Annotated in this window: 54 protein-coding genes and 3 pseudogenes (1 of these 57 cut by a window edge); 31 read left to right on the forward strand and 26 right to left on the reverse strand. The window is 61.8% G+C overall.

What is annotated here, in order from left to right:
- On the reverse strand, window positions 1-690 hold a 690-nt coding region (locus ACVWZ8_RS23805; RefSeq protein WP_456506275.1), incomplete at its 3' end, for a DNA methyltransferase.
- A 205-nt stretch (window positions 691-895) separates the two neighbouring features.
- Between ACVWZ8_RS23805 and ACVWZ8_RS23810 the strand changes: the two genes are divergently transcribed.
- The gene (locus tag ACVWZ8_RS23810; RefSeq protein WP_354184329.1) at window positions 896-1,573 is read left to right on the forward strand and encodes an 8-oxoguanine DNA glycosylase OGG fold protein; all 678 of its coding nucleotides are present in this window, start codon (window positions 896-898) and stop codon (window positions 1,571-1,573) included.
- A gap of 327 nt (window positions 1,574-1,900) precedes the next feature.
- Window positions 1,901-2,785: a hypothetical protein gene (locus ACVWZ8_RS23815; RefSeq protein WP_354184327.1), complete on the forward strand. Its 885-nt coding sequence runs from the start codon at window positions 1,901-1,903 to the stop codon at window positions 2,783-2,785.
- Window positions 2,786-3,047: 262 nt separating this feature from the next.
- Here ACVWZ8_RS23815 and ACVWZ8_RS23820 read toward each other — a convergent pair whose 3' ends face one another.
- The 3 genes from ACVWZ8_RS23820 to ACVWZ8_RS23830 form a co-directional block, all read right to left on the reverse strand.
- Window positions 3,048-3,302, reverse strand: coding sequence for a hypothetical protein (locus ACVWZ8_RS23820; RefSeq protein WP_456506276.1), 255 nt, complete (start codon window positions 3,300-3,302; stop codon window positions 3,048-3,050).
- Window positions 3,303-3,349: 47 nt separating this feature from the next.
- Window positions 3,350-4,591 carry an IS256 family transposase gene (locus ACVWZ8_RS23825; protein WP_456506277.1) on the reverse strand — a complete coding sequence of 414 codons (1,242 nt, stop codon included), beginning with the start codon at window positions 4,589-4,591 and terminating at the stop codon, window positions 3,350-3,352.
- Window positions 4,592-4,686: 95 nt separating this feature from the next.
- Window positions 4,687-5,055 (reverse strand): hypothetical protein, encoded by a 369-nt coding sequence (locus ACVWZ8_RS23830; protein ID WP_456506278.1) that lies wholly within the window; start codon window positions 5,053-5,055, stop codon window positions 4,687-4,689.
- 185 nt (window positions 5,056-5,240) lie between these two features.
- On the opposite strand from ACVWZ8_RS23830, the gene ACVWZ8_RS23835 reads away from it, so the two are divergent.
- Complete coding sequence (locus ACVWZ8_RS23835; RefSeq protein ID WP_354184325.1) at window positions 5,241-6,239, forward strand: hypothetical protein; 999 nt, start codon at window positions 5,241-5,243, stop codon at window positions 6,237-6,239.
- Window positions 6,240-6,483: 244 nt separating this feature from the next.
- On the opposite strand, the gene ACVWZ8_RS23840 is transcribed toward ACVWZ8_RS23835, so the two are convergent.
- From ACVWZ8_RS23840 to ACVWZ8_RS23850, 3 genes are all read right to left on the reverse strand, one after another.
- Complete coding sequence (locus ACVWZ8_RS23840; RefSeq protein WP_456506279.1) at window positions 6,484-8,481, reverse strand: SIR2 family protein; 1,998 nt, start codon at window positions 8,479-8,481, stop codon at window positions 6,484-6,486.
- 96 nt (window positions 8,482-8,577) lie between these two features.
- On the reverse strand, window positions 8,578-9,321 hold the full coding sequence (locus tag ACVWZ8_RS23845) for a TIGR02391 family protein (RefSeq protein WP_456506280.1): 744 nt from the start codon (window positions 9,319-9,321) through the stop codon (window positions 8,578-8,580).
- A gap of 65 nt (window positions 9,322-9,386) precedes the next feature.
- Entirely contained in the window at window positions 9,387-9,554 is a 168-nt protein-coding gene (locus ACVWZ8_RS23850) for a hypothetical protein (protein WP_456506281.1), read from the reverse strand.
- Window positions 9,555-9,607: 53 nt separating this feature from the next.
- Between ACVWZ8_RS23850 and ACVWZ8_RS23855 the strand changes: the two genes are divergently transcribed.
- Window positions 9,608-11,272: a competence protein CoiA family protein gene (locus ACVWZ8_RS23855; RefSeq protein WP_456506282.1), complete on the forward strand. Its 1,665-nt coding sequence runs from the start codon at window positions 9,608-9,610 to the stop codon at window positions 11,270-11,272.
- A 235-nt stretch (window positions 11,273-11,507) separates the two neighbouring features.
- On the opposite strand, the gene ACVWZ8_RS23860 is transcribed toward ACVWZ8_RS23855, so the two are convergent.
- Both ACVWZ8_RS23860 and ACVWZ8_RS23865 read right to left on the reverse strand, forming a co-directional pair.
- The gene (locus ACVWZ8_RS23860; protein WP_354184149.1) at window positions 11,508-12,113 is read right to left on the reverse strand and encodes a DNA-binding protein; all 606 of its coding nucleotides are present in this window, start codon (window positions 12,111-12,113) and stop codon (window positions 11,508-11,510) included.
- A gap of 290 nt (window positions 12,114-12,403) precedes the next feature.
- A complete protein-coding gene (locus ACVWZ8_RS23865; protein WP_354184148.1) occupies window positions 12,404-12,985 on the reverse strand; it encodes a recombinase family protein in 582 nt (193 codons plus the stop codon).
- A gap of 706 nt (window positions 12,986-13,691) precedes the next feature.
- On the opposite strand from ACVWZ8_RS23865, the gene ACVWZ8_RS23870 reads away from it, so the two are divergent.
- Both ACVWZ8_RS23870 and ACVWZ8_RS23875 read left to right on the forward strand, forming a co-directional pair.
- Complete coding sequence (locus ACVWZ8_RS23870; RefSeq protein ID WP_456506283.1) at window positions 13,692-14,036, forward strand: helix-turn-helix transcriptional regulator; 345 nt, start codon at window positions 13,692-13,694, stop codon at window positions 14,034-14,036.
- A complete protein-coding gene (locus ACVWZ8_RS23875) occupies window positions 14,020-15,264 on the forward strand; it encodes a type II toxin-antitoxin system HipA family toxin (RefSeq protein WP_456506284.1) in 1,245 nt (414 codons plus the stop codon). Before ACVWZ8_RS23870 ends, ACVWZ8_RS23875 begins: the two co-directional genes overlap by 17 nt.
- A 205-nt stretch (window positions 15,265-15,469) precedes the next feature.
- On the opposite strand, the gene ACVWZ8_RS23880 is transcribed toward ACVWZ8_RS23875, so the two are convergent.
- Window positions 15,470-15,856: a YunG family protein gene (locus ACVWZ8_RS23880; RefSeq protein WP_456506285.1), complete on the reverse strand. Its 387-nt coding sequence runs from the start codon at window positions 15,854-15,856 to the stop codon at window positions 15,470-15,472.
- Between the two features lie 132 nt (window positions 15,857-15,988).
- Complete coding sequence (locus ACVWZ8_RS23885) at window positions 15,989-16,840, reverse strand: putative transposase (RefSeq protein WP_456506286.1); 852 nt, start codon at window positions 16,838-16,840, stop codon at window positions 15,989-15,991.
- 54 nt (window positions 16,841-16,894) lie between these two features.
- On the opposite strand from ACVWZ8_RS23885, the gene ACVWZ8_RS23890 reads away from it, so the two are divergent.
- Window positions 16,895-18,136 carry an IS256 family transposase gene (locus ACVWZ8_RS23890; protein WP_456506277.1) on the forward strand — a complete coding sequence of 414 codons (1,242 nt, stop codon included), beginning with the start codon at window positions 16,895-16,897 and terminating at the stop codon, window positions 18,134-18,136.
- Between the two features lie 28 nt (window positions 18,137-18,164).
- Here the strand turns inward: ACVWZ8_RS23890 and ACVWZ8_RS23895 are convergent, their stop codons facing one another.
- Window positions 18,165-19,649, reverse strand: coding sequence for a putative transposase (locus tag ACVWZ8_RS23895; protein ID WP_456506287.1), 1,485 nt, complete (start codon window positions 19,647-19,649; stop codon window positions 18,165-18,167).
- A 307-nt stretch (window positions 19,650-19,956) separates the two neighbouring features.
- On the reverse strand, window positions 19,957-20,703 hold the full coding sequence (locus ACVWZ8_RS23900; protein WP_456506288.1) for a hypothetical protein: 747 nt from the start codon (window positions 20,701-20,703) through the stop codon (window positions 19,957-19,959).
- A gap of 1,519 nt (window positions 20,704-22,222) precedes the next feature.
- Here ACVWZ8_RS23900 and ACVWZ8_RS23905 point away from each other — a divergent pair.
- Window positions 22,223-22,645, forward strand: coding sequence for a hypothetical protein (locus tag ACVWZ8_RS23905; RefSeq protein ID WP_456506289.1), 423 nt, complete (start codon window positions 22,223-22,225; stop codon window positions 22,643-22,645).
- A gap of 383 nt (window positions 22,646-23,028) precedes the next feature.
- A complete protein-coding gene (locus tag ACVWZ8_RS23910) occupies window positions 23,029-23,289 on the forward strand; it encodes a DUF3892 domain-containing protein (protein WP_456506290.1) in 261 nt (86 codons plus the stop codon).
- Between the two features lie 161 nt (window positions 23,290-23,450).
- On the opposite strand, the gene ACVWZ8_RS23915 is transcribed toward ACVWZ8_RS23910, so the two are convergent.
- The 4 genes from ACVWZ8_RS23915 to ACVWZ8_RS23930 form a co-directional block, all read right to left on the reverse strand.
- A complete protein-coding gene (locus ACVWZ8_RS23915; protein ID WP_456506291.1) occupies window positions 23,451-24,176 on the reverse strand; it encodes a hypothetical protein in 726 nt (241 codons plus the stop codon).
- 465 nt (window positions 24,177-24,641) lie between these two features.
- Entirely contained in the window at window positions 24,642-25,517 is an 876-nt protein-coding gene (locus tag ACVWZ8_RS23920; RefSeq protein WP_456506292.1) for an IS3 family transposase, read from the reverse strand.
- Window positions 25,518-25,532: 15 nt separating this feature from the next.
- Window positions 25,533-25,823, reverse strand: coding sequence for a transposase (locus ACVWZ8_RS23925; protein ID WP_354156328.1), 291 nt, complete (start codon window positions 25,821-25,823; stop codon window positions 25,533-25,535).
- Between the two features lie 30 nt (window positions 25,824-25,853).
- Entirely contained in the window at window positions 25,854-26,780 is a 927-nt protein-coding gene (locus ACVWZ8_RS23930; protein ID WP_456506293.1) for a hypothetical protein, read from the reverse strand.
- A 440-nt stretch (window positions 26,781-27,220) separates the two neighbouring features.
- Here ACVWZ8_RS23930 and ACVWZ8_RS23935 point away from each other — a divergent pair, with 440 nt between their 5' ends.
- Both ACVWZ8_RS23935 and ACVWZ8_RS23940 read left to right on the forward strand, forming a co-directional pair.
- Window positions 27,221-27,634, forward strand: coding sequence for a hypothetical protein (locus ACVWZ8_RS23935; RefSeq protein ID WP_456506294.1), 414 nt, complete (start codon window positions 27,221-27,223; stop codon window positions 27,632-27,634).
- A gap of 192 nt (window positions 27,635-27,826) precedes the next feature.
- A protein-coding gene (locus ACVWZ8_RS23940) for an IS3 family transposase (RefSeq protein ID WP_354184461.1) occupies window positions 27,827-29,010 on the forward strand; the annotation gives its coding sequence in 2 pieces (ribosomal slippage) (window positions 27,827-28,088 and window positions 28,088-29,010; 1,185 coding nt in all).
- A gap of 237 nt (window positions 29,011-29,247) precedes the next feature.
- On the opposite strand, the pseudogene ACVWZ8_RS23945 reads toward ACVWZ8_RS23940, so the two are convergent.
- Window positions 29,248-30,306: pseudogene (locus tag ACVWZ8_RS23945) on the reverse strand (IS1380 family transposase); the annotation flags it as partial.
- Between the two features lie 185 nt (window positions 30,307-30,491).
- On the opposite strand from ACVWZ8_RS23945, the gene istA reads away from it, so the two are divergent.
- Entirely contained in the window at window positions 30,492-31,985 is a 1,494-nt protein-coding gene (gene istA, locus ACVWZ8_RS23950; RefSeq protein WP_456506295.1) for an IS21 family transposase, read from the forward strand.
- Window positions 31,982-32,785 carry an IS21-like element helper ATPase IstB gene (gene istB / locus ACVWZ8_RS23955; RefSeq protein ID WP_456506296.1) on the forward strand — a complete coding sequence of 268 codons (804 nt, stop codon included), beginning with the start codon at window positions 31,982-31,984 and terminating at the stop codon, window positions 32,783-32,785. Before istA ends, istB begins: the two co-directional genes overlap by 4 nt.
- A gap of 33 nt (window positions 32,786-32,818) precedes the next feature.
- On the opposite strand, the gene ACVWZ8_RS23960 is transcribed toward istB, so the two are convergent.
- The 7 genes from ACVWZ8_RS23960 to ACVWZ8_RS23990 form a co-directional block, all read right to left on the reverse strand.
- Window positions 32,819-33,220, reverse strand: a complete 402-nt coding sequence (locus tag ACVWZ8_RS23960; protein WP_456506297.1) for a transposase — start codon at window positions 33,218-33,220, stop codon at window positions 32,819-32,821.
- Window positions 33,221-33,298: 78 nt separating this feature from the next.
- The gene (locus tag ACVWZ8_RS23965) at window positions 33,299-33,892 is read right to left on the reverse strand and encodes a hypothetical protein (RefSeq protein WP_456506298.1); all 594 of its coding nucleotides are present in this window, start codon (window positions 33,890-33,892) and stop codon (window positions 33,299-33,301) included.
- A 99-nt stretch (window positions 33,893-33,991) separates the two neighbouring features.
- Window positions 33,992-34,213 carry a hypothetical protein gene (locus tag ACVWZ8_RS23970; RefSeq protein ID WP_456506299.1) on the reverse strand — a complete coding sequence of 74 codons (222 nt, stop codon included), beginning with the start codon at window positions 34,211-34,213 and terminating at the stop codon, window positions 33,992-33,994.
- A gap of 339 nt (window positions 34,214-34,552) precedes the next feature.
- On the reverse strand, window positions 34,553-35,086 hold the full coding sequence (locus ACVWZ8_RS23975) for a LysE family transporter (RefSeq protein WP_456506300.1): 534 nt from the start codon (window positions 35,084-35,086) through the stop codon (window positions 34,553-34,555).
- A 530-nt stretch (window positions 35,087-35,616) separates the two neighbouring features.
- Entirely contained in the window at window positions 35,617-35,952 is a 336-nt protein-coding gene (locus tag ACVWZ8_RS23980) for a DUF309 domain-containing protein (protein ID WP_456506301.1), read from the reverse strand.
- Window positions 35,953-36,178: 226 nt separating this feature from the next.
- Window positions 36,179-36,574, reverse strand: coding sequence for a VOC family protein (locus ACVWZ8_RS23985; protein ID WP_456506302.1), 396 nt, complete (start codon window positions 36,572-36,574; stop codon window positions 36,179-36,181).
- Window positions 36,575-36,669: 95 nt separating this feature from the next.
- A complete protein-coding gene (locus ACVWZ8_RS23990; RefSeq protein WP_456506303.1) occupies window positions 36,670-36,900 on the reverse strand; it encodes a hypothetical protein in 231 nt (76 codons plus the stop codon).
- Window positions 36,901-37,149: 249 nt separating this feature from the next.
- On the opposite strand from ACVWZ8_RS23990, the gene ACVWZ8_RS23995 reads away from it, so the two are divergent.
- The 13 genes and pseudogenes from ACVWZ8_RS23995 to ACVWZ8_RS24055 all read left to right on the forward strand — a co-directional run bounded on the left by ACVWZ8_RS23995 (window position 37,150) and on the right by ACVWZ8_RS24055 (window position 51,952).
- Window positions 37,150-39,381, forward strand: coding sequence for a PKD domain-containing protein (locus ACVWZ8_RS23995; RefSeq protein ID WP_456506304.1), 2,232 nt, complete (start codon window positions 37,150-37,152; stop codon window positions 39,379-39,381).
- Window positions 39,382-39,542: 161 nt separating this feature from the next.
- A complete protein-coding gene (locus ACVWZ8_RS24000) occupies window positions 39,543-40,565 on the forward strand; it encodes a metallophosphoesterase (RefSeq protein WP_456506305.1) in 1,023 nt (340 codons plus the stop codon).
- A 210-nt stretch (window positions 40,566-40,775) separates the two neighbouring features.
- Entirely contained in the window at window positions 40,776-42,077 is a 1,302-nt protein-coding gene (locus tag ACVWZ8_RS24005) for an ISL3 family transposase (protein WP_456506306.1), read from the forward strand.
- A 363-nt stretch (window positions 42,078-42,440) separates the two neighbouring features.
- A pseudogene (locus ACVWZ8_RS24010) lies at window positions 42,441-43,312 on the forward strand (ISL3 family transposase); the annotation flags it as partial.
- 139 nt (window positions 43,313-43,451) lie between these two features.
- Window positions 43,452-43,805 (forward strand): recombinase family protein, encoded by a 354-nt coding sequence (locus ACVWZ8_RS24015; RefSeq protein WP_456506307.1) that lies wholly within the window; start codon window positions 43,452-43,454, stop codon window positions 43,803-43,805.
- Window positions 43,789-44,028 carry a helix-turn-helix domain-containing protein gene (locus ACVWZ8_RS24020; protein WP_456506308.1) on the forward strand — a complete coding sequence of 80 codons (240 nt, stop codon included), beginning with the start codon at window positions 43,789-43,791 and terminating at the stop codon, window positions 44,026-44,028. Before ACVWZ8_RS24015 ends, ACVWZ8_RS24020 begins: the two co-directional genes overlap by 17 nt.
- An 899-nt stretch (window positions 44,029-44,927) precedes the next feature.
- On the forward strand, window positions 44,928-45,848 hold the full coding sequence (locus ACVWZ8_RS24025) for a LysR substrate-binding domain-containing protein (RefSeq protein WP_456506309.1): 921 nt from the start codon (window positions 44,928-44,930) through the stop codon (window positions 45,846-45,848).
- The gene (locus ACVWZ8_RS24030; protein WP_456506310.1) at window positions 45,838-46,938 is read left to right on the forward strand and encodes a mandelate racemase/muconate lactonizing enzyme family protein; all 1,101 of its coding nucleotides are present in this window, start codon (window positions 45,838-45,840) and stop codon (window positions 46,936-46,938) included. Before ACVWZ8_RS24025 ends, ACVWZ8_RS24030 begins: the two co-directional genes overlap by 11 nt.
- Window positions 46,939-46,960: 22 nt before the next feature.
- Complete coding sequence (gene catC, locus ACVWZ8_RS24035; RefSeq protein WP_456506311.1) at window positions 46,961-47,239, forward strand: muconolactone Delta-isomerase; 279 nt, start codon at window positions 46,961-46,963, stop codon at window positions 47,237-47,239.
- A gap of 184 nt (window positions 47,240-47,423) precedes the next feature.
- Window positions 47,424-48,274: pseudogene (gene catA, locus ACVWZ8_RS24040) on the forward strand (catechol 1,2-dioxygenase).
- Between the two features lie 134 nt (window positions 48,275-48,408).
- The gene (locus ACVWZ8_RS24045; RefSeq protein ID WP_456506312.1) at window positions 48,409-48,987 is read left to right on the forward strand and encodes a flavin reductase family protein; all 579 of its coding nucleotides are present in this window, start codon (window positions 48,409-48,411) and stop codon (window positions 48,985-48,987) included.
- 34 nt (window positions 48,988-49,021) lie between these two features.
- On the forward strand, window positions 49,022-50,620 hold the full coding sequence (locus tag ACVWZ8_RS24050) for a 4-hydroxyphenylacetate 3-hydroxylase family protein (RefSeq protein WP_456506313.1): 1,599 nt from the start codon (window positions 49,022-49,024) through the stop codon (window positions 50,618-50,620).
- A gap of 132 nt (window positions 50,621-50,752) precedes the next feature.
- The gene (locus ACVWZ8_RS24055) at window positions 50,753-51,952 is read left to right on the forward strand and encodes an MBL fold metallo-hydrolase (RefSeq protein WP_456506314.1); all 1,200 of its coding nucleotides are present in this window, start codon (window positions 50,753-50,755) and stop codon (window positions 51,950-51,952) included.
- A 628-nt stretch (window positions 51,953-52,580) separates the two neighbouring features.
- Here ACVWZ8_RS24055 and ACVWZ8_RS24060 read toward each other — a convergent pair.
- Complete coding sequence (locus tag ACVWZ8_RS24060; protein ID WP_456506315.1) at window positions 52,581-52,850, reverse strand: AAA family ATPase; 270 nt, start codon at window positions 52,848-52,850, stop codon at window positions 52,581-52,583.
- Window positions 52,851-53,159: 309 nt separating this feature from the next.
- On the opposite strand from ACVWZ8_RS24060, the gene ACVWZ8_RS24065 reads away from it, so the two are divergent.
- The 5 genes from ACVWZ8_RS24065 to ACVWZ8_RS24085 form a co-directional block, all read left to right on the forward strand.
- Window positions 53,160-53,297 (forward strand): hypothetical protein, encoded by a 138-nt coding sequence (locus tag ACVWZ8_RS24065; RefSeq protein WP_456506316.1) that lies wholly within the window; start codon window positions 53,160-53,162, stop codon window positions 53,295-53,297.
- Window positions 53,298-53,434: 137 nt separating this feature from the next.
- On the forward strand, window positions 53,435-54,145 hold the full coding sequence (locus tag ACVWZ8_RS24070) for a hypothetical protein (protein WP_456506317.1): 711 nt from the start codon (window positions 53,435-53,437) through the stop codon (window positions 54,143-54,145).
- Complete coding sequence (locus ACVWZ8_RS24075; RefSeq protein ID WP_456506318.1) at window positions 54,138-54,956, forward strand: alpha/beta fold hydrolase; 819 nt, start codon at window positions 54,138-54,140, stop codon at window positions 54,954-54,956. The genes ACVWZ8_RS24070 and ACVWZ8_RS24075 overlap by 8 nt, the downstream gene beginning before the upstream one ends.
- Complete coding sequence (pcaC, locus tag ACVWZ8_RS24080) at window positions 54,953-55,408, forward strand: 4-carboxymuconolactone decarboxylase (protein WP_456506319.1); 456 nt, start codon at window positions 54,953-54,955, stop codon at window positions 55,406-55,408. The genes ACVWZ8_RS24075 and pcaC overlap by 4 nt, the downstream gene beginning before the upstream one ends.
- Window positions 55,405-56,515, forward strand: the 5' portion of a protein-coding gene (locus ACVWZ8_RS24085) for a thiolase family protein (protein WP_456506320.1). Its footprint extends 116 nt past the window's final position; the window shows 1,111 of its 1,227 coding nt (coding positions 1-1,111); the start codon lies at window positions 55,405-55,407; the stop codon falls past the right edge of the window. Before pcaC ends, ACVWZ8_RS24085 begins: the two co-directional genes overlap by 4 nt.

Consider the following 56,515-nt stretch of genomic DNA (forward strand, 5'->3'; position numbering starts at 1 on the left):
AACATTGCTGAGGAAGTTGTCTTCGCCGAAGATCTGATCCATGAGCATCCGCAGCCGGTGGTGTTCCTCGTCGCCGATGGCCACGATGATGACGCCGGTGGGCTTCAGGAGTTTCTTGGCCAGAGTCAACCGGCGTTCCATGAAGCTCAGCCACTTCGAGTGTCGGAAGCTGTCCTGCTCACCGACGTAATGGTCGTTGTACTGCCATGTCTTGTTGCCCGTGTTGTATGGCGGGTCGATATAGATCAGATCCACTGATTCGCGGTGAGTGTATCCGAGCATTTCGAGGGCGTGGAAGTTCTCTCCGTTGATCACCACCTGGGCGGGAGACTCCGGGTTGCCGGTGCGCACGGAACCCACGGCCTTCAGACCAGGGAAGACCACTTCGCCGAATTGCCGGGCAGCGGTAACGTTCGTGACCTTTTCTTCGGTCACGTTCCCGTGCTCATCTGAAAGAGTCAGAGAGTCACCGCTAATGGCACGGACTTTGTGGAATGTGCCGTCGGCTTCACGGATGACGGTGCGGCCGCGGCGGACCTGAGCCTGGGGCATCCGGATGCCTTCGGGAGAGTGCCTTTCAAAGACAAGCCCGAACTTCTTGGTGGTGCGCTCGTATTCGGCCTTCAACTTCGCCCTCAGAGCTCCGTCCGTCACCTCGCTCAAGTAGACCTCGAACATGCTTTTGGACATGAAAACTCCTTGAAAATCGCCGCGCACACGGACACCCAGCCTCATGTCTATCAGCAAATGAGTAGGGCACCGGTCAATCGCGGTCTTTCAGCTTCGTCCGTGGCACAGAGCCGGCGCCAAAGTCTTCACCACTCATATCCACTAACCGGAAACCCCGGTGGCATATGCGAAGGTAAGTGGACCATCTATCTGGGGGAGATACACCATGACAGCTGTGCCCGATGACCTGCAAAGAAGATTCCAGAAGTGGGACGCGAAGGGCCGTCCATCGCAGGAGGCCTTCGAGTGGGAGAAGAAGAACTGGCAAAAGTACCTCGGCAACAGCAGCATTTTGGAAGCTCTTCCGAATCCCATTGACCGCGCTGGCGTCCTGGAGACGTTCAAGCTCGTCCATGACCCCGACTCGGCTCTCGACGCATACATCGCCAGCTACCTCTGGGGCTACGCTAAGGCCGGTTTTGGCCCGTACCGTGCCGAACGGGTCATCCGTCTGAACACGGACCCTGAAAAGGGAAAGTACTTCGCGGTCGAACTGCATACCCTCTCTCAGATCGCGATGGCCGATGGCGGGACCGCTGCGTTCGAGCACGTCGTAGACAAACGACAAGCCGATAGGAAGTTCTTCGCTCAGTGGGGACCCGCCTTCGCGACAAAGTTCATCAGCTTCGCCACTAAGGCTTCAGACCAAGTGGCTACCACCCCGATCATGGACAGCATCGTCGCTGGATGGTTCACGAACCACTGCCAAGAGATCGGCCCCCTGTGGCTTACCTGGCACAGCACCAGTAGCTACCTCCGATACACCGAATGCATGGCCGAATGGGCAGAAGACCTCGGTATTGAACCCGAGCAGGTCGAACAGCTCATCTTTAGGCGGGACTGAGCGCGGAGGGGACTTGAGCCCCCGGAGGGAAATCCTTCGTCGCGTCTCTAGCCGAACCCAGGATGCGTTCGATTCAGGACGGCTGTAAACGACCCGTCTTCATCTCTTGCCAGCTCTGGTATGCGTAGCCCTTGGGTACCCAAGAAACCACGGAATTCAAGCCATTGCTGTAGAAGGTGCCCGCCCCCTTCCAGGAGATCGGTCCCTTTTCCTCAGCATCGACCTGGTCATCAGTGGATCGCACCCACCAATGCCATTCAGTGGTGTCCCACTTCCTTGCAAGGGCACCTCCCTTTTTGAGACGACACAGGACGCTATGCTCTCACCATGAACAGCCCGGCACTTGCGCCTGTTAACGATCAAGGTCTGACGACTGCGGATTTAGAAGAGATCCGGGAAGGTTTGGAAACTACGCTCTCTGAGCGGGGCCTGAAGCTAAGTCCTGTGCCGGTCACGCTGGCCCGTCGAGCGGACATGCACTTCATGGCACCGGATGCCCCACTCGACAAAACCATTGAAATGATCGCTGCTTCCGGCACTGTTCTCGTGATTCCTGATTATCAAGAGTTCGACCCATCCGAGTTGGTAGATGATGACGATTCCTCGGACGTTGAGCCACACCATGCAGTTTTGCAGACATTGGATACTGCAAGGCAGTATGAAGGGCAGTTATGTCGAGTTGCTCTCTATTGGTCCATGGACGGAATTCTGTGCTGCTGGTTCGCGTCTGCGTCTTGGACAGAGGAGTTGCAACGGGACTACGACAGAGCAACTCTCGCAGCTGGTGACGAGGAATCTTCAAACGATGAAGCACGGCGTGAAGCTACCGCAAGCGAGGTTCGACGCATCGTGGCGGAACTGATGGAGAACCCAACGTATAGGTCAGCACCTCGAAACAAGAGGGCAGCCGTCGCCCGGAACCTCATTCCGGAGCCAAATAGTGAAGCCGGCTATTATGCCCTCAGTGCACTCTCCAGACGCGACACCGACGAAGCCGCGCGCCTGACCCTGGACATACGATCGCGGTTCGATGAGATCGCGCTCTCGTTGATGCAGCACCGACGATGGGTAATGGCATGCACTGCCGCGGAACGTAAGCAGGCAGCCCAGAGTTACCTGTCCGAGGTGGCCGATGGATGGTGTATGCCGGCAACGCTTGCAACAGAGCTGCGAGACCGAGCGATGGAACTCGGCCGGAAGCCCCAAAGATAGGCTTGATTCCCAGGGAATTGTGAACCAGGGTGCGGCCGGACAGCCTACCCCCGCTGACCGGGCACACCCGCAGACCTCACCAGTCCCCCGGGGACAAGTGGCAGAGATCTGGCTGGGGCCTACCTGCCTTCAAGCTCCGGCCCCTAGTCCACTTGCTTACCTAATAGCGGCCGACTATCGTAATAACTGCCCGCCATTGCGATGGATTGGGAAGAAGGCCCTTGAACCCCAGCCGGACGACTGGATCTAGGGCCTTTCGCATTTAAGCCGACTCTGGGGTTTTACGCTCAAGTATCAGGAGATCCTTCAACGCTTCGTAGTAGGCGTCCTGTCCCAGATGCTTGGCGTTGATGGCGCCCAGGAATATGTCAGGTATCCACAGAAGCGGATCGTCGCCGCCGCGGCAATGACTGATGCTGAAGTCGCGATCGACAACTTTCTGACCCCTGAGCGCCACAATATGGGCGATGTCCTTTTGGTTCTGGGCAGGCATCCGCGCTTCGCAGATGACGGTCAAGTCCAAATGCGTGGTGTAACGCGGTTGCCGCGTGATCCTTGGTTTGTTTAGGCGCTGAGCGCCAGTTCTGGGGTGTTCCCTGCCTCCTCTGTGGTCGGGGTGCCGACGGCCTGGGCCTGTTGGATGAGGTCGAGGCTGAGGTAGCGGCGGGCTTCGATCCAGTCGTCGTGTTGTTCGGCCAGGACGGCGCCGACGAGGCGGATGAGGGAGTTCCGGTCGGGGAAGATCCCGACCACGTCGGTGCGGCGGCGGATCTCCCGGTTGAGGCGTTCCTGCGGGTTATTGGACCACACCTGGCGCCAGAGGCCCTTCGGGAAGGGCGTGAACGCGAGCACGTCGGCGCGGGCGGCTTCGAGGTGGTCCGCGGCCTTGGGCAGCTTCTCTTCCAGTGCGTTGATGACGCGGTCGAACTGGGCGTGCACGGCGTCCGCGTCGGGCTGGTCGTAAACACTGTGGAGCAGGGTTTTCACCCAGGGCCAGGAGGTCTTGGGTGTGAGGGACATCAGATTCGCCGCGTAATGGGTTCGGCAGCGCTGCCAGGACGCGCCGGGAAGGGTCGCCCCGATCGCCGCGACGAGGCCGGCGTGCGCGTCGGAGGTCACCAGCTTCACCCCGGAGAGTCCGCGGGCGGTGAGGTCGCGGAAGAAGCCCAGCCAGCCGGCCCCGTCCTCGGACGAGGTCACCTGGATCCCCAGGACTTCCCGGTGCCCGTCGGCGTTCACGCCGGTCGCGACCAGGGCATGGACGTTCGCGACCCGCCCGCCCTCGCGGACCTTCAACACCAGCGCATCGGCGGCGACGAACGTGTACGGGCCCGCGTCCAGGGGCCGGGTCCGGAACGCCTCGACCTGTTCGTCGAGGTCCCGGGCCATGATGGAGACCTGGGACTTGGACAGGCGCGTGATGCCCAGGGATTCGACGAGTTTCTCCATCCGCCGGGTGCTCACCCCGAGCAGGTAGCAGGTTGCCACGACGGAGGTCAGGGCGGCTTCGGCCCGGCGCCGGCGCTCCAGCAGCCAGTCGGGGAAATACGTGCCCTGGCGCAGCTTCGGGATGGCGACGTCAAGGGTCCCGGCACGGGTGTCGAAGTCCCGGTGCCGGTACCCGTTGCGGGAGTTCACCCGCTCCGCCGAGGCCATGCCGTATTCGGCGCCGCAGACGGCGTCGGCCTCGGCGCCCATCAGGGCGGTGATGAAGGTCTGGAGCATCTGACGGAGCAGGTCCGGGGAGGCCTGCTCGAGCTGCTCCGACAGGAAACGGCTCGGATCGATAGAATAAGGTGCGGTCATCGCGGAGTTCTCCTTCAGGAAAGACATTGGACTGTCATTTCCAAGGATCACGCGGTGACCGCCTTCGCATCTGGCAACACGCCCGAGGTGGGCCGTTACACCACGCTAATGGACGTAACCCAGATGACTTCCCGGACACCCATGGAGGCAAGCTCGTAGTAGATCGTTTCCAAGCACTTCCGCCTGAAACGTTCAGTCTTGTTCTGACGCCTGCTCACATGAGTCACGACCGCGGACATGGGCGTCAGCTCACTCACAGCAGCAACGATCTTCTTCCGGCGCGCTTCACTTTCGTCCGTCCAGTGCAGTTTGATTTGCCCCCTCAGGCGCAAAGCCAGCAACTGCTCCCGAAGCTCTTCAGCGGAGTCATCAGGAACTACGGCAGCGCACACAAGGTACTCCTGGGAGTCCTCTGAGCGGTTAGCAGAGGACTCATCGAGGTAGGCGCGAAGTTCTGAAGGCATAAGTGGCACATATCTGAGTAGAGGCAAACTGGTGAACACGTAGAACTGTATGGGCGATCGTGGCGTGTATCCACTAGAATGATCTGACGGGTAAAGCCGCAAGTGGGACAGTCCATTAAGAAGACGTCTAGAAGGTTATCATGCGGCTTTAGACGTTCAATACTAGAAGTAGAAAGGCGTCGAAAATGAGCATCGTGAACCTAGAATTTTCCCGCCTCCCCACGCCCAAGGACCGTCAGGCATACGAAGCCAGACTCGCCAGGCTAAGCGGCAACTACGGGGCATCGGTCAAACGCTCGGCCAGGACACTTGACGCTCTTCAGGGAAAAGGACCCCTGCTCATGCATGGGTTCCGCCTCCGCGACGAATTCATCTACCTGCAAGAAGCGCCGGCAGGGGATTTCTCGGACAGAAAGGTTCCTCCGCGCGAACTCCGCCCACCTTGCACCGAGATTTCATCAAGCCGTGGTTCAACTCTCCGGATCTATCTCACAGCCCTGGCAATTGCTCAAAAGACCATGAGAGCTGGAGGACATCCCCAGTGGCTGCCCATCGTGGCGAACACCGACCGCCCTGGCTGGACCGATCTGGTCGCAACTGACGCAGAGCGAGCGGGCCACGGACTGACAACGCTCGAAGCAAAGGACAAGAGAGCCCGATCCGTCAGGGCAAGCTTCAAGCGGTTGGAGACAGCAGAACTCATTCAGTTTCCGAGATCCGAGGGCAAGCGAGGCGACTTCGAAAATTACGACCTATTGGATGAGAGAGGTTCCAGCAGGGAGCGACAACTCTACAAAGTGCCCGGCCCCAAGGAGTCCCTGACCACCTTGCCATCCGGGTTCATTGTGAATTCCTGGGTCCACGTATTGGAGGACTCCGAACTCGCCCTCCTACTCATGGTCGCTTGTGGCAAAGGGAGTCTGGCCGGTCCCTTTGTAAGCATCCCAGCCGAAACCAGACTCCTCCACTACGGCATAGGCCGCGATCCCTACTCACGCGCCCGCAAAACCTTGGAATTGTTCGGCTTGCTAAAGGTCGAAGAAGTAAGGCGTCACCGCGATGGCAAAACGGAAGGAGGAGAGAATCATTTCCTCCACAGATTTGAACGCAGAACAGAAGGCTTCGATGAAGATGCTCTGTCGACCGTCATTACGGTCCTAAAGGAGCAGCTCGCAAGAACATAGGCATCCAGCAAAAGGAAGTCCAGATCCGGGCCGTCAGTGCCGGGTTCCTGGCACTGTTCCTTAGCCTCGCTGTCAGTATCGGCGTTACCGCTCATGCAACTCGCTGCCACGCCGCCCGGACGCCCATTCTCTATCTGACTGAAATTAAGCTGTGCACTGGGCCTTGCACCCCTGTAACGACGACTGTCCCACTTCCTTGGAACCGAAACACCTTGGTGGGGGCTATAGCCACAATGGGACTGAGTCAGGGAGAGCCGGCCTCGTGGTGCACGGCGTGTTCCTGAGCTGTCATGCCGGTATCAATCCAAATTTCGTCGGGCAAGAATCCGGCTCCCACCCGATTTCCTCCGATGTTTAGTCGCTTCCAAGTCAGCTCGTTGGCAATGTCTCCTGCAAACTTACTCACTCCCCGGAGGGCTACGGCCAGCTGTTTCGAATTAGATCCCAGCCCGGCCCGCACCAAGGGATGTGCATCGCCTTGGGTATAAAGTTCCTTGACGAGTCGCTCGGCGACTGGGACATGCCAGCGTTCGTTTAGTCGTCTGTCGACTGCGTAAAGGTGAACGTTCCAAAGATCCGCAAGCCTGCCAATCCACATCAGTCTTTCGTCTCGCTCCCTCAACATCTGTGTTCGTGCCCCGTCGAGCTTGTCACCGCTAGAGCCTTCGGCACCGATCCTGTGCTCTAGGTCAAGATCGCTCTCTGCGTCCGAGAAAGCTTCCCAAGCATCAGGGAAATTCTTGTGGACCATTGCTATTTTCGCGTTTCGAAGGACCTCAAACTGCTGCCACGCATCCTCCAGCGCTTCGGAGCTGATAGAGAGAGCTTCAGAAAGTACAGGGCGGAGAAAACCGTAGAGCCGGGGAGACTCGTTTTCCAGAGCCCGGTCCGTGCCGAAGATGCACGCCAGCAGCTCATCCTCATCCCTGTGCCCGCTTGGCGCCTCCCGTGATAATAAGCGGCGCAGCAGGGGGTAGCGCTTGGAGGCGACGGCGGCGATACCGGCAGCGTAGAACAGAATAGAGCCGGCTATATGGTTCATCCGAAGAAGTTTCACGAGGCCAGAGGCCCTCAGCTGATGTGAGAATCGATCGAGCTCTTCTATCCACCAGCCGTCCGTGTCATCGCTTCCCCAGTACGCAAGGGTTGAGACCAAAGTGGCCGGTACCCTGCATGCCTCTTCTACTCTGCCGACCATCGCCAAGTAGCCGTCTTCCGCTTCGGTTAGGTTTTCCCCTAAGTTCAGCTCGGGGACGCGGCGAAGCCGGTCGAATTCCCGAGACAGTGTGTCGTGTAAACGGATGGCAACCCACCGTCCGGACAGTTCTCTCTTGGCAGTCTCCGCAGCTGCCGAGACTGTTAGGGGATGACGCGCTGCACGGTTCACCAGGGCGGCCAAGGAGTCTGCGAGGCGGCCAAAAGCAGTATCTGCATCTAGGGGCACTAGGTAGCCGTTCATGAGCTGCCTGAATTCTGCCGCCAACGTGGATTGAAAGCCGGGTTCAATCCACATCATTGTGTACCGGGAAGGATAGTTCGCTTTGATTGCACTCACTAGAGCAGGATCGTAGGTCGCCGACCAGCCGGCGATGATCAAGCCATAGTCGCGAAGGATATGCCGCAGAAGCTCCAACATCTCTGGTTCATAGACATCAAGTTCTGCCGTCGTATTCAGCATGGAACTCGGGTTGAGGTAGTCCCCATGTAGATGGACGATGCAGCATTCCAAAGTATGAAGCGGAGCCAATCCCGCCACGTCGCCCGCCGACGCAACGATTGTCGGCTCAATGCCTTCATCCCTGATTGCCTGCTCCAAAAGCCTGTCGAAGTTAAGCGTGACCAGAACCCGCAAGGCCCCGGCTTTGACCAGCTTGGCGATCGACCTATGCGCCAACGTAGGCTTTCTCGCCTCGGATTCATCGTCAGGATCGGCCGGTTCGAAGTATTCACGCAAGAGCCGTTGTCGCTCAAGCTGGGACGGCGCCAGCTTCTCCAGCAAATTTTCGTACCTGGCTTCCTCGCCAAAACGTGCTTCGTACCACGCCGCAGGATCCTCAGGTTCGTCTTCTCCGACAAGCACGGCAACCCGGGAGATCAGATCGGTCACTACACCCCAGGCAGTCAGGATTCCGCTCGGGGCAGAAACGCCAGCGCCAAGGAGTACTGCGTATGCCCCTGGGTTTGCCCGCAGAGAAAAGGCAAGTGATAACAGTGTGTCCTCGTCAAGGGTGGCAGTCGTCATGGAATCACGATAACGAGGCTGAGACAGCGGGCATCACACTAATGGAACGTGTCCCACTTCCTAGGAAACGGGACAGGATTGGCCTGCACTCCCCGGTCATGCCTCTGCTCGGTAGGTTTCGAGCTCGGCTTGGTCAACCCAGCGGGCAAGAATGCTGAACGCAGCCAGCTGTTCCAGCGCCAAATGCTCATCCGTTGGCCCTGCAGGCTGGTGCATGCCAGGGTTACGAATAGCGGCGTAAAGTCCCTCTGCCAGCGCACGGGCACCCCTGTGAAGATTTTTATAGGTATCGCTTGAGTCATCCTTCATTAGACGCAAACGGGGCGCGCCAACTTTGGGGGATTCGAGGCTGAGAACTTCGTTGAATAGCTTGGTTTCAGAAACGTTTTTGCGTCCAACTTTGTTTTGCGTTTCTGCGTTCACTCGGATAGCCGCCTGCATTACAGCTTGGTGGAAATGACCCGTGTTCCAGAACGCTTTGCCACTGCCCCAGGCCCATTCATGTAGTGCGCTTGCGTTCATCTCCGGCGCACCGCCCCCAAGACGCTGGGCGATCTCATCAGCCCTCTTCAGCAAGGCTTTCGCTCTCGAAGCTTGGTCTCGCAGCCACCTATATTTGGTGTCCGGGTTCGGCCGACCACTGGCCCAGCCTGCCGGCAACACGCGATCCAGAATCTGCTCGACCACAACGGCTGCTTCGCTCGCTGCACTCTGCGAGCCGCGCATAACCGTTCCCATGTAATAGACACCCGAACCCGACTGGTTAGGGCTGACCTGAGCCGTCACCTGCAGAAACTGGTCAATTTCTTGTTCAGCCCACTGAGCGTCCAGTCCAGCCACCAATTCTCCTCTATAAAAATCATCGGAACTGGGAGCCATCCTCGCATGCGGAGACGTCCAGACCGTTACAGCGAAATAGCGCCGTCAAGTTCCAGACGGGGAACTTCATCGCCATCGCTGGCGCATTCCACTTCCTTGAGACTGGGACGATGACGTGGCTCCCTCGCATCCACAATTCTGTCAGTGGCAGGTGTCACACTGTCTGCAATTAGGTTGGCCAGCCAGTCGTTCACGCCGGAATCCATAGAAGGCTGGACGATCTGGCCAAGTTGTGGGGGAAAACATTATGCCGCTCGTTGCACATCTCAATGGTTCGAGGACCGAGGCCCATCAGCTTTCAGCAGATGAATGGGCCGTTCTCAAGTCGGTCTATAAGCAACGAACTCTTACGATGACCTGCGGTCAACCTGGTGTCCCCAAGACATCCAAACTCGGTTTTCAGTACTTCGCACACAAGCCTGGCGCTGATTGCACACTTCATGCAGGTGGGCCGGAAAGTCCTGAACATCTGGCGCTTAAGGCCGCGGTGGAAGCTGCGGTAAAAGTGTGCGGATGGACTGCCACTCTCGAATACGCTGGTCCCCAGCGCAGCTGGATTGCGGACGTATTAGCGGAAAAGGAGGGACGACGAGTCGCCATAGAGATACAGCTTTCCCCGCAACAACCGGCAGAATTCGTCCGGAGGCAAGAACGCTACAAAGCGTCTGGCCTCGAATGTATTTGGCTTGTCGCACCACTCAACAGGCAGAATGCAGCACGAGTCCCGTCTTATGTGATCGTAGATTCCGCAGATAAAGTCATCATCGAAACCCCGACAACCAACCTCGGTGAACCGGGCGGAGATGTAGATCTAACTTCAGCTATCCGCAGCGCTCTGACCGGACACCATCTGCAATTCATTGACGCCACCGTCACCGCATTCAGCATCTCAACCGGCATGAAGAAGTGCTTCCGCAGCGAATGCCGAGCATGGATGACGATCTGCCGTCTTGAGCGCGTCCAGGTCGAAACACGGTGCGGCCTAAAGGGCACCGTAGGAGCAGAGTACTTCGGCAGACTGCACCTGGAAGACCGCGCTGAGAAGGCCGCCTGGCCGGTCATCCTCAAAGCCCTCTATGCCGAAAGCGACTTGGCCAGACCAGCACCACTTCGCATGAAGAACAGCAATGCAGCCGGGCACGCCTACCTCGGCTACACCTGCCCTTCTTGCGGCTACCTCCAGGGCGACATTCCCATGACGGAGGAAATCCGGAACTGGCACGAGTATGTCATGCCAGAGCCTGCTCCCATCCCGCTGAAGGCCTCGGCCTTACGGGCCACACATATGTGTAGAGATCAGGGCATCGGATTCTGTAGCCAGTCACCCAAAGACCCAACTGCCGCATCATTTCCTGATGGTCAGGTCGCACGAGTCTGGCACAGCCGGGAACTCCTCACTGACGTGCTTTCTCCCATTCCTCCGAAAGGGACAAGGGCGGCGGCAAGGGCAACGACCGGGCCGCAGTCGCATGATTCAGGAAGTGCGGCAAATAGCAAGCGCCTGCAGAGGTCAGCCGACGCGGCACAAAGGCAGCTACGCCCCAAGCAGTCGCCACCTGTAACGATGGCCCCAACCACCGGAGGACCCGCACCAGAATCACGCCCTGCAATCCCACCTAATAGCGAGGTGGACAAGGCTCCCAGGCAGCCGGCACAGCAGGAAAGCTGGTCGGAAGCCCGCCTCCGAGTGCTGGCCGCTAGGAGTCACTCCCCCAACAAAGTGACGGAAATGCCTGGAGTGAAGCCGGTGGAATACATGACGCTGAAGGAGTTAGCCAATGCCCTATTCATTGCAGTGAGCCTCCTCGACAACGGCCATGTTCTAGACGTTTCAGCTGCCCGTCGGAGACAGGGGCTCCATGACAATCTCCCGGAGCTGTTGGGAGAGCGCTACCCAAGGGAAACAGGTTAGGTTTTGCAAACCCGATTCAAGGAGTCCCATTTCCTTGGACCCGGTACACCCCTGTGGGACGCTCCCCCACTAACCGGAATCCCGCGGAATTCCTCGTAACCTGGTTGTCCCGCAGGTTGTCCCACAAGTCCCACGCCAATGATCCGTCACAGCTGGATCTTTCAGGACGCTCCACCGTCGTCCGGAGTGGTTACGTCCATAGAGGCACTCGGTGAACGCCCCCGCCATCTTGGCCTTAGGCCTCGGGCTGCTCCTCCTGTGTGGCATGCCGGGGAGTTTCTGGTGTGATGCGCTGGAGCAGAGCATCGTGGGCTTCCTGGAGAGCTCCCGCCCGGGCCTCGGCCGCGGCCGCCCGGGTCACAGCGGAGGCTGCAGCGGCCGCCGCGTCACTCTCCGCGGACCGCGCGGCCTTCAGCTGCTCCGCCATCGCCGCGCCCTGACTTTCAAGCTCGGCGATCCGGGCCTGGAAGTCCCTAACAGCTGTTTCATTTTCAGTCGATGCCGTGTCCAGGTCTTTGACCAGCTCGGCGACCTCCTGGTTCAAGTCCTTCTTCTCCTGAACCCAGATCGCTTCCGCCGCGGCATGGCGCTCGTTCGCCACACCGGACGCTTCCGCCCAGACCGCACCGGCCAGACGGGCCGCCTGTTCCAGCAGCACCGCCGGCGTCGCCGCGACCTGCCCGCCGGCGGACTGCTTTTCCTCCGCCCATTCCTTCAGATAGCGCGTCGCATCAGCGTTGCTCACACCCGCCGCCGCACGCACGGTGGACACCGTAGGCCGGCGCTCGTCACTGATCTGCTCCGCAGCAGCAAACACACGGTCTTTAACGCTCAACGTCACGGCGATAACCCTTCAAATAGTAGTAGGAGTAGTAGCAAAACTACTACTCCTACTACCATCCTACAACCACGTTGCGTCTCCCCGCGGTCCCGGCGCCAACCTCACGGGATCGCCGGAGGGGTGGGCCAGCGGGCCGCCAGGGTGGGCCGGCCCGCTGGCCCGGCCCAGGTTGGTTGGGCTTGAATAGCCAAGCGGGAGGCCCCCGCTCACCGAAATTGAGACGGAGCCCCCAGCGGGCGCCGCTCCCCCACCAGGGGTCTTCGCCACTTCAAGGACGCTGGCGACACGGCCTAGTTTGTGAGTGCCCGCGACCGTCTATAGAACGTTGCTCTGGACATTCCGAGATCGCGGGCAACCTGCGCAGCGGGGTCCCCGCCTTCAACCAGGCGGACAGCGCTTCTAATCTGACTGTCAGTAACCCGGCGGGGTCGGCCGCCAAGATCCTTCCCGGCTTCACGCCGTTTGCTAATGGAATCGGTAACGCGTTCGCGCTTGATCTCGTGTTCCATCTGCGCGAGAGCGGCCATGATCGTGAACAACATCGAGCCCATGGGTGTCGCGGTGTCGACGTCGCCACCCCCGAGGTTCAGGACGCGCAAGCCCGCGCCTCTACCCCGGAGTTCGTCGGCGAAGGCAAGCAGGTTCTGGGTGGATCGTCCAAGCCGGTCCAATGTCGTGATGACGAGGGTGTCGCCAGCGATCAGCGCGCCCAGGGCCAGATCGAACTCGGGTCGTGAAGCTCGCGCCCCAGACACGCCGTGATCAACGTAAAGGTCATCGCGTCGGACGCCGGCGGCCAGAAGATCCACCTGCTGCCGGTCGGTGGACTGCTGCCGCGTCGAAACACGCGCGTAGCCGATCAGTTTCGTCATGGGGCTGCTCCGGGACGTGTCTCGTAACTAACGGTGAATACACCGATCCAACCACAAGGTTTCGAGACATAGTTACGAGAATCGCCAGGTGCGGACGAACTCATACGATCCCACGTAAATTCGGGACCGCCGTTACCCGCCGTCGTTCAGTCGGCGAGACGCCTCATAACCCAAGGGTTTCGAGACAATCTGGTGTGTAGCGTTTAGGGCACCTTCATCGTGCGGGGTAAACGTGCGTATCGAGGTTGGCAGCGGCACTGATGCAAGAAAACATGCCTGGCTGCGCCGCTTGACGACCGTCCTACGGGCTGCACGCACAGGCGGTGCGGAGGTCGCGGAAGGGCGGTCTACGCCGGTTAGTCGCGATGTGGTTATAGCGGAGTGTGGTCCTCTACGAGTTGACGTTGAGTGTGGTCCTCTACGAGTTGACGTTGAGTGTGGGCAGCATCGTTCCTCTAAACGTGACTGCGCACTGGAAGGCGGCGCGCAGACATGTCGTCACTGTGGCATCGGATCCAGACGTAACCGCTCGCGCTGCCTGTAAGCAATGTTTTCTTACTCCTCCACACCCTGGCGCTCGGCTAACCCAAGGCAACGGGATCCGTCGTCGCGACGACGACGCTCTCATCGAGGGGTAACACCTCGCGCGGAAGCCGAACGGGTAATAGTTTATACATAAATAGGCTTTAGGGGTAAACTATTACCCATGGGACGTCGAGAACTTGGTCTAACCCGCGCTTCCGAGGACGCGATTGTCGTGCTCGGGCAGCAAATTCGGATGGCGCGCGCTGCGCGAGGGATGACCGCCGAGCATCTCGCTGGCACAGCCGGCATTACGCGGAAAACCTTGGCGGCCATCGAGCACGGAAGCGCCGCGAGCAGTATCGGCAACGTGTTCAACGTTGCGTCGATCGTTGGTGTCCCCCTGTTCGGGGTCGACGACCCCAGTGAACTCATCGCGCTCCGCCGACGAGGCGAGGAACGACTCGCACTGCTTCCCACACGTGTCGACAAGAAGCGAAAGGACAACGACGATGGCCTCGACTTCTGACATCTATGTGTGGGCGTGGCTGCCCGAGGCGACCGAACCGGTGCCCGCTGGCCGTCTTCGGGAGGGTGCGCCCGGCCAGTTCTCCTTCGACTACGGTCGGCGGTACCTGGAGCGCCGCAACGCCATCTCCCTAGCTCCAACCCTCCCGCTATCCGAGCGAACGTTCGGGCCCACTGGGTCAATGGGGCTACCTGGTGCTCTGCGCGACGCTTCACCAGATGCATGGGGGCGGCGCGTCGTTCAGTACCAAGTCACCGGTGACCGAGGTGACGACGCCGACACGGGTGACCTTGACGAACGCACATATCTCTTGAACTCCGGCTCCAACCGCTTCGGCGCTATCGATTTCCAGAGGTCAGTCACCGACTACGTCCCGCGTGCTACGGCGCCCGCCCCGCTGGAAACTCTCCTGAACGCCGCAGACCTCGTTGAAGCCGGAGGCGATCTGCCGTTCGAACTCGAGCGAGCTCTCCTGAGCGGTACAGCGATGGGTGGGGCGCGCCCGAAGTCCGTCATCCACGACTCTGGTCGCGAGTACATAGCGAAGTTCACCGCGTCCAATGACCACTTCCCTGTGGTCGGGGCAGAGGCAGCGAGCATGTTTCTCGCCGAGAAGGCGGGGCTCAACGTCGCTCGAACTCGCGTCGAGAGCGTCCTCGGTCGGGGTGTCTTGCTGGTTGAGCGATTCGACCGAACGAACGACGGCGGGCGCATCCTTGCGACGAGCGCCCTGACCCTGACCGGCTTAGACGAGCTGCAGGCGCGCAGCGGCAGCTATGTCGAGTTTCTGGACGCTCTTCGCAGCAACGGCGCGCCCGAGGGTACTGCCTCCGAACTCTTCGCACGCATCGCATTCAGCATGTCAATCTCCAACTCCGACGACCACCTTCGGAACCACGCGGCGCTCTGGGACGGATCTGTAGCGATACTCAGCCCCGCCTATGACCTTTCGCCCATGCGGCGTAGCGGAGAGACGGCTTCGCAGGCCATCGCATATGACAGGAACGGGACAAGGCGGAACAACTTATCTGACCTCATCGCCGCCCGTAGTCTCTATGACCTGACCAGAGACGAGGCCAACAACATCGTTGCCCGAATCGAAGACGCTATTCGTGAGCACTGGGCGGAGGCTGCGGACTTTGGAATGCTGACCAGCGCCGACAGGCGCCTCCTGTGGGGGCGGCAGTTTCTCAATCCCGGCACCCTCTACGGTTTCCGCGATCGGTGAAGTTCGACCATGGGCAAAATCGCCCAGGCGATTGTTTCGATCAGCACTCAGGAACCGCCGGCACGCCGCCCGCCCAGGGACCCTAGTGCCCGAGCGACGCCGAGATCTATCCACCCACTAACTGACAGCACCGCACTGCCCTAATGCAATCTCTCTAACCCGCCCGTTGAAGGATCCCTCAACGGACGGTCCATGAGCGAATGGATCAGGGGTTGAGCGTGGACAGCACTCTTGTGCGAAGCAGCTGGTACTCGCTGACGTACGCTCGGGGTCCTCCTGGGGGTCGGACGACAACGCGGGGTTCCCCGATGATGCGGTGTCTTTTGAATTGCTCTCGGGTGAGGTCGATCTCGAGGCCACCGGGGAACCGGTTCCAGTAATGGACTTCGTCCTCCTCGTTGCCGCCGCTGACGTCTGCGATAAGGAGATCACCGCCGAGCAGGTCTTGAACGATGAGAGCGGTGGGTCCGCACTGGCCGTGTGCCGCATTGTCGGGGTGCCACTTCGCGAGGCTCTTGGCGTCGAGACAGGTCGTATCTGCACCCCAAGACAGACGGAATGCGCGTTCGAGCTCGAGCAACGTATGGGTCATGGCGACAGCGTAGCAAGGGACCTACTGAACGGTGAGGGATCCACAAACCAACGCTGATGTGATGACAGCTCCCATATCGATTGGAATGGCTTGTTGTGTTGGGTGCAGCCTCAGGACTCTGGACTTAGCGATTTAGTTTGTGAGTGACGTTTCTTTGTTTTTGATCTCGAATCGTAGGATTCGGTCGGTGCCGGGGTAGCGGGTTTCGGTGGCGGTGAGGTGTATGCAAAGTTCGCTTATCGCGGTGGTTGCCCGTTGGGTGGGGAGCGGGTCGAGACGGATGGTGAGGTAGCCATCGACGCGGGGGTCGATGTCTCCGCTGCCGGTGAGGGCTTGCCGGACCAGGGTGTGGGCTTCGTCCTCGCCGCGGGCGTAGCCGGTGTTGGTCCGGACCTCCCTCGCCAGCGTTGATGCGGTGTTGAACGCGGCCATCCGGATCGCATGGCTGAGCAGTTTCGTTTCGGTCTCCAGGACCTGCTGTCCCGCGGCGATCTCGCCCAGCGGAACCCGGGCGGGGATCTCCCGGTGCGCTGCCTGCGCGGCCTCGAGAGCGGTTTCAGCGGTCAGTAGGTCCGCGGTGATCTTGTTGTGCATGGTGTTCGTGATCAGGACCGTGGATGTTCCCGGCGGCGGGGTGCGGGCGGCGAGCATCGCCGCGTCGGTCTCGGCCAGGGTCTTCTCATACCGGGTCCTGGCGGCCAGGACCTGCTGGTAGGCCTTGCGTTTGGCCGGGTTCGGCACCGACCGTTCCGGGTCGTCATCACTGGAGGTGTAGGCGTCGTGCGAATCCAGGGCGAAGCGGATCCGGGCGTAGCGGAAATAGTTTTCCTGCCGCCACCTGGCGCCCATCCGGTAGATGATCTCCCCGGCGGGCATGCCGGTGTTGGTGGTGAGGATGTGGATCTGCCGGGACCCGCCGGTTACGTCCATTAGCGTGGTGTAACGGCCCACCTCGGGCGTGTTGCCAGATGCGAAGGCGGTCACCGCGTGATCCTTGGAAATGACAGTCCAATGTCTTTCCTGAAGGAGAACTCCGCGATGACCGCACCTTATTCTATCGATCCGAGCCGTTTCCTGTCGGAGCAGCTCGAGCAGGCCTCCCCGGACCTGCTCCGTCAGATGCTCCAGACCTTCATCACCGCCCTGATGGGCGCCGAGGCCGACGCCGTCTGCGGCGCCGAATACGGCATGGCCTCGGCGGAGCGGGTGAACTCCCGCAACGGGTACCGGCACCGGGACTTCGACACCCGTGCCGGGACCCTTGACGTCGCCATCCCGAAGCTGCGCCAGGGCACGTATTTCCCCGACTGGCTGCTGGAGCGCCGGCGCCGGGCCGAAGCCGCCCTGACCTCCGTCGTGGCAACCTGCTACCTGCTCGGGGTGAGCACCCGGCGGATGGAGAAACTCGTCGAATCCCTGGGCATCACGCGCCTGTCCAAGTCCCAGGTCTCCATCATGGCCCGGGACCTCGACGAACAGGTCGAGGCGTTCCGGACCCGGCCCCTGGACGCGGGCCCGTACACGTTCGTCGCCGCCGATGCGCTGGTGTTGAAGGTCCGCGAGGGCGGGCGGGTCGCGAACGTCCATGCCCTGGTCGCGACCGGCGTGAACGCCGACGGGCACCGGGAAGTCCTGGGGATCCAGGTGACCTCGTCCGAGGACGGGGCCGGCTGGCTGGGCTTCTTCCGCGACCTCACCGCCCGCGGACTCTCCGGGGTGAAGCTGGTGACCTCCGACGCGCACGCCGGCCTCGTCGCGGCGATCGGGGCGACCCTTCCCGGCGCGTCCTGGCAGCGCTGCCGAACCCATTACGCGGCGAATCTGATGTCCCTCACACCCAAGACCTCCTGGCCCTGGGTGAAAACCCTGCTCCACAGTGTTTACGACCAGCCCGACGCGGACGCCGTGCACGCCCAGTTCGACCGCGTCATCAACGCACTGGAAGAGAAGCTGCCCAAGGCCGCGGACCACCTCGAAGCCGCCCGCGCCGACGTGCTCGCGTTCACGCCCTTCCCGAAGGGCCTCTGGCGCCAGGTGTGGTCCAATAACCCGCAGGAACGCCTCAACCGGGAGATCCGCCGCCGCACCGACGTGGTCGGGATCTTCCCCGACCGGAACTCCCTCATCCGCCTCGTCGGCGCCGTCCTGGCCGAACAACACGACGACTGGATCGAAGCCCGCCGCTACCTCAGCCTCGACCTCATCCAACAGGCCCAGGCCGTCGGCACCCCGACCACAGAGGAGGCAGGGAACACCCCAGAACTGGCGCTCAGCGCCTAAACAAACCAAGGATCACGCGGCAACCGCGTTACACCACGCATTTGGACTTGACCGACCCGCCGCCGGGGGTGCTGACCCGGCGGCTGATCTGGCGCATCGGAAACACTTCCCCGGTCGTACCGACGGGCACCTCAACCTTGGTGTCCGCGGCATTCCACGCCCGGGTTTGCCCGTGCCCGTCGGTGTGGGTGACCTCGGCAAAGTGGGAGGGCCCGATGTCCTCGGTGATGCCTTTGCGCCAGGTCAGCACGTCGAAGTTCTTCTCTGCCATGTGTTGGAAGAGGGCCGGGGACCAGCCGCCGCGGTCAAAACCGACCAGCACCCTCCGGTCATCGCTGACGATGGTGCGCAGGGTCGGAAGGAGACGGCGCAGTTCTCCGGTCAGCGCGGCCCCGGGCTCGGCCATGACCACCAGCACCGGCGCGCCGGCAGCGTCGGCGACCCAGGTTTCCTCGGTCGCGGGGACCGGGAACTTTAACCGGGTGGAGTGGACCTTCCCGATCTTCCGCGTGCCCTGGTAAGCGCGGACATGTCCGTCAACGTAGAGCACAGCGGCCAGATCCCCGCCGTCCTTGTGACTGCCGTTGAGGTGTCTGGCGGCAATGGCGGTGAGCAGGTCTCCGGCTTTGCCTCTGGTGGCCAGGGCGGCGGTTTTCCGGCGGAGGGTCTTCACTTCGGGTGCCCGGTCCAGGCCGAGGACCCGGCCCAAAGCTGCCGGGTCGATCCGGGTGATCCCCTCGGCGCGTGGTTCCCCGGCCAGGGCCTGGAACACGGCGCCGGTCAGGATGGTCTCCAGCCCGTAGAATCCGTTCGGTAACGCCCCGAAGACCTCTTTCGCGCACTCCAGCAGCCCGGTGTGCTCGAGGGCGGGCAGGGCCAGGAACAGTCCGGCCAACGGCACCCTTGCCGCCGGGGCGAACACCGGGGACGCGCACCCGAACAACCCGGACCGGGCCCAAGCCCGCTCACCGGACCGGTCCACCGGTGCCGGCAGCACCGGCAACTCCTCCTGCAGGAGCTCCGCTGCCGGCCGGTCCGGGTGCGCAGCAGCCGGCTCGTCCGGGGCAGGGGTTTCCATGGCCAGGGTGCGACGGACACTGAATTCAGAGACGCCCACAGCCGCTCCCACCGCCCGCAAGGACAGTCCCGTCGCACGCAGCGACCGGATCTGGGACATCAAGGCTTCGGTCAGCCGGCTGGGCCCTTTCGGACCGGACTTTTCCGGGGCCAACCCCAGCACCCCGGCCGCGCTCAGGTCCTGGCGCCACCGCCATAACGTGCCCGGATCCACACCGAACGCGGCAGCCACCTCAGCGACCGAACCGGCTTTAATGTCCGCGAGTTTCGCCGCTGCGAACCGACGGGACACGGAATCCCCGGCGTCCCAACCGTAGGAGAGCTCGCCATGGACGAAAACCCGGCCGCCTTCCTCGTCTTCGACCAGCGACGCGGCGGCGCCTATCGGGACGGCTCCGGCGTCCATCGAGGCAGGCAGAGGCAGCTGAGCAGTCATCGCACCCATCTTCCCACCCCGCTCATCACGACAAATTATCTTGTCTAGATTTTATCGCAAGCAGGGGAAAATTAACAGCCCATCATGTAACAAAAGCACCGGAATCACGCGGAAGTCACTCCCCAGCATCCTCCTGTGTCAGGAGCCCTGAGCCTCTGCTCGCAGGCTACCTTCGCTATATCGCTGAAACTACTGTCGTCCGAAACTTAGAGAGCGGGTCTTCTTTGCAGGTCACGGTTTCCTTTTGCAAACGGGTCCCAGCGCACTTTGAGAAGATGAGCGGATTTTCGTGGTGGCGGTAGCGGTTTCACCAACTGGGAGCGGCGTCCTCCAGTTTTTTGGTAACCCGGTAACGTTTCCGAACCCTCGTTTCTAGGTCGTAATCGCCGTACAGTTCAGAGTCCACGATGATGAGGCCCAGGCTCAGAAGTTCCTTCAAAGCTCGTGTCCAGGTGTCGTCGGAAAGACCGTACTGGCGCTTCCTTTCTGCCGGCAGGTACTTCCATTCGCCTTCCAGTGCCCCGCCTGTAAGTTCCAAGAGGATCAGGTAGATCGCGAGTGAGCGTCCGCTGAGCTTTAGGATCCAGCCGTTTTTCCAAAGTTGAATTGGGACGGCCACGTACCTGTCCTTGTCGATTTTCGGCCAGTCTTTTCCGTTCCCATCCGGATATAGCAGGACAACTTTTGCAACCTCACCTGCGGGCCGTTCGATCCTTGCCAGTTTTTCGTTCTCCAGCCAACTGAGAGCTTTGCTGATCTGCCGATGCCCGGAATTTGGGGAGAGAGCGAGCATCACGGCTCTACCCCGAGTTGTAGCCCTGGGTACCTCGAACGGATGGCGTGTGGCCTGCATCCTCATAGTGAGGTAGAGCCGCAGGCGCACTTCACCGCCACGACCGCCCCTCATTAGTTGTGCGAGAAAAGGGTCTGCTTGCGCTTGGTCCCGCCGCATGAAGACCACTGGGAAAGGTACGGAGGTCAGTCGCCTGGCCTTGTTCACCGCGGTGTTCATTTTTTCTAGTGCGTCAACAGGTTCGGGCATAATTTCCTCCAAGGTTTTTTACCTTCTTAGCGGGTGGAGCATTAATACTGGGGTTCTCGCAGTCCCTGGGGTCCATGTATTACTTACTAGATTCCGCACAGAGAGTCATTCCCATCTGCCACAGAAGTATATTCCGTCTGCTGCAAGAGTCATTTAAGTGTGCAGTGAAAGTCCCAAACCCCCTGCTAGCTAGGTAGGGGTCGGACCCTTGTTCTACCAGAAAGGGACAGGGATTATTAGGGACACAACGAACGTTTGCCGTCCTGGACTGGAGGCGTCGGCCACTGCTAGGGAAAGGAGGAACCTCGATTGAAGCGCGGTCTTCGGATCACTATTCGGCTGACATTGGCAGGGTTGGTTATCACAATTGACCCCATATAGGTGGGGAGGGAGCAGATGCCCGGCTCTCTCCCCACCCCTCGGCGACGGGCGTAAGGGTCACGCCTGGGTTGCGCTTTGAGCAGCGTGGAACGTTTCGTCCTGGCTCTGATTGAGTGGCTCAAGGACCTGCACTAAGAGAAAGGCAACGGCCATGGACTTTTGTTTGTGGTCGTTGCTGTTTTTTAGAACCGGCTTGACTAGAGCGTGGAAACGCAAAAGTAAACCGACGCTGGACCGTGATTTTTCTCGATTTCAGCGACTCTTTTAGAGCTAAGTTGTGCCCGATGTATGGCCTCATGCTCGGTTGGTATCCACTCAACTGGCGTGCCTTCATTCTGTTCCCGCGCGGCGCTATCAGCCGCTGCCCGGGTCGGGTAGCTCATCTCAAAGTCGATGTCGTGCGGGTGTGCTGGCCCATTGTGTCAGGTGAGTATCCGATGGTCAGTTTGTAAAACGTGGGTTTCATGTTCGTCCTTCCTGCGGTCGGGGCTAGCTGCCCCCAGCTATCAAGTTCACGAAACAGGACATGGTTGTGGGACGGAGGCGTGGCGAATGTCCCGGATGGAGTCTGTTGAAATCGTCAGCAATGTCCGTAATCGATTGCTCACCGGACACTTCATGGCAGAGTGTCTTTGCTCGCACGTCGAACCAAACTTCGCGCACGACTTCGGCATGTCTTACACGATTGCACTGACAAAGTGGAGCTTCTAAACACTTTTCGCGGCTTGTGCGCGATGGGTAACGTCCCACGAAGACGCAGGCTGTCGAACCAAACTTCGCGCACGACTTCGGCATGTCTTACACGATTGCACTGACAAAGTGGAGCTTCTAAACACCTTGCGCCGCTTACACGACGAGACGTCAAACGCCGCGCGCGCACGCAGGCAATTGCGAATCCACTTGCGCGAGTTCGGCATCTTGCACGCGTGCACTGACAAGTGGAGTTTCTAACACTTCGCGTCGCTCATGCGGAGAGTCATCCACCGCCCAGGCTCACAAAGACGAACGCAACCGACTAAATCGCAGTACACGCAGCGGGTGTATATCCTGCTCTACGGGCGAACTTTGGAGCGATTGACGCGATGGCAGAAAACTTAGGGTGGTATGCTTTCCATATGAAGGTTAAGTCAACGAAGGAGCGGGTGAACTAGTGGGTTTCGAACTGTTCGACAAGCGCCTCGCCCCTGTTTCCAAAGCGCCGAGTATCACCATCCAGAAGCGCGGTATTTTGTCGATCAACAAGGTCGCACACGACATGATCGGCGCCGCTGATACGGTCGAACTGTTGTATGACAGGGAAGATCGCATCATTGCTATCCGGCCAGCAGACGGGCAATCGCCGCACGCCTACAGCATCCGGCCACAGTCTCAACGAGGTACTGGCCAAGCCATCTTGTCGGCAACGGCCTTCACTCAGTATTACGAGATTGATACAACTATCAGCAGGCGTTGGGTCCCGTACGAGAGCGATGGCATGCTGTGCATCGATCTGAAAGGCCAGAGTGCTGAGATTCGCGGTAATCGCACGAAGAAGAGCGAAGAACACGAAACGGAAGATACGAACAAATCATAGATTTCAACCAGGCCCCTTGAAAGCTCATCGATGAGTTTTCAGAGGCTCCGGTTAAAGAGGTCTGGCTCGACCTGTTAGAGCAGGTCGAGCCAGTTCACCCCGAGGGGCTTAGCTGTTTGCATCAGCAGCTATCAGCTTATCGAAGTTTTCTGCAATCGCTAGGGTTGCTGCTTCCTCGGGGTAGTTAGTCCCGAGGAAGGAGTCAGCAATGGGAGCAATACGAAGGACTCAGACAGTGCGTCGCGGTCCCGTCACAGTGCGCGTCGTGGTAACTACCACTACACGCCGCATTCGTACGAAGTAGAGCCCAGGCGCGACCTGCCAGGTCGCGCTGAAATCCCTGAAGCAGCGCGAGCTGCACACCATATAGTTTGGAGCGAAAAATGGCAGACCGCCCAGTTACACACTCACGCAAAGACCAGTACGGGAACATCACCGCACTTGGGAACCCGAATGGAGCGTGGTCAGTGCGTTCATCGTCCCTGATCATCAGCGACATTCAGGCAAGGGCACATACGTACTACGTCCCTTGGCAGTCGGGGCGCACGGAAATCTCAGTGGTACACGGAAGCTACGGACCATATCTTCGTACTGACCGGGACAACACCTCTAGGAACAACCTCGACGACCTTCCGGGCATCTAGGGATTCCTGACCGCCTTGACAATAGGGCGGATTAGCAGGGGGTGAGCACTAGTGCTCACCCCCTGCTTCATTTGTCAGCGGTGGGAGAGAGTTGTCCTTCACCGGACACTCATAGCGTTGGAGGAAGAAATCAACCATTCGGGTTCAGTACACCCGAGTGCTTAGCCCAACTCATCTGCCTTAAACGTGTCCCGTCCAGAAACATGGCGCCAGATCACGTGATCAAGACGCCTTGGCTGGGTCGGGTAAAGATCCGCGACCTGCTGGATCAGGTTGGCCGTCTCCATGGGCGACAGCTTCTTCGTCTCGAGCCCGGCGTGCTTCGCGACGAAGCGGATAACCATACGATCAGGCTTCACAGACTGAAAGCCGGCAAGAATGAGGAGATAGTTATAAGTCACTCCCGACCTCTGGCTGGGCAGACCCAGCCAGGAATCCTTTAACTTCTTTCGGCTCTCTTTATCTGCGTAAGCCGCACGCAGTTCATCCTGGTTGGTCACCCCGAGATCCTTATGCTGCAGAACCTCGGCAGCACGCCGAATGACTTCAGCCTTCAATGGAGCATTCTTCTTGGTATGGGCTGGCTTCCTGTTATTGACTAGTTCCGCCCATTCGGCGCTGCCCCCAGCCTCCTTAAAGGTCTGGATCAGTTCGCTGGTGCCGTCTCGGTCGGCGTCACCGCCCTGGGCTTTTCTGTAGGCCCGGTATTCATCTACCACGTTGATGACAGCCTGATACTTCGAGCCTGTGGAGTAGATGGAATCGATGATCGAGAGTGCCAGGCTATCCGGATAGCCCTCAGCCGTTATCCAACGCGACTCATCACCGAAGATAGAACGGCACACTTCAGTAAGTCGTTCGGCTGCTGCGGAGAGGTCAGTCGTCATTTCTGGACTGTAGCAAGGTTTCATCCATCGGTTCGTCAGGACTCAGGTAGGGTACGTTCAGTTGTTGCGCCAAAAGCATGCCCGTAAGAAGGTCGATCCCCGTGCCGCGTGAGCCTGCTGATATGTTTCGCGCGGTTGCTGTGTAAATCTCAGCGATAAATGGCGGCCTTTTAGGGGCCCGCCCGCGGGGGATCCTTCACCGGGCGGGCTGTGCAGACGGCTTTGGACATTCTGTGCAGTCGACTTCGGAAACTGACATTTGCGGCAGCGGTTCCGGCAAGTCGAAATGACTAGTCAGAAATGGTCTTTATTGACTGTCGCCAAGACAAGGACTCGACCTGCAGTGCAGGCTCGAGCGTCTAGGAAATCGGCTCAGCAGACCATCCGGGCAGTTCGACTTCGAATGTGAAGTGGTCCTTGTGAGGTGTGTCAAGGATGTGAGACAGTCGCGTAGTTTCTTTTTGGTTAGGCAACCGCGGGAAGCGGTTGCGCGGTTGGCGTGAAGGCCGCCATCGCGGTGGCCGGCGGCAGGCCGTCATTGTTGCTGTGGGGTCGCCAGCGGTTGTAGAACACTTCGATATACTTCATCACTCCGCGCCGGGCCTCCTGGCGGGTCGTGAAGCTGTGGTGGTGGTAGAACTCGTTTTTCAGGGATGAGAACGCCGATTCGGCCACTGCATTGTCCCAGCACACCCCAGTGGCTCCCATGGACTGTCGGATGCCGTTCCCGGTGCACCAGACGCTCATTTCCCGGGACGTGTATTGCGTTCCGCGGTCGCTGTGAAAAATGGCTCCGGGCTGAAGATAACCGCGGTCCCTGGCCATCTTCAGCGCTCCGGTAGTCAGGGAGGCGCGCATGTGGTCAGCCATCGACCAGCCGACGACCATGCGCGTGCACAGATCGATGACGGTGGCCAAGTAGAGCCAGCCCTCACCGGTGCGCAGGTATGTGATGTCCCCGACCAGACGGGTTCCCGGGGCTGCGGAGGTGAAATCCCGCCCGATGAGATCTGCGAAGACCTTGTCGGGGTCCGAGGGAATCGTCGTGCGCTTGAATGCCCGCATCCGCTTCGCGGCCCAGCCGTTCTCCGCCATGATGACCGCCACAGTTCCCACCGATACCTCGATGCCGGCGGCGGCAAGTTTCATATGGACCATACGGTGCCCGAAAATCCCGTCGGAGGAATCGAACATGACCTTTACGTGTTCTGTTAGCTCCCGGTGCCGGGTCGCCGTCGGGGACTCTTCCGCGGCCAGCCACCGGTAATACGAGGCCCTGGAAATACCTAGCCGCCCGCACATCCACTGGACTGGGAACTGCGCGTTTCTTCGCCTGAACAAGGCGGTAGAGATCCTCTACCGTTGTTCTCTGGCGAAGAACGCTGAAACTTTTTTTAGGAAGTCATTTTCCCTCTCGACTTCACGCAGCCGGGCCTCCAATGCCTTGTATTTCGCCGGATCCACCGGATCATCCGGTTTGCCTCCGCCCTCCGATTGGCCCTCATTATGCAGCCGCACCCACCGTTTCAGGGCGGTTACGGAAATTCCCAGCTCCGGCGCAACTGACGCCGGCGAACGTCCAGAGGAAATCACCAGCGCAACGGCATCAGCCTTGAACTCATCGGAATAGGTTGGTCGAGCAGACATGGGCACAATCCTTTCAAACTGTGTCTCACATCAGTAGTACACCTCATTGTGTGGAAGGCGAAGTAGGGTCCGGCCAATGAACCGGAGGAAGCGGGGACTGGGATCGATCTTTTCAAGTGACCGTCCGTTGACTCCGACAGCGGCCAGCACTTTACGAGCCATCGGATTGAGAGCGTCTGTCGCAGCGAAGACGCCTTCGCTCTCCGGTCTATACGAGATCCATGTTTCGACCAGGCCTTGGGTCACGCGCACGGGATAGACTCCCACATTCTCCTGACGCAGCATGCCGGTGTAGTCAATATTCATTCCGTTCATCCTGCACGCGTCACTGGTAGTAAAGACATCTACGGTCCGCGCGCCTTGTAGCCAATCGGGTCGGTTGGGCGCCTCGAGGAGGCGGAGCCAATTCTTGAAACTCGAGGTGCCGTGAGGCGTGGGATGAAAGCCCCCCGACGATTGCTTGTGGGCTTGCTCATTGCTCAGGTCATCAAGTTCCGGGGACTCCACATCCTGACCTTTGAGGCACACGACCCACTTTCCGTCACGCAGCTCGGGAAAAGGTAAGTTGAAGTAGGGGTACCGGAACGTATGCATTGCCTGCTTGGGGGCATCGAGGTCGACGACGGAGACTCGGCTTTGCACAATATTGCGGACAATTTCGTTCTCGACTCCGACCGACGTCAGGAGGTCTGACGCATAGCCAGGACCGATTCCTCCATAGCCGACGCTCGCATCTGTGATCGCGACGAGACAGTTGTCCCGGGTGCGGATAACCATTTGTTGCGGGCCCCTCCTTGTTTGCCAAATCAATTCGCTGGGTTCCATGCGGGCAAACCAGAACGTATCTTCCTCAGCGTTGGATGCATAGACCGCCTTAACTCCTCCGTGTTTGAGCACAAAATCTTTCGCCTCTAAGTGACTAAGTTGGGGCACTCCGGCCGGATTTCCAGGAACCATGTGTCAACTATGAGGCCTGAAAGCCGTCCCGCGATAGGACGATCAATACCGTTTATCCCTTCCGCCCCGCTAGGCTCGGGAAAGCTCCTCATCTCGGGAGTCTTCACTGGCTGCTGCAGCTGCAACATTTGAGTCCCATGGAGCGGCAGCCCTTCGCTATGCGGGACCTAATCGTGATGTGACACGCCGCTGCCGGTCAAGATATCGCGATTGGCCAACACCCCGCCGTCAGACGCCACGGTCAACCTCCTTCCTATTCACAGTCCAGATCCATAAGGTTTGAGCACGGGAAGCGATCCATTCAGGAATGCAGCAACGGCCAGGGGGTCAGGGTCATGTCCAGGTTCGGTGGGATGCGCAGGCAAGGATCTAATGGGAGCCAGGAACCTAGCAGTGCCAGCATTGCTGCGGGGCTAAGAACTGCCATCCAATCCGGTGAGTTGGCCAGAGAAGAGCTATGGCACATCTATTCTGCGAAGAGCCAACTATTTCTGTCGGATAACAACAGAATCTGGACGACAGGGGCCATCATCATCCCTCTGGCCTTCGGCGCGGTTGCTGCACTTTGGACGATAAAGGACGTTACCTCAGCCCAACGAGTGGGCTCGGGACTTGCTGGATTTGGACTGTTGTTGTTCTGGAACTTTTTTGCTGACCGCCAAAGAATCCTTCAAAAGCGCTCCGAAGCGTGGCTGAAGGCGATTGATTCAATACATGGCGGCCCATTCGACGATTCAGCCGACGGGAGGACAAGCTGGTGGTCCTCAATTCGCGGGATGCGCTGGCTTTTTGCCATCCTGTTTGCCCTGTACGCCCTTTCCAACTTCTTGATCTTGGTGTTTACCGGAAGTTAAGGGGCTTGTATCTCGCCCTGGAGATTCCGGATCCCTCCCAGGGGTGAACCATTTGGGCCGGAGAACATTCCGGGCGGCGGGACCCCTACCGCCTCAGATAGGCGGGTGCTCAGGGACAAGGCCTGAGCTGCTGCGGAGTTCTCGGACAGTGGGCCCTCTTAAAATGGGGGTCGACTGAAAGTAGAGATCAGCATGAGTGCAGCACGGCGGCGTTTCACCCAGGAGTTCAAAGACGAGTTGTGCCGTGAGGTGATCAACGCGTCCAAACCCATCAAGGATGTTGCCACCGCATACGGCGTCGGCCCCGAGACGCTCCGCAACTGGCTGAACAAATACCGCGAGGCCAACGGGGGCACCGAGACGGACCTGACGTTGCCGGAACGGGCGCGGCTGAAGGAGCTCGAGAGGGAAAATCAGGAGCTGCGCGCGGAGACTCTATTCCTGAAAAAAGCAGCCGCTTACTTCGCGCGGGAGCAGCGGTAGTGAGCAAGTACGAATACATCGACTCCCAAAGAACCGAGCCCGCCAACCTGAATTCGGTCGTGAAGATGTGCCGCTGGCTGGGCGTCTCAACCTCCGGTTTCTACCACTGGCTGACGCGTCCGCAATCGGCGACTGCCACTCGCCGGAAGGCCCTGATAGCGCGGATCCAGCACTATTTTGAGGAGTCCGAAGGAACGTACGGGTATCGTCGAATCCACGCCGACCTCGCGGCGGAAAAGACGCAGTGTTCGCCCGAGCTTGTGCGGCACCTCATGCGCCAGGAGGGTCTCGTGGCCTGCCAACCGAGGCCCTTCCGGGTCACGACCGAGGCCGACGCTTTGGCCGCGGCGAACATGCCTGACCTCGTCAAGCGTGACTTCACCGCCACTCGCCCGGGGGTGAAGTTTGTCGGCGACATCACTTACATCCACACCTGGCAGGGGTTCATTTATCTGGCCACCGTCATCGACTGCTACTCCAAGAAGGTCGTCGGCTGGTCGATCGCCGATCACATGCGCACTGAACTCGTCGCTGACGCCCTCAGCAACGCCGCCGCAACGACCCTGATCGAGCCTGACGCGATCTGGCACTCGGACCGCGGCAGCGTGTATACCTCGGCCGGGTTTCGGGCCTTGGTGACCGGCCTGGGGATGCGCTCATCGATGGGACGCACGGGCGTGTGTTGGGATAACAGTATGGCGGAATCTTTTTTCTCGATGCTCAAGAACGAGCGTGTTTACCGGACCGTTTACGCGACGAAATCACAGGCCCGCAGCGACGTTATCCGCTATATCGAGGGGTTTTACAATAGTCGGCGCCGACACTCCGCGCTCGGTTACCGCCGGCCTAACGAAGTCCACTATGGTTATCAACAGCCAGCCTTGGCAGCGTAGAAGAATTCACCAATTCCGCTGTCCGAAATCCTCGCGGCAGCTCAGCCTAGCCTCGATCTTTCATGAGGCTCCGTTTTCAGTGGATCAGGGCTTACTGGCTGCCTGACGGTTGCCATGGTGGCATTTGGGTGTGACATTTTGACCGCTGGCCTGATGGCGGCTGTCGGTGACGGTTCCACATCGGTCACGGTGATGCTGGTTCTTTCTGGATGAGCGGCAGAGGGTTGGGTATCCCGGCTATGGCGGGTTCAGTACTGCGAGGCGCTTTATTCCCTTGAGCAGCAGCGCCACGTCCGGTGCTGTCGCGGCCAGGTGCAGGGTGGTGCGGCGGGCATGGCTGGCGATTTTACCGCCGATTTCGAACAGCCTCGCGCGGAGTTTCTTGGGCTCCCAGCGTCTGGCCTTAGTGCCGGTAAAGGCGATCATTTGGGTCCAGGCCGTGATCTCAGCGGCGAGCATGACTACGTGGCACCAGAGTTCATTGCCGGTAAAGGCGTGGAAGGGCAGGTTGGCCAGGCCGGTGTCTTTGGCATTACGGATCCTGTCCTCGCAGCGGGCGCGAAGCCGGTGACGGACTTCCAACGAGGCCAGTTGGCCCTTTTCCTGGTTCGTTGCGATGGCCGTGTAGCGGTGCCCATCGATGTCGGTGATCCGCAGCTGGGCGCCGACGTGCGGGACTTCCTTGCGGACGATGACTCGCATCCCGGCAGGCCAAGAGGACAGCTCCAGCATGCCGGTGATGTCCGCGACCCAGGCGCCGTCACGCTCGACCCCGTCGCTGTCATGCGCCTTGGTCCACCCGGTTTTGGGGACCAGGGGCAGGGCAGCGGCCACCGCGCCGTGGATCGGAAACCCTACGGAGTAGGAGAAGTTGCGACCTTTGGCAGTTAGCCAGTCCAGGAACCCGTGGGTGCCGCCGGCGGAATCCGTGCGGATCATGATTTTCCGCCCGGACCGGTACCCCGTGGGGAGTTGCTTGACAGAGTCTTTGACGACCTGGATGTGATCGGCAACCGTGTTGGAGCCCGCATTGCCGGGCCGCAGCAGAGTCACCAGCGGCTCACCGTTGCCCAGAATCCCGTGGTCAAGGAAGGAACACAGCGGGTGGAATCCGAATCCTTTCTTCCACGTTGGACGGGCGTCTTCCTTCTCTGAATGGGAATTCAGGAGGGAAGCGTCGAGGTCGATGACCAGCGGGTTCTCCGCGCTCACCGCATGCAGGGGCGAGTCCTTCCCCGCCTGCGCCCACACATGCGCCCGGGCCTTGGCACGGGCGCCATTGATGGCCCCCAGCGCCTTTGGGTATGGCATCCTGAACTGGCCCCACCTGTAGGGCTTTTAGTCGCTTGAATTGGCCCCACCCTCGACCCGCCCGTAGCGTTCGCTTTGTCGTCCAAGACTTAGAGAACGGAACGGGTTTGAAAGAGAGATCGAGAGTGGAACAATTCGAGCGTATCCGCCGCGATGCGAGAGTTAAAGATATGTCTGTCCGAGAGCTGGCCCGGGTCCATGGTGTGCATCGGCGCACTGTGCGTGCCGCGCTGGCCGACTCGACGCCGCCGCCGCGCAAGGAACCTGTGCGGGAGTCCCCGGCCATGGGCCCGTGGTTGAAAATCATCAGGGCGTGGCTTGTCGCTGATCTTCAGGCGCCGCGCAAGCAGCGCCATACCGCCCGGCGGGTTTGGCAGCGGCTGGTGGACGAGCACGGGGCTACCGTGGCTGAATCCACTGTCACCCATGCCGTGGCGAAGATCCGGCGTGAGCTGGTGGGCACCCCCGTGGATGTCGCGGTCCCGCAGACCCATGCCCCCGGCGCGGAAGCGGAGGTCGATTTCGGGGAGTTCCAGGCCCTGATCGGCGGGATCATGGTCAAGCTGTTCATGTTCGTGCTGCGACTGTCGCATTCGGGCCGGGCAGTGCATGTGGCGTATGCCAATCAGGCCCAGGAATCCTTCCTGGACGGACACAACGTGGCCTTCGAACGCCTCGGCGGAGTCCCGTCGAAAATGATCCGCTACGACAACCTGACCCCCGCCGTGATCCGGGTTGCCTTGGGCCGGGAGCGAGTGGAAAACCCGCGGTTCATCGCCATGAGGTCCCATTACGGTTTCGACTCATTCTTCTGCATCCCGGGCATTGACGGGGCCCACGAGAAAGGCGGCGTGGAGGGCGAGGTCGGCCGGTTCCGGCGCCGCTGGCTCACTCCCGTGCCCGAGTTCGCGACCCTGGCGGATTTGAACGGATTCATGGCTGCCTGCGAGGACCGGGACGACCACCGGGTGATCTCCGCCCGCCCGGTCACCGTCGGTGCCGCGGCCGCAGCTGAGACCCCGGAGCTGGTGCCGCTGCCTTCGGATGTTTTCGAGGCTGGGCCCACCGTCTCGGTCAAGGCCAACCACAAGGCCGAGGTCTGCGTGCGGCAGTGCTATTACTCCGTGCCGGTCGCCTATGCTGGCCGGCGGGTCAGCGTGCGGGTCGGGGCGGCACTCATTGAGGTCTTCGCCGACGGCGCGCGGATCGCAGCTCACGTGCGCGCCGTGCACAAGTACGCCCATGTGCTCGAACTCGACCACTACCTGGAAGTCCTGACCCGCAAGCCCGGCGCGATGGCCGGGGCCACCGCCCTGGTCGCGGCGCGGGCGTCCGGTGCCTTCACCGCCACTCACCAAAGGTTCTGGGACAAGGCCCGCCACCAGCTCGGTGACGGCCCCGGGACCCGGGCCCTGATCGGGGTGCTGCTGCTGGCCAGGACTCTTCCGGCCGGCCCGGTAGCCGTGGCCATGGAAGCGGCGATCGCAGCGGCGGATTACGACCCGGACCATCTGGCGATTGCCGCCAGGGCCAACGCCGCCTTCGCGCCTGCGGCCATGGCCCTGCCCCAGGGGCTCGCCGACCGTGTCATCCACCTGCCAGAACGCAAGGCGCCCTCACTGGCCGGTTACGACCGGCTGCTCGCCGCCGCAGGCGCACGGTGAGTCCGTTGAGTCCGGCGGCGGCACGGCCGTCGCTGGCTGGCCTGAGCGAGCCGGCCGCGGCGGCGGCGATCAGCGCGGCCTGCAAATCCCTCTACGTCTCCGGCACCGCCAGGATCGCCGCTTCCATGGCCGAAGAGGCCGCCCGGGCGCGGTTGAGCCATCAGGGCTACCTCGCAGAGGTACTGACCTTTGAATGCGACGAACGCGAGGACCGGCGCCGGGACCGTCGGGTCAAGGAAGCCCGGTTTCCCCGGCCCAAACGGCTCGAGGACCTTGACCTGACCCAGATCCCGGACCTGCCGCCGGCAACAATGACCCAACTGGCCGGCGGAGCCTGGATCGACGCCGGCGAGCCCCTGGTCCTGCTCGGGGACTCCGGCACCGGCAAAACCCACCTGCTCATCGATCTGGGCACCGCCGCCGCCGAGCAGGGACGGCGCGTCCGGTATATCACCACCGCTGCGCTGGTCAACGAACTCGTCGAAGCCGCCGATAACAAGGAACTCTCCAGACTCGTCGCAAAGTACGCCCGACTGGACCTCCTCTGCCTTGACGAGGTGGGATACGTCAAACTCGATACCCACGGCGCCGAGCTTTTGTTCCAAATCATCACAGCCAGGGAAGAACGTGCGTCCATAGCCTGCGCCTCCAACGCCAACTTCAGCGAGTGGGGCCAGACCTTCACCGATCCCCGCCTCGCGGCGGCCATCGTGGACCGGCTGACGTTCCGCGGCCACATCATCAACACTGGCACCGATTCCTACCGCCTCAAAACCACCCGCCAAGCACAGAAAGGATAGCCCCGGCCGCGCGGGCGACCAAGCAGGGAACCCCTACCCGGGGTGGGGCCAAAACAAGCGACTAACCCGGGGCCAAATCAACTTGCTATTCCCAAGCGCCTTGGCAGGCTTTACCGTTGCCAGGATCTTGAACAGCCGACTGATCGTCGGATCCGACGCAACGAGCCCGTAGACCTCCGGCTCGTTGCGGAGCCGGTCAACGTCAGAGACGCTGTCGCCGCCCGTGGCCAATGACAGGGCCAGATCGCTGAGGATTTTGCCCGGGTCGTGCGTGGCAAAGGGCTTGCGCCACGGCTCTAAAGCCTCCGACAAACCAGCACCAAGACCAGCCACCTTCACCATCGAGGTCAGGACCACACCGCCAGCCTGAGACACCACCCCGTCTCCGGAAGAATCAACACGGACAGACGGGTAAAAACCGGTAAAGTAACTCACCTGCAGGGTGCTCCTGATGTGTCATGAAAAATGTTGTGTGGTAACTACATTTTCCCACGTCAGGGCACCCTCCAGGCTTTAATTACGCCGCCCGGTAACACCCCCCCGATGAAAGATCGAGGCTAGGACCTCCCGCGCCCGTTCGAGCGTCGGCAGGCAAAGCGTGGCGATGCGTTCACGGCCCGCTGCCCGGTACAGGTCATAAGCCCATTCCAATTCAGCTGCCGCGTCCCGGTAGAGGGCTTCATCAAAGAAACGCACACCGATCTTGTAACGGACCAGAGCCTCCCGCGCCGGTGACGAAGCAAGGCGCAGGGCCTCTTCCTGCAGCAACGCCGTCTCATGCCACCGGCGCGAACGCCGGCAAGCATGGGCCAGCACCAGCAAGGGCCGGAACCGGTCCGCCGAACCAGCCAGCAGCACCCGGCCTTCAGCAACCGCCTGCCCGTCACGGCCCAGCAGGGACGACGCCCATACCCGCTCCAAGCTCGGATACTCCCCCACCCTGGCGCTCATAGCCCGCCGGTCCACGACCACATCCCGAAGCGTCAACGGGTCCACGCGCCAGATCTCTGCCAGAGGAACCGCCAACCTGCCGCCACCGACGAAGACACCGGTCGTCACCAACTGCCAACTCAGCGCCATCATCACCCAAGGATTCCACACCCCCATCTCCCTTGACCTTCGCGGGGAGCATAGCCTGCGGTCTGCTACTTCGCCGCCGCAGCGATCCTCAACTCGGGCACCGCCGCAGCCCCGCCGGGACGCCGATTAGCCGGCGTCCCTGGTTTCCAGCACCGCCAGCACCTGCCGTGCTGCGTCCAGATGATGCACCACTACGCCCACGGCATTACGCGCCGTGCCGTGCACCTGCTCAGCATCCCGCGCCAGCGTGAGGAGATCATCCTCAGCCAAGTACCCCAGCCTGTCCTGTACATCCAACAGCAAGCGGTAAAGCTTCTGGATTTCGGCGAGGTGCCCCATCGCAGTCATGGAACATGGTTGCAGTAATCCCCCCATCAGCGCCCATATCACCGTGCGGGTCTTACGTACCTAGCCGTGGCCAGCAACTGCGCAGAACGTTCCGGCAGCCTCCCGCGGCACGTTGATCGACCAGCTTACGGGCACTGATACGAACCGACTGATCACAGAACGCCAACCGCATAGCGATCATCTAGAATTTCTGAATCTTAGCTCCAGGCTGCTTTTCGATTCGATGCCGTCTCGGAAGCCTTCGTTTCTGAGACCCTCGCCGGACGCTCTTTTGGCGGGCGTTCGTTTACTGGAGTAGTTGCATGAGTTGTTCTACGAAGAGGAACAGTCCGATGCCGATCATTGCCAGTCCGGAGATGCGGCTGACGATCCGGGCCGCCAGGTGCCGAGCACGGAGCGGGCGCCGGTACCAACAAGAATGTAGATGACGGCGCAGCTGGCCACGTGCACGAGTCCGAGGCCCACGATCTGCCCGGCGATGGGCCAGGATCCGCTGGGGTAGGTGAATTGTGCAGGAGGGCCAGAAACAACAGGAAGACTTTGGGGTTCAGTCCGCTGATGCCGGCAACCGTCAAGGCCTGGCGCAGCCTGGACGGGTTCGCCTGCTCCTGTCCGGCTTGCGGCACAGAGGGGTGGCCTCAGCATGCCGATTCCGAGCCAGATCAGGTGAGCCGCCCCAGCCAGGGTGAGGCCTGTCAAAATTACTGGTGAACTGGCCAGCAGCGCCCCGACTCCTGCGGCGGCCACGCTCGTGGCGATGAGGTGTCCACTGAGGAGGCCTCCGACGGCGGGGAGAACGGTGCGGGTGCCGAAGCCCTGCGGGGATGGCGTAGGCCCAATCTGCTCCGGGGGTTGGACGGACAGGAAGGACACTCCCCACTAGGCCTACGTTGCCCTTGCTAGAAGGAGAAGGGGTTGCCCCCCAGCGCAAAGCTTGTTAGGACGAACACCACAAATGTCGCCACAACTACTGCCGCCCCAATCCATCGAAAGCGGCGCGAGGCACCCGACGATTGCCCCAGAAATGCGTATCCGAGAAAAGAAACGACAAACGCGAACGCAGTGATTCCCCTCAACGCGTCTGGTCCATCAGGGCCATGTAGGTACCCAGCGGCTACGGCAAAGATATACGTGCAGGCAACTACCAACAGCCCCGCCGTCGTTCTAGTCGCTACGTCGCGCCAAAACGACTCATCTCGCATCCAAATCCCCGGCCAACGCCACGGTTTAGGACGCACTTCACTGGTGGGCTCACTCATGAGGACATCATAGGGCGGCTCAGGCAGGAGCCCGTTGAACCCAGCTGACAAGTGCCAGCCCCCATTAAAGCGGCAATGTGGCACTGTCCGGTGAAGGTTCCCCTTATGGGACAAGTTAATGGTCAAACAAACTTGGTCGCAAGCTCAGCCGCCGGTGCCCATCCGATCATGCGCGCAACTCACAACGGCGGACAAATCGAGCCCGTAGGTCGGCCCTTCGCCTGAACCGTACTCCTCGAGTCGGGCCGCACCGCGCTCGAAGAGCCGGAGCGCGCCAACGCTGTTCCCCCGGGCGGCGTGGGTGAGCCCGACGCAGATCTGGGCGAGACCTTGCCAGAGGTTGCGTTCTTGGGCCGGCCCAGCTTTCCATCGGGCCTCAAGTACCTCATGTGCGGCGAAGGGCCGGCCCGCTTCCACCAGGCTCCGGGCCGAGACCAACGTCTCCGCCGCGGGCAGTGGCTCCTCGGAGGTCGGCTCCACGCCAGCGCTTCCGTACGGCAGCGGCCGTCCAAGGGCGTCTCGTGGCCGTGCCTGCCGCGGGCGCCTTGAAGCATCCCGATCCCTGTCGCGGGTCATTGCAGTTTCCGCGCTGAGCGTCCGTGGACCTTACCAACCTTCATCTGCCCAATGCTACGGCTCGGCCCTTCGAACATCCGTTCCACTGCAAAGGATGCCGTCGGGACGGCGGCCGCGAGAGAAGAAATGATCACCGCTGGTCGCGCCGTAGGGGGTGGTCCTTCGGAACCTCAACGAGCACGATGCGCACTCCGTCGGGGTCCGCGATCCACATCTCCACCAGCCCCCACGGCTCCTGCTGCGGCTTGCGGATCACCGGTACCCCGGCCGCCAGGAGCCGATCGTGCTCGAGCTGCACGTCGCGAACCTGCATCCAGATCGCCAAGGCGCTGCCCTGCGGATCAGTCGACCGTCCACTGACCTCGAGAAAACCGTTTCCCAGGAAGAACACGAGGCCCGGCGCTTCACGACTCCCGAACTCTCGGTAGATCGCCAAGCCCAACGTGTCCCGATAAAACCGGTGGCTCCGCTCAGGTTCGGACGGATGAAGCAGGATGCGGCTCCCAATGACTTCCATGTTCTCCATCCTGCCCTCGAACCATGCACTTCGCTCGGGCCGCGTGCTTTGAATTCTCGGTGTGCGTTCAAGGATCCTTGACCGGGCAGTTTTGCGGGCGGCCCTTACGGGAACTCAAAAGTACACCTACATGTGACTGTTAGTTCGGAATGGCGGTTTTTCGCAGCTCGGTTTGGCGGTTTAGCTGATTCCGATGACGAGCGTTGAGCTGCGGCTTCAATGACGTCGGGGGTGGTGATGCTGAGTTCGTTGATCTCCCTGACCCGTTCGAGCTGGGTGAAGAGCCGGTCGATGAGGCGGAAGTTGCCTCTGGTAATCCGGGCGAGGATGGGCATCGGTGAAGTCTCCGGATCCAGAGTTTGGCCGATTCGGTGTGCCGATGTCTTGTTGGGGGCGGCCGCCCGCTGAAAAGCTTTAGGTAGAGGGTGATTTGCGCTGAGGCAGATTAGGTACAGGTGTGTTCTTGCCGGGCCCGGTGGTGTGGGCATACGCTGTGGATTTAATGGGTGTGGTGCGGGCGCTGGTTCTGGGACGACGGGCGGACCTGCCTCGAGTGTTTGTTGCTGCTGCCCAGGAGTCGTCCGATGAAAATTACTTCTTTCACTCTCCGCACCGGTCAGGTCCTGGTCCTGTTTCTGATCCTGGCCGGTGCCCTTCTCGGTGTGCCGGGGAAAGCTGTAGCGGACCCGGCCTACGGCACCCAAAGCATCGCGTACTCCGGGGTGAGCAATCCGCCGACTTCTGATAAGCCGCAGAGCAAGCTGTGGTGGAATGACGGTTCCTGGTGGGCGAATATGTGGACTACGGGCAGTGGATGGCATATTTACCGTCTGAACCGTGCCACGGCGTCCTGGGTGGACACTGGCGTGCTTAACGACAATCGGGGCAGCACCTTGTCGGACACGCTTTGGGACGGCACCCATTTGTATATCGCCTCCCATGTGGTGACGGTTTCCAGCGACGGGAGACCGGTGGACTCGGTGTCCGGCCAGCCCGCGCGGCTCTACCGTTACAGCTATTCCAACGGCACCTACACCCTGGACAGCGGCTTCCCCACCATTATCACCGATAACAGCAGCGAGTCGATGACCATCGATGAGGACTCCACCGGCGTCATCTGGGCCACGTGGACCCAGGTCGCGGGGAACTCCACGGCCGGGTACACCAACACCGTTTACGCCAACTACTCCGCGCCCGGGGGCGGCAGCTGGGCAACTCCCTTCGTCCTGCCTGTCTCCAGCCCGCACCCAGCACCTGATGACATCTCAGCCGTCGTGGCGTACGGGCAGAAAAAAATCGGCGTGATGTGGAGCGACCAGAAGACCGGGTCCGTGTGGTGGGCCACCCGCACCGACGGGACGTCACCGACCGCCTCCTCCTCATGGAAGCTCCAACCAGCCATTCAGGGCAAGGGGCAGGCCGATGACCACCTGAACCTCAAAACCCTGCAGGCGGACACCGCCGGCCGGGTCTTCGCCGCAGTCAAAACCAGCCTGAACGACACCTCCTCGGATCCGAAACTGCCTCAATTGCTGCTGCTCGTCTTCAAACCCGGCACCGGGGCCTTCACCCAGTCAACGATTTCCGTAGCCGGGGACTGCGTCTCCCGCCCGCAGATACTGCTCGATACCCAGAACAACCTGGTCCACGCCTTCCAGACCGCACCGCCCACATCCGTGAGCGGATGCAAGTGGTCAGGGGTACCGGGCGCCATCTACGAAAAGACCGCCTCCATGGACAACCCGGTCTTCGCCTCCGGCCGCGGGACGCCCATCATCCAAAGTGCTTCCTCGTCGAACATGAACGACGTAACCACCACCAAACAAAGCGTGAACAGTTCCACCGGGATCGTGGTGCTGGCCACCGACAACGTCGCCAAGCGCTACTGGTTCTCGGACCGGCCGCTGGGCACACCCACCCCTGCCCCGGCCGCGCCCACGGCGTCGTTCACAGCAACCCCGACCTCCGGCACGGCGCCGTTGAACGTGGCCTTCACCGATACCTCCACTGGATCGCCGACGTCCTGGGCCTGGGCCTTTGGTGACGGCGGGACTTCCACCACGCAGAACCCTACCCACAGCTACGCCGCAGCAGGGACCTACACCGCCACGCTCACGGCCACCAACAGCACAGGGTCCACTTCCGCCAACGCCACGATTACCGTCACTGCCGCGACCCCGCCACCGGCCGCCGGGGGGATCACGGTAGTAAATTCCAGCACCACGTATTCGGGGACAGCAACACCGACCGCCACGCTGCCCACACCGGCCGGTACCGCCGCCGGTGACGTGCTGGTGGCCTCCATCGCCGGCGACCTGAACCCGACCATGACCCCGCCCGCCGGTTGGACAGCCATCGTCAACGGACTGTCCGTCAGCACAGGCGCACGCCTGTTCAGCTACTACCACGTGGCAGGCGCCACCGACCCCGCCAGCTACACCTGGACGTTCAGCACATCAGTGAAATGGGGCGGCGGGATCACCGCCTACCGGGGAGTCAACAACACCACACCCCTGGACAGCAGCGTGGTCACCGCAGTGGACACCAGCTGGACTAAAACGAGCCTCACCGTGGGCAGCATCACCACGGCAACCAACGGGGCCATGCTGATCGGCGCGATCGCCTGCGACTGCGCCTCACCGGTCTTCACCCCCCCCAGCGGCTGGACCGAACGCTGGGAAGCCGCCGGCGGCCAGGAAGCCGAACAGGCCGACGCCGTGCAGGCAACCGCCGGGGCCACCGGCACAGCAACCTGGACCTTAAGCGCAATCCGGGGGACAGCAGCCTGGCGCACCGCGCTCAAGCCAGCCAGCTGACCGCCAGCTGGCAGCCCTACGACTCTTCTATGTCTGGCAAGCCGCTTCTTGCACCTTTTGCGCATGAGCGGCGGCATTCAGAATCCCCGCGAGAACGGTCCTTGCCAGGGCGTACCCTTACGAACCACTACACAATACTCAAAACGAGGGATGGTGGTCACATGCTGGCATGGCAGAAAGTAGTTGCCTCGGTCGTTTTGGCCTTCCTGACCTGTGGCGGGTTGGCAGGTTGCGAATTTGCCGTACCCGAGAGTTCGGCGCCTCCCGATGGAAGGTCTGTGCGTTTTACGGCAGCCGGGGACGTCGGCATGGGAAAGGGCGCCAAAGCGGTGCTCGACAAAATCAAGGAACTTGGACCCGATTTCAACGTCACCCTCGGAGACCTGTCCTACGCGCAAGGCCCGGAGCAGGCATTCTGTGACCTAATCACCGCAAAGCTCGGCCCGGAGTTTCCTTATGAGGTGGTGGCAGGAAACCACGAAAGTAATGGTGAAGAGGGGCATATAGAGAACTTCGCCAACTGCCTGCCCAACAAGTTGCCCGGCCTGCAGGGCGAGTACGGCAAACAGTGGTACGTGGACGTCCCCCAGGAGCACCCACTGGTGAGGCTGATTCTGGTCTCGCCCGGCCTGGAGTTCCCGGAAGGCGTTTTGGACTATTCGAGGGACAGCGAGCGGTGGCGGTGGACCGAATCTGCCATTGACGGTGCCCGTACGGCGGACATTCCCTGGACAGTGGTGGGCATGCATACCCCGTGCTTCAGCATGGGGAACTATGGCTGTGACGCAGGCCAAGCACTGACGAACCTTCTGATCAGCAAAAATGTGGATCTCGTGCTGACCGGCCATGAACACATCTACCAACGAACGCACCAGCTCGGCCTAACCAGGACCTGCACCTACCTGTTTATCAGGGATGTCACACCAGAGTGCGTGGTTGACAGCGACGACGCTCTGACCAAAGGAAAGGGAACTGTTTTCACCACGATCGGCGTCGGAGGCAAGAGCATCCGCGAAATCAACACCGACGATCCCGAAAAGCCCTACTTTGACGCCTGGTCCGGGACCAACGAAAATCCAGCCCTGGGAACCTTGGATGTCACCGTGACCAGCACGCGGATGGACGTGAGATTTGTTCCCGCAGCCGGATACACCTTCACCGACGCCTTCAGCATCGGGAAATAACTTCGGAAAGAAGCTGAATTCCGTCTTGAAATACGAGCGTACCGTGATGGTTAATACTTAGGCGATCACATGAAGATAAATTCAACCATTTTTTGCGGCTCTCCTGACTCTTCCGTGGGCGTTTTCAGAGCGCCTTAACGACCGCACGCCGCTTCCTGTCTAGGTTTCTGACTGTCTAAGGAACAGAAACTTTTAGAACGGGAAAACGGCGTGCGAAATGCAAGACTATGGCGAACAATGCTCGGTGTCGAGAAAACGGTGCTGGAGGCCATCGATCTGGACGACAAAACGGGGATTCTGGTCGCCTCTGTCAGGCCGACAGGCTCGATGCGGAACCGGTGCGGGATCTGCCGCCGCCGTTGCCCGAAATACGACCAGGGCCAGGGTCGACGGCGCTGGCGGGCACTGGACGCCGGGGCGGTCCGAGTCGAGTTGGAAGCCGACGCCCCGAGGGTGTCCTGCCGGGTCCACGGCGTGACCGTGGCCGCCGTGCCGTGGGCCCGGCATCAGGCCGGCCACACCCATCATTTCGACGCGCAGGTCGCCTGGCTGGCCACGCAAACGTCCAAGACCGCCATCACGGAGCTGATGCGGATCGCCTGGCGCACGGTCGGGGCGATCATCACCCGGGTCTGGGACGATACCAGCAAGCTCCACGACCAGTTCGCCGGCCTGAGGCGGATCGGCATCGACGAGATCTCCTACAAGCGTGGCCACAAGTATCTGACCGTCGTCGTGGACCACGACAGCGGCCGGCTGGTCTGGGCGGCCCCGGGCCAGGACAAGGCCACCCTGGGCACGTTCTTCGACGCCCTCGGGGTAGAGCGCTGCGCCCGGATCACGCACGTTTCCGCCGACGGGGCCGCGTGGATCGCCGTTGTCGTGGCCCAGCGGTGCCCGAATGCGGTCCGCTGCGCCGACCCGTTCCACGTCGTCAAATGGGCCACCGAAGCCCTCGACGAGGTGCGCCGGGCCGCGTGGAACGACGCCCGCAAAGCGGCCCGGACCACCGAGGCCAAGCGCGGCCGCGGCCGGCCCGCGAAAGACGCGCCGCCCCGCCCGGACAGTGCCCGCGCAGCCGGTCTGAAGAACTCCCGCTACGCGCTCTGGAAGAACCCGGAGAACCTGACCGAGAAGCAGCAGGTCAAGCTCGCCTGGATCGTGCAGACGGACCCCACCCTCGGCCGGGCCTACTACCTCAAGGAAGGACTCCGGGTCATCTTCAAACTGCCCCACGACGAAGCCGCCGAAGCCCTCGATAAATGGGTCGCCTGGGCGCGCCGGTGCCGGATCCCCGCGTTCGTGAAGCTCCAACGCAGCATCGTCAACCACCGCGCCGCGATCCTCGCCGCGATCGAGCATGGGCTCTCCAACGGACGAGTCGAATCGATGAACACCAAGATCAGACTCATCACCCGCATCGCCTTCGGCTTCAAATCACCCGAAGCACTCATCGCCCTCGCGATGCTTAGCCTCGGTGGTCACAAACCGGTGCTCCCCGGCCGAAATTGACCCACGGAAGAGTCAGGAGAGCCCATTTTGCGGCGCGGGCTGGCTACGTTGCTCGCTGCCGCTTTGGTCGGCGCATGGTTAACGTCTGCCAGCCTGAGTGGAGCCGCCACTCAAACGCTGAACGACGCTACCGTCGGAGCGGGTTTGAATCAGTTCAGCTACACAGGTAGCGGTTGGTCCACAAGTACGGGTATGCCCAGCCTGTACCAGGGCAACGACCACTTTACCGTCTCTTCAGAATTGAGAGTGTAATCGGCGCTGCCGCGTGAGAAGTCCGGGGCGGGGAGGTTGTTTCGGCTGAGGTGAGGGCCTTGGGAGAGAATCGGATTGTCTAGATCTTGATTTTTCTACCGCAAGGCCCTCGTGTTTAACGCTACCTTCCAATGCCCTGACCTGACCACATTCTGCCGCCTCGACGGACTCGGACTCGAAGTGACCGGGCAGTATGTCCGCCCGGGCCGTGCCGTCCTTGCCTGCCGTGTTGTTGATCCTGATGACTGGTGCCGGAAGTGCGGGTGCCAGGGCGTTCCCCGTGACACGGTGACCCGCGAACTGGGCCATGAGCCGTTCGGATGGCGGCCGACCACGCTGCTGCTCAGTATCCGCCGATACCGCTGCACGGGGTGCGGGCACGTGTGGCGGCAGGACACTTCCAAAGCTGCCGAGCCGCGGGCGAAACTCTCCCGCCGGGGGCTGCGCTGGGCGTTGGAAGGCATCGTCTGCCAACACCTCACGGTCGCCCGGATCGCGGAAGGACTCGGCGTCACCTGGAATACCGCGAACAAGGCCGTCCTGGCCGAAGGACGGAGAGTCTTGATCGATGATCCGCACCGCTTCGCCGGTGTGAAAGTCATCGGTGTTGATGAGCATGTCTGGCGGCACACCCGCCGCGGAGACAAGTACGTCACCGTCATCATTGACCTGACCCCAATCCGCGACGGCACCGGCCCTTCCCGCCTGCTGGACATGGTCAGGGCCGCTCGAAACAAGCCTTCGCGACCTGGCTGCAGGAACGCCCCCAGCACTGGCGGGACGGGGTTGAGGTCGTCGCCATGGACGGGTTCTCCGGGTTCAAAAGCGCCGCTGCCGAGGAACTCCCCGACGCGGTCCCGGTGATGGATCCCTTCCACGTCGTCCGTCTGGCCGGCGATGCCCTGGACTCGTGCCGGCGGCGGGTCCAGCAACAGAGCTGCGGGCACCGCGGCAGAGCCGGGGACCCGCTCCGGCGTGCCCGTTAGCCGGTCGTCCACCGGACGTCCCGACGCTGCCCTTGGGCCTTCTTCACATCCGCGTGTTTCCGCCCTTGCCGGATTCCCGTATACCCTGCCCGAATTAATGCCCGGTGAAGGTGCCTTATACGCTACAGTCCGAAGCATGGTCATCGGCTACGCCCGCTGCTCGACCAGCACCCAGGATCTCACCGCCCAGCACCATGGCCTCCACGCCCTCGGCGTCGACGCCGAGATGGTCCACGTCGACCACGGGTTCACCGGCACCAAACGCGACCGACCCGGGCTGGAAAAAGCCCTGGCCGCGTGCCGCGGCGGCGACACGTTCGTCGTGACCAAACTTGACCGGCTCGCACGGTCCCTGCCGGATGCGAGGGATATCGCCGACGAGCTCACACGCAAGGGCGTGACCCTCAACATCGGCGGCAGCATCTACAACCCACACGAGTCGGCAGACCCAACTGCTGTTCAACGTCCTGGGCATGGTCGCCGAATTTGAATCCGACCTCATCCGCGCCCGGACCCGCGAAGGCATGGCTGTGGCGAAGGCCAACGGCAAGCTTCGAGGCCGGCAGCCTAAACTCTCCAAAAAGCAGGAAGCCCACCTCGTGAGCATCCACCGGGGCGGCATGCACACCACAACGGAGATCGCCGAACTCTTCGGCGTTGCCCGCTCCACCGTCTACCGGGCCATCAAACGTGCAGGCGACGTTCTCGGTTAGAGCCGCAATATTTCGCCGCCCACACCCGGAATTACCTCCAGTATGCCCTTGCGTGAATTTCCGTGCCGATCCTCCTCAGACCCCGATCAGCCTTCACAGCCAAAGTGATGCCCTCATTCCGGGCCCATATCCGCCCGATTTTCGGCGAAAACTACTGGGACCCCCTATACAGGCGATTCTCCGCTGCAGGACGACGGTCGGCAGGCATATGACGGGGCCGCCGAATCTCGATTCCTGGCTTTCCCCGGAATCCTTCGTTTCCGCAGCGCACCGCCCGGGGGCTTCTCGGGGCGTCGGCTGCCTTCCCGAACGGGCGCACCGGATGGCAGTGGCCTCAGTTGTGCAGACGACTTCTGATATTCCGTGCAGTCGCCTTTTGAAAATGACAACGACATTCGACCCTTCGGCGCCGGCCTTCAGGGCGAGTACGGAAGGTTGCAGAACAGCGAAGGGCTCCATGAACCGGTGGCAGCGAACACCAGCAGCACGGCCAGCAAGAGGCAGCCTGCCGCGAAAGGCAGGAGATCCGCCCAAAGCCGATATCTCCGAGGTAGAACCACTTTTGCGTGCCTCCGCCCTGAATGTCGCCCGAAGAGCTCAGGACCAGGGGGTAGCTGTTTTAGCGGAACCACCGGCCGAGTTCGCCCGGCACAAGCATGGCGGCAAGGGAAGATGCGACGGCATGGACAGGCAGGCGATCTCTGACGCGGCGTTTGAGAGGGAGTATTGTCTCGCCCAAGCTGAGGGGCAGGGGCGGGGGCGGGGGCGAAGACTGGCGACGATTCATATTCGCAACGTCTCATTCTTATTAGAATGGGTATTTCTGTTTACTAATCCGTGCGTTCTAATCTGTTTGGGACGGAGAACTTTGTCTGCGTCGGACTTGTGAAGGGGCTTCAATGGAGACGCGTCATCTCAGATACTTCATTGCTGTTGCTGAGGAGCGGCATTTCGGCCGGGCAGCGAAGCGGCTGCACATGGCCCAGCCCCCTCTATCCCAGCAGATCCGCCAGCTCGAGGAACAGCTCGGGACGCCCTTGTTGATGAGGACTACCCGGAAGGTGGAACTCACGCCCGCCGGGCAGCTCTTGCTGGACCGCGGACGGCGGCTCGTGGAAGAGCTTGAGACGCTTGAGTCAGACGTCGGACAGGTGGGTGCTGGTGCCACCGGTGTCATCCGGGCCGGTTTTACGGGCACGGCCACGTACCGGCTGATGCCTGTCATCGTGCAGGCGGCGCGCCGCCGGCTTCCCGGACTGCGTATAACGGTCCAGGGGGAAATGCTGACCCCGATGATGGAGGCGGCACTGGAGGAAGGACGTCTCGACGTCGCCGTGCTGCGGCCGCCGGTGCGCTCCAGTGAGTTGGAACTGAAGTTCCTTGAGCAGGACGAGTTGGTGGCGGCCCTGCCGGCCGATTCCGAGCTGGCAGAAAAAGGCGTGCTGGACATCAAGGATCTTGCGGAACAGGACTTCATTGGCTATCCGACGCATTCGGCCGTGAACACGATTTTCGTGGACGCCTGCCGGCGGGCAGGTTTCCAGCCACGGATGGTCCAGGAAGCGAAGGAGACCTCCACCTTGCTCTCTCTCGTGGCGGCCGGAATGGGCATTGCCCTGGTGCCCATGACATCGCGGATGTTCACCTTCCAGGGTGTCGCCTTCCGCCCCTTGCGGAATCCGCCGCCGGTGGACCTGGCCGTGGCCTGGAACCGGAACAACCGGACCCCCTTGATCGATAACTTCCTCGCCCTCTTCGACACCCTGCCCAACATCGCACCGGTAGCGCCGCCAACAAAGGACTCAGCCCATGAAGATTGAGCGCATTGAGGCCATCCCTTATGCCATCCCGTACGCTCGCCCCCTGAAGTTCGCCAGCGGCCAGGTGAGCACTGCGGAGCATGTCCTGATCCGCGTGTACACCGATACCGGCATCGTCGGTGTGGCGGACACCCCGCCCAGGCCCTACACCTACGGGGAGACCCAGGATTCCATCATCTCCGTGGTGACCAAGGTGTTCGCACCGCAACTGATCGGCCTGGACCCCCTGGACCGGTCAAAGATCCAGCAGATCCTTGGGCGGACCGTGAACAACCCCACCGCCAAAGGTGCCTTGGACATCGCACTGTGGGACGTCATCGGCATTTCCCTGGGCACTCCTGTACACAAGCTGCTGGGTGGATTCACTGACAGCATGCGGGTTTCGCACATGCTGGGCTTCAAACCGGCCGCCCAACTCCTGGACGAAGCCCTGGAATTCCGCAGCGTGTACGGGATCAATACCTTCAAGCTAAAGACCGGCCGGCGGCCCCTTGAGCTGGATATCGAGGCGTGCCGGGTGCTCCGTCAGGGGCTGGGCCCGGACACGGAGATCTATTTGGATGCCAACCGCGGCTGGACCGCCAATGAGGCCATGGAGGTGCTGCGCCGCACCGAAGACCTGGGCTTGTCCATGCTTGAGGAGCCCTGCGATGCGGGCGAGGCCCTGGGGCGCCGGAGGCTGGTTCAGCATTCGAAGATCCCCATCGTCGGAGACGAAAGCATGCCCACCCTGGGCGATGTGTCCCGCGAGCTGCTCTCTGGCGGAAGCAATGCCGTCTGCATCAAGACGGCCAGGAGCGGCTTCACGGAAGCACAACAGATTCTGGGGCTCTGCGAGGGCCTGGGCGTGGACGTCACCATGGGCAACCAGATCGATACGCAGGTCGGCAGCCTGGCCACAGTCACCTTTGGGGCGGCATTCGAGGCTAGCTCCCGGCGCGCCGGGGAGCTATCGAACTTCCTGGACATGACAGATGACCTGCTGGCCGATCCCCTGGGCATCGTCGACGGCGCTATCAGGGTCCGCGAAGTTCCAGGCGTGGGCGCCGAAATTGATCCCGACAAGCTGGAAAAGTACCGCCAGGACTAACAACCAACCCCTTGGAGAAGACATGCTGTATCTGGTCCGAATGGACGTCACTATCCCCCATGACATGCCCCAGGAGAAAGCTGAAGCCATCAAGGCTGAAGAACGGGAGTACTCCCGGGGCCTCCAGCGGGACGGCCGCTGGGCACATTTGTGGCGCGTCGCAGGCGAATACTCCAACTACTCGGTGTTCGATGTTGCCGACAACGATGAACTGCACACGCTGCTCTCCGGGCTTCCACTCTTCCCCTATATGGACATGAAGGTGACCCCGCTCGCCAAGCATCCGTCCGCCGTCAAATAGTTGACGGCCCATTCCACGGTATTCATATGCATAAGGTTTCAATAAGGCTCAAATAGGTATTTCACTTCAACCAATTCGGCTCCTAGGCTTGTTCCATTAGCAGGATGTGACCCCGGCCATAACAGGCCGATTCGGTAGGGACCGGGCAAGCACCGCTCAGACGTTCAGCGACAAAGGAGTCATCATGACGACGGAAACTCACGCAACCGCGGCCTCTTCGGGCGCAGGGGCCACCGCCCGGTTCCGGGAGAACAAGCAGTTCACACCGCAGCAACCAGCCAGGAGCGGGTCAACAAGCTCGCAGGCCGGGTCATCAAGGCCATCAACGACATCGTTCTTGAAGAACATGTCAGCTACGAGGAGTACAACGCCCTCAAGGCATGGCTCATCAAGGTCGGCGAAGACGGCGAGTGGCCGCTGTTCCTGGATGTCTGGGTGGAGCACTCCGTGGAGGAAGTGGCCAACACCAACCGGCACGGCTCCAAGGGCACCATCGAAGGCCCCTACTACCTGCCGAATTCGCCCGAACAGAACACCCCGGCCACACTCCCCATGCGCGAGGACGAGCCCGGCACCCCCCTGCTCTTCCAAGGCAAGGTCACCAGCGTGGCCGGCCATCCGCTTGCCGGCGCCAAGATCGAAATCTGGCACGCGGACGACCTCGGCTTCTATTCGCAGTTCGCCCCCAACCTCCCGGAATGGAACCTCCGCGGCACCGTGGTGGCGGACCAGGACGGCAACTTCCAAATCAACACGATGCAGCCGGCCCCGTACCAAATCCCCACGGACGGAGCCTGTGGCCAGCTCATCGCCGCAGCCGGCTGGCACGCCTGGCGCCCGGCCCACCTCCACCTGAAAGTCTCCGCACCGGAACACCAGCTCATCACCACGCAGCTGTACTTCGAAGGCGACGAACACGTCGCCGACGACATCGCCTCGGCAGTCAAGCCCGAACTTGTCCTGGCGCCGAGCGACCGCACCGACGGTGCCGGCAGCGAGGTCACCTACAACTTCGTCCTCGACCCACAGGACTGACACCCGGGACTACCCGGTGGACACGCCGATTCACTACGGGAGGGCCGCGAGCACCGCAAACAAGCGGCCCGCCCGAACAAACCACCCACCCTGATACCGCCTTGCCAAAACAGGCCAGATCTAAGGAGGCAGCAGTGACTCAGCAAGCAGTCATGGCCCCTATTGACACCCGCGAACTGCGCCACGCCTTCGGGACGTTCGCGACCGGCGTCACGGTGGTCACCACCCGCTCGGACGACGGCGTCCCGCACGGCGCGACTGTCAACGCCTTCACCGCCGTCTCCTTGGATCCGCCACTGGCCCAAGTGACGCTGACCCGCACGTCCCGGGCCGCCCGGTACCTGGAGGGAGCACCCTTCGCCATCAACATCCTCTCCTTGGAGCAGATGGACGTGGCCCTGCATTTCGCCGGCAAAGTCATGGACGACGAACCGGAATGGACCGTCGACGGCACCGTTCCGGTGCTGACCAGGAACGCGGCAACGCTCGAATGCCGGCCCTGGAACATCTACGACGGCGGCGACCACATCATCGTCGTCGGCGAAGTCATCGCCATGGAGATCACCCAGCGGCCCCCGCTCCTGTTCTTCGGCGGAAAGTTCCGCGAAATCGGAAGGCTGGTTGAAGGCGCCCCCTGGGACCACTCCGGCGACGCCCCCGAGTCCGGCTGGTTTGCCGGCTCCAGCTCCTTCAAACCCTTCACCACCCCGTAACCCCCTCCGCAGTCTTTTCCTGAAAGGAAACATCATGACCGAGACCCTGGACCAGAATGTTCCTTCATCTGTCCCCTCCATGGATGAAAGGACCACCCCCGCCAACCCGAAGATGCCAATGACGGGGGATGAATACATCAACTCGCTCAAGGACGACCGTGAAGTGTGGATTTATGGTGAGCGCGTCAAGGACGTGACCACCCACCCGGCGTTCCGGAACTCCATCCGCATGGCCGCCCGGCTTTACGACGCCATGCACAAGCCAGAGCTGCAGGACAAGCTGATGGTCCCCACGGACACCGGCTCCGGTGGCAAGACCATGTCCTTCTTCCGCGCCCCGCGCAGCGTCGAGGACCTCAAGCAAGACCGCACCGCCATCGAGACCTGGGCGCGGATGTCCTACGGCTGGCTGGGCCGTTCCCCGGACTACAAGGCCGCCTTCCTGGGTACCCTCGGTGGCATGCCGGACTTCTACGAGCCGTTCCAGGAGAACGCGAAGCGCTGGTACAAGGAATCCCAGGAAAAGGTCCTGTACTGGAACCACGCCATAATCAACCCGCCGGTGGACCGCCACCTCCCGCCGGACCAGGTCGGTGACGTGTTCATGAAGGTCGAAAAGGAGACCGGGTCCGGGCTGATTGTCTCCGGTGCCAAGGTGGTTGCCACGGGATCGGCGATCACGAACTACAACTTCATCGCGCACTACGGGCTGCCCATCAAGCGCAAGGAATTCGCGCTGATCTGCACCGTGCCGATGGACGCGCCCGGGGTGAAGCTGATCAGCCGTGCCTCGTACAGCCACCAGGCCGCCGTGATGGGCACCCCGTTCGACTACCCGCTATCAAGCCGGATGGACGAGAACGATTCCGTGTTCGTTTTCGACAAGGTCCTGATCCCCTGGGAAAACGTCTTCGCCTACGGGGATGTGGAAAAGATCAACAACTTCTTCCCGCAGACAGGCTTCATCAACCGCTTCACGTTCCAGGGCGTCATCCGTCTCGCCACCAAACTGGACTTCATCGCGGGGCTGCTGATGAAGGCCCTGGAAATTGCCGGCACCCAGGACTTCCGCGGCGTCCAAACCCGCGTAGGCGAGGTGCTCGGCTGGCGGAACATGTTCCGCGCACTCATCGACGGTATGACGCTCAATCCGGACGCGGGCCCCAACGGAACCGTCTTGCCCAAGTTGGACTACGGCCTGGCCTACCGGATGTTCATGGCGATCGGCTACCCGCGGATCAAGGAAATCATCGAACAGGACGTCGCCTCCGGCCTGATCTACCTGAACTCCTCCGCCCTGGACTTCAAGACCCCGGAGATCCGCCCGTACCTGGACAAGTACGTCCGCGGCTCCGACGGTGTGGAGGCCGTGGACCGGGTCAAGCTCATGAAGCTGCTCTGGGACTCGATCGGCACCGAGTTCGGCGGCCGGCACGAACTCTACGAACGGAACTACTCCGGCAACCACGAGAACGTCAAGGCCGAGATCCTTTTCGCCGCCCAGGCCCAGGGCACCACCGACGCCATGAAGGGCTTCGCCGACCTCTGCCTGGCCGAATACGACCTTGACGGCTGGACCGTGCCTGACCTGATCAGCAACGACGACGTCAGCCTCTTCCTCAAACGCAGCTGAGCCTGCTCACACAAATCAATCATGGGGGGGCACTCCCGGACCAGTTCCGGGGGTGCCTCTCGCATAACAAACACACCCGCCCGCCAGGCAGAGTCGCCTGCGGGAATCAGAAAACTGACAGGAGTCACCTTCATGTGCGATGTACTCGGAAGCCTGGAATCGGCGGGAGTCTCCCGGAGACGCATGCTTGCCAGTTTCGGGTTGGGGGCCGCGGCCGTGACGCTCACGGCCTGCACGCCGACGTCGGGAAGTGCCGGAGCGACCGCGACGGCCAGGACATTCGGGCCTTCCCCCGCTGACGGCCACCGCACCCGCCTGGTGCTCCTGGGCACCTCCGGAGGCCCGCCCTACTGGCCGGGCGGAACACGGGAAGGCATTTCCTCGGCACTTGTCGTCGGAGACCGCTACTATCTCATCGACGCCGGCCACGGGGTCATGCGCCAGTTGCGGGCGGCGAAACTCGGGCCGAACTTCGACAAGGACCTGGACGGGCCGCTCGATGTGCTCGCCGGAATATTTCTCACGCACCTCCACTCGGACCATGTTGTCGACCTGAACAACATCCTCAGCGAAGGCCTCTACAACGGGCTCCAGTCCGTCAAGAAGATCCCCATCTGGGGGCCGGGCAACCGGGGCCAGGTCCCGGCGCTCTTCGGCGCCGGTGTTCCCCCCGAACCTGTCAGTCCGGGGAACCCGACGCCGGGAACGAAGGAAATGACGGACCTGATCGTGCAGGCCTATGCCACCGATTTCAACGACAGGCTCTTCGACAACCGCAAACCCCGCCCTGAGCAGTTGTGGGAGGCCCACGACGTGCCCGTTCCCGCGCAGTACCTGAAGAGTCCGAATACGGATCCCTGCCCTGAAATGGACCCGTTCACCTTCTACGAGGACGACCATGTCAAGGTTTCGGCGATCCTCGTGAACCACGCCCCCGTGTTCCCTGCCCTGGCCTACCGCTTCGACACCGCAGACGGCTCGGTGGTGTTCTCCGGAGACACGGGCAAGACCCCCAACATCATCAAGTTGGCCAAGGATGCAGACGTGCTGGTGCATGAGGTGATTGACAAGACCTGGCCGGAATCCCTCTTCCCGACTCCCCGCACACCGGCACAGGAAGGACTGTATGAACACCTGGTCAAGGCACACACCTTGATCGAGGACGTCGGCCCCGTGGCCCAGGAAGCGGGTGCCAAAACACTTGTTCTCTCGCACCTTGTGCCGGGAAACAGGCCCGACGAAGTTTGGGCGGCCTGCGGCAAGGGCTTCGACGGGCAGCTCGTGATCGGCCACGACCTCGACGTCATCGGCATCGGAACTGCCAAGGCATAAGCGTCCGGCGCGGCCTGCACCGCAGCCGGGTCTGCGGTGCAGGCCAGCTGTGGTGCCGTTCGCCTACCCACGCCGCGGAGTTCAACGTCCCGGCCGCCCCGGACCCCGAACTGCACATCGCAGCGGCACCGGGCAACTCCGATGTGCCCACAGGACTCATGCCTGCACAAAGCCCTCAACGCCCCATGCGCGCTGCGTGATCTCGCTTCAACGAGGACCAGATCCCCACAGCCGCCAAACTCATATTTCCCACCATGCCGGCACAGCGGACCTTGATAGGCCGCTGCATGCAGCCGGAGCCGGAACCAACCCGGCACAGAACGGCACCTGACCATCCGACAAAAAACTCCCCGCAACTACGTCGACGGGCAAGACGTTGCCGTCCCGCCACAACGCCGGCCCATCAAGAAAGCAGACCATGCTCCCGTTGTTGAACCACCTGGCAATGATGCTGCATCAAGAGCACAACCTCGATGCCTCCTCATGGGCCGAGGCATCGTCTCCAGCCGGGGGCCGTCTAACCTCATCCGCTTGGGCCGGCTGGTGGTATGAAGAAGGCACTCCCTGCTAGGCATAGCCAGGTTTTGGCGGCTGCCTTCCCGAACCGGCGCACCGGATGGCTCCGACCTCAGTTGTGCAGACGGCTTCTGACATTTCGTGCAGTCGCCTTATGAAAATGACAATGGTCCGCTCGATCGCCGACGGCATTGACCCGTAAACCACCACCGGACGCCTGATGTTGAACATGCTCGGCCGCACCCACGGTGTTCTTCAAGTACCGCAGCGCGCCGCCGGAACCAACGGCGGAGAGCTGGTTGTCATCCCCCAGGGCGCGGACCACAGCGCCGTGCTGTTCCGCGATGGTGACGACGGCGGCGAACATCTCTGTGCCGACCATGCCAGCCTCATCAAGGAAGACCACATTACCTGGTACCGGGGCCACCCGGCATCGAAGGAGCTCAGGATGCACACCAGCCTGTCCAGCGATGAGTCGCCGGACTAGGAATTTGCCATGAGGCCATGCTCCCACGAGCCCGGCTGACCCGCCTCCGGGCAGTCCCACGGTCCGGACAGCCTCCGCGCCACCGCCGCAAAACTACCCGCCCAAAACCAGAACCCCTACCCCGGCTGGAAGGACTAGAAGCCCCTCCGGCGCCCGGCCACTACCCGGCCGGGCTGGGCCTCTCGCTTCGTTCAAGCGACAGGTATGACTTTTGAGGATGAGCCGGAATCGGTGATGACATTACTGGCCACCATTGCAGCAATGGACCACAAACCGATTCGTGAAGTTGACGCCCCCGTCGGGCCGATTACTCATAAGCTGCCACACAATGTTCGTCAGTAGAACATGCGTGCAATATGCGAACAATTGCGGTATTCTAATCTCCAACCCCGGGCCCGCGGCCGGCGCTCCGCGCGTCCTGACCGGATCCAAACGGACCTGGACCGAAAACGAGGCCCTGGGAGCGGAAGGCGACGACCATGAATAACCCCACCACACTCATACCGACACCCGGCCAGACGGTGGGCCCGTTCTACGGCTACGCCCTGCCCTACAGCAAGGACCGGGAGCTGCTGGCCCCGGGCTCCGCGGGCTCCATCCGGCTCCAGGGCACTGTGTACGACGGCGCCGGCCACCCCATCCCGGATGCGATCCTGGCAGCCCAGTTGCATCTGGCCGCCGCCACCTTCAACGACGAACGCCCGGACGGCGCCTGGCACAGCGAATCGCCGGCGCTGCGCCAGTTGCTCCGCCTCGGCCTCGGCGCAGCGGCCCAGCTCCGCGAACTTGCCGAGGGCCTGCGGGTCTTCCCCGCAGCGATGCGCCGCAACCTGGAACTTTCCGGACCGCTGCTGCTCAGCGAAGCCGTCACGGCCGCCGTCGCCCCGCTCCTTGCTGCACGGGACGGCTCCGACGGCCGGCAGGAGCTGCAAACCGTCGTGGACCAGACCCTCCAGGTCCCGGCCCCGGCCCCGGGATCCACCTACCGCCGGCTGCTCCGCGCCGCCGTCCCGACTGAGTTGCTTTCCGATGCCCGGCTGCAGGAACTGCTTGATCCGGCCAACTACCTCGGCCAGGCTGCCGAGATCTCCCGCCGCATCCTTGCCGCGTACCCGGAGTTCTGCCCCGGCGGCGCGGAAGCCCACACATCATCGCCAACCCCCGACCTGAACGGAGCCGATCGTGGCTAAACCAACAGTCAAGGCAGTGCTGCTTTCGCCCCCGCGTCCGCTGGGAGACAAACCCCTCCTCATTGTGGGCCCGTCCCTGGGCACCTCCACGCTGCTGTGGAACCAGGTCGGCGCCCTGCTCGGGGACGAGCTCGACGTCGTCGCCTGGGATCTGCCCGGCCACGGCGTCTCGCCGGCGGCGACGGAAACGTTTACGGTCCCCGAACTTGCCGACGCCGTCGTTGAACTGGTTGATTCGATCGCCCCCGGATCAACGTTCCACTATGCCGGTGTCTCCCTCGGCGGCGCCACCGGCCTGCAGCTGGGCATCAAGCACGGCGAACGGCTCAAGAGCCTCTCGGTGCAATGCACCGGCGCGAAGCTCGGCACCCCCGACGGGTGGCTGGAACGCGCCGAAACCGTGCGCAGCCAGGGAACCCCGGTGATGATCCAGGGCTCCGCGCAGCGCTGGTTCGGGCCGGGTTTTATGGAACGCGAGCCCGAATTGAGCAGCCGGCTCCTGCACAGCCTGCGCGACGCTGACCGGTTCAGCTACGCCTTCTGCTGCGAGGCCCTCGCCGGCTTCGACGTCCGGGCCGAACTGGGCACTATCAGCGTTCCCACCCAAGCTGTCGCGGGCGCCCAGGACAGCGTGGCCCCGCCGTCCTTCGCCGAGGCGATAGCCGACGGAATCACCGCCGGCGGCGGCACCGCCAATGCCGTGACCCTCGAAGGCGTGGCACACCTGGCGCCGTTTGAGGCACCTGCCCACGTTGCCGGTCTGCTGCGGAGCCTCATTAACTGGACCGAATCCACTGGAGCAACCAAATGACCGGCCCGGAACCGTCCGGCCCCGAAAGGAACGGGGTCATCCAGCCGGACGCCACCAGCCAGGAAATCCACGACGGCGGCATGGTGGTCCGCCGCGAGGTCCTCGGCGCCGCACACGTGGACCGCGCCAACGCGACCAAAGATGCCTTCACCGAAGACTTCCAGGACATGATCACCCGCATCGCCTGGGGCGGCATCTGGACCCGGCCCGGGATCAGCCGCAAGATGCGTTCCACCGTCACCATTACCGCCATGGTCGCGCACGGGCACTGGGAAGAACTGGCCATGCACATCCGCGCCGCCATCACCAACGGACTGAGCCGGGACGAGATCAAGGAAATCCTGCTCCAGACCGCCATCTATTGCGGCGTCCCCTCCGCGAACACCGCGTTCAAGACCGCCCAGCAGGTCTTCCAATCAATGGACAACGCAGAAATGGACAACCAGTCATGAATCAGGCTTTTGTGTACGACGCCGTACGCACACCCTTTGGCAAGTTCGGCGCCGGACTGGCCACCATCCGCCCCGATGACCTCGCCGCCCATGTCATCCGCGAAGCCGTGAAGCGCGCCCCGGACCTCGACGTCGAACGCATCGACGAGGTCATCTTCGGCAACGCCAACGGCGCCGGCGAGGAAAACCGCAACATCGCCCGGATGGCCACCCTCCTGGCCGGTCTGCCGGTCTCGATCCCGGGCACCACGGTCAACCGGCTCTGCGGCTCCTCCCTGGACGCGGCGATCATCGCCTCCCGGCAAATCAACACCGGCGACGCCGAACTGATGCTGATCGGCGGCGCGGAGTCCATGTCCCGGGCCCCCTGGGTGCTGCCCAAGACCGAGAAGCCCTACCCGGCGGGGGACCTCAACCTCGCATCCACCACCCTCGGTTGGCGGCTGGTGAACCAAGCCATGCCGAAGGAGTGGACCATCTCCCTCGGCGAAGCCACCGAACGGCTGGCCGAGAAGTACGGCGTCACCCGCGAGGCGCAGGATGAGTTCGCTGCCAACTCGCACAACCTCGCCGCCGCGGCCTGGGATGAGGGGTTCTATGACAACCTCGTAGTCCCGGTGCCGGGCACGGACCTGGTCCGCGACGAGGCCATCCGCGCGGGCTCCTCCGCCGGGAAACTCGCCGGACTCAAACCCGTCTTCCGGACCGGGGGCGGGACCGTCACTGCCGGCAACGCCTCCCCGCTCTCCGACGGCGCGTCCGCGGCCTGGCTCGGTTCCGAGAGCGCCGCCGGGCTGCTCGGCCTGGAGCCGCTGGCCCGGATCGCAGGCCGCGGCGCGCACGCGAACGATCCGCAGTACTTCGGCTACGCCCCGGTCGAGGCCGCCAACAAGGCCCTCGCGAAGGCCGGCATCGGCTGGGACCAGGTCGGCGCCGTCGAACTCAACGAAGCCTTCGCCGCGCAATCCCTGGCCTGCATCAACGCCTGGGGCATCGACGCCTCCATCGTGAACCGGCACGGCGGCGCCATCGCCATGGGCCACCCGCTCGGTGCCTCCGGCGGACGCATCCTCGGCACCCTGGCCCGGTCACTGCAGGCCTCCGGTG

Source organism: Arthrobacter sp. UYCu723 (genome assembly GCF_054059215.1).

What these genes read in the sequence shown, in the direction of transcription:
- ACVWZ8_RS23810 (WP_354184329.1), top strand. Translation starts at nt 896, where the DNA reads ATGACAGCTGTGCCCGATGACCTGCAAAGAAGATTCCAGAAGTGGGAC.
- ACVWZ8_RS23815 (WP_354184327.1), top strand. Translation starts at nt 1,901, where the DNA reads ATGAACAGCCCGGCACTTGCGCCTGTTAACGATCAAGGTCTGACGACT.
- ACVWZ8_RS23825 (WP_456506277.1), bottom strand. Translation starts at nt 4,591, where the DNA reads ATGACCGCACCTTATTCTATCGATCCGAGCCGTTTCCTGTCGGAGCAG.
- ACVWZ8_RS23830 (WP_456506278.1), bottom strand. Translation starts at nt 5,055, where the DNA reads ATGCCTTCAGAACTTCGCGCCTACCTCGATGAGTCCTCTGCTAACCGC.
- ACVWZ8_RS23835 (WP_354184325.1), top strand. Translation starts at nt 5,241, where the DNA reads ATGAGCATCGTGAACCTAGAATTTTCCCGCCTCCCCACGCCCAAGGAC.
- ACVWZ8_RS23840 (WP_456506279.1), bottom strand. Translation starts at nt 8,481, where the DNA reads ATGACGACTGCCACCCTTGACGAGGACACACTGTTATCACTTGCCTTT.
- ACVWZ8_RS23855 (WP_456506282.1), top strand. Translation starts at nt 9,608, where the DNA reads ATGCCGCTCGTTGCACATCTCAATGGTTCGAGGACCGAGGCCCATCAG.
- ACVWZ8_RS23865 (WP_354184148.1), bottom strand. Translation starts at nt 12,985, where the DNA reads ATGACGAAACTGATCGGCTACGCGCGTGTTTCGACGCGGCAGCAGTCC.
- ACVWZ8_RS23870 (WP_456506283.1), top strand. Translation starts at nt 13,692, where the DNA reads ATGGGACGTCGAGAACTTGGTCTAACCCGCGCTTCCGAGGACGCGATT.
- ACVWZ8_RS23875 (WP_456506284.1), top strand. Translation starts at nt 14,020, where the DNA reads ATGGCCTCGACTTCTGACATCTATGTGTGGGCGTGGCTGCCCGAGGCG.
- ACVWZ8_RS23880 (WP_456506285.1), bottom strand. Translation starts at nt 15,856, where the DNA reads ATGACCCATACGTTGCTCGAGCTCGAACGCGCATTCCGTCTGTCTTGG.
- ACVWZ8_RS23890 (WP_456506277.1), top strand. Translation starts at nt 16,895, where the DNA reads ATGACCGCACCTTATTCTATCGATCCGAGCCGTTTCCTGTCGGAGCAG.
- ACVWZ8_RS23895 (WP_456506287.1), bottom strand. Translation starts at nt 19,649, where the DNA reads ATGACTGCTCAGCTGCCTCTGCCTGCCTCGATGGACGCCGGAGCCGTC.
- ACVWZ8_RS23910 (WP_456506290.1), top strand. Translation starts at nt 23,029, where the DNA reads ATGGCAGACCGCCCAGTTACACACTCACGCAAAGACCAGTACGGGAAC.
- ACVWZ8_RS23915 (WP_456506291.1), bottom strand. Translation starts at nt 24,176, where the DNA reads ATGACGACTGACCTCTCCGCAGCAGCCGAACGACTTACTGAAGTGTGC.
- ACVWZ8_RS23925 (WP_354156328.1), bottom strand. Translation starts at nt 25,823, where the DNA reads ATGTCTGCTCGACCAACCTATTCCGATGAGTTCAAGGCTGATGCCGTT.
- ACVWZ8_RS23930 (WP_456506293.1), bottom strand. Translation starts at nt 26,780, where the DNA reads ATGGTTCCTGGAAATCCGGCCGGAGTGCCCCAACTTAGTCACTTAGAG.
- istA (WP_456506295.1), top strand. Translation starts at nt 30,492, where the DNA reads ATGTCTGTCCGAGAGCTGGCCCGGGTCCATGGTGTGCATCGGCGCACT.
- ACVWZ8_RS23965 (WP_456506298.1), bottom strand. Translation starts at nt 33,892, where the DNA reads ATGGGGGTGTGGAATCCTTGGGTGATGATGGCGCTGAGTTGGCAGTTG.
- ACVWZ8_RS23970 (WP_456506299.1), bottom strand. Translation starts at nt 34,213, where the DNA reads ATGACTGCGATGGGGCACCTCGCCGAAATCCAGAAGCTTTACCGCTTG.
- ACVWZ8_RS23985 (WP_456506302.1), bottom strand. Translation starts at nt 36,574, where the DNA reads ATGGAGAACATGGAAGTCATTGGGAGCCGCATCCTGCTTCATCCGTCC.
- ACVWZ8_RS23990 (WP_456506303.1), bottom strand. Translation starts at nt 36,900, where the DNA reads ATGCCCATCCTCGCCCGGATTACCAGAGGCAACTTCCGCCTCATCGAC.
- ACVWZ8_RS23995 (WP_456506304.1), top strand. Translation starts at nt 37,150, where the DNA reads ATGAAAATTACTTCTTTCACTCTCCGCACCGGTCAGGTCCTGGTCCTG.
- ACVWZ8_RS24000 (WP_456506305.1), top strand. Translation starts at nt 39,543, where the DNA reads ATGCTGGCATGGCAGAAAGTAGTTGCCTCGGTCGTTTTGGCCTTCCTG.
- ACVWZ8_RS24015 (WP_456506307.1), top strand. Translation starts at nt 43,452, where the DNA reads ATGGTCATCGGCTACGCCCGCTGCTCGACCAGCACCCAGGATCTCACC.
- ACVWZ8_RS24020 (WP_456506308.1), top strand. Translation starts at nt 43,789, where the DNA reads ATGGTCGCCGAATTTGAATCCGACCTCATCCGCGCCCGGACCCGCGAA.
- ACVWZ8_RS24025 (WP_456506309.1), top strand. Translation starts at nt 44,928, where the DNA reads ATGGAGACGCGTCATCTCAGATACTTCATTGCTGTTGCTGAGGAGCGG.
- ACVWZ8_RS24030 (WP_456506310.1), top strand. Translation starts at nt 45,838, where the DNA reads ATGAAGATTGAGCGCATTGAGGCCATCCCTTATGCCATCCCGTACGCT.
- catC (WP_456506311.1), top strand. Translation starts at nt 46,961, where the DNA reads ATGCTGTATCTGGTCCGAATGGACGTCACTATCCCCCATGACATGCCC.
- ACVWZ8_RS24050 (WP_456506313.1), top strand. Translation starts at nt 49,022, where the DNA reads ATGACCGAGACCCTGGACCAGAATGTTCCTTCATCTGTCCCCTCCATG.
- ACVWZ8_RS24055 (WP_456506314.1), top strand. Translation starts at nt 50,753, where the DNA reads ATGTGCGATGTACTCGGAAGCCTGGAATCGGCGGGAGTCTCCCGGAGA.
- ACVWZ8_RS24060 (WP_456506315.1), bottom strand. Translation starts at nt 52,850, where the DNA reads ATGGTCGGCACAGAGATGTTCGCCGCCGTCGTCACCATCGCGGAACAG.
- ACVWZ8_RS24065 (WP_456506316.1), top strand. Translation starts at nt 53,160, where the DNA reads ATGACTTTTGAGGATGAGCCGGAATCGGTGATGACATTACTGGCCACC.
- ACVWZ8_RS24070 (WP_456506317.1), top strand. Translation starts at nt 53,435, where the DNA reads ATGAATAACCCCACCACACTCATACCGACACCCGGCCAGACGGTGGGC.
- pcaC (WP_456506319.1), top strand. Translation starts at nt 54,953, where the DNA reads ATGACCGGCCCGGAACCGTCCGGCCCCGAAAGGAACGGGGTCATCCAG.